35 protein-coding genes (2 of these 35 cut by a window edge) are annotated in these 57,671 nt (G+C 40.6%); 18 read left to right on the top strand and 17 right to left on the bottom strand.

Annotated features, from left to right (window positions below; genetic code table 11):
* The 3 genes from H6G75_RS00635 to H6G75_RS00625 form a co-directional block, all read right to left on the bottom strand.
* Positions 1 to 1,148, bottom strand: partial view of an HlyD family efflux transporter periplasmic adaptor subunit gene (locus H6G75_RS00635; protein WP_190978080.1) — the 5' portion only. Its footprint begins 349 nt before the window's first position; only the first 1,148 of its 1,497 coding nucleotides appear in the window; the start codon lies at positions 1,146 to 1,148; its stop codon lies beyond the left edge, outside the window.
* A 152-nt stretch (positions 1,149 to 1,300) separates the two neighbouring features.
* Positions 1,301 to 2,176 (bottom strand): SDR family oxidoreductase, encoded by an 876-nt coding sequence (locus tag H6G75_RS00630; protein WP_190978079.1) that lies wholly within the window; start codon positions 2,174 to 2,176, stop codon positions 1,301 to 1,303.
* A gap of 692 nt (positions 2,177 to 2,868) precedes the next feature.
* Complete coding sequence (locus tag H6G75_RS00625) at positions 2,869 to 3,945, bottom strand: hypothetical protein (protein ID WP_190978078.1); 1,077 nt, start codon at positions 3,943 to 3,945, stop codon at positions 2,869 to 2,871.
* Between the two features lie 646 nt (positions 3,946 to 4,591).
* Between H6G75_RS00625 and H6G75_RS00620 the strand changes: the two genes are divergently transcribed.
* Complete coding sequence (locus tag H6G75_RS00620) at positions 4,592 to 6,040, top strand: AAA-like domain-containing protein (RefSeq protein WP_190978077.1); 1,449 nt, start codon at positions 4,592 to 4,594, stop codon at positions 6,038 to 6,040.
* A gap of 129 nt (positions 6,041 to 6,169) precedes the next feature.
* On the opposite strand, the gene H6G75_RS00615 is transcribed toward H6G75_RS00620, so the two are convergent.
* The 7 genes from H6G75_RS00615 to H6G75_RS00585 form a co-directional block, all read right to left on the bottom strand.
* Positions 6,170 to 7,438 carry a glycosyltransferase gene (locus tag H6G75_RS00615; RefSeq protein WP_190978076.1) on the bottom strand — a complete coding sequence of 423 codons (1,269 nt, stop codon included), beginning with the start codon at positions 7,436 to 7,438 and terminating at the stop codon, positions 6,170 to 6,172.
* A gap of 263 nt (positions 7,439 to 7,701) precedes the next feature.
* On the bottom strand, positions 7,702 to 8,961 hold the full coding sequence (locus H6G75_RS00610; protein WP_190978075.1) for a glycosyltransferase family 2 protein: 1,260 nt from the start codon (positions 8,959 to 8,961) through the stop codon (positions 7,702 to 7,704).
* 297 nt (positions 8,962 to 9,258) lie between these two features.
* Positions 9,259 to 10,518, bottom strand: a complete 1,260-nt coding sequence (locus tag H6G75_RS00605; protein ID WP_190978074.1) for a glycosyltransferase family 2 protein — start codon at positions 10,516 to 10,518, stop codon at positions 9,259 to 9,261.
* Positions 10,519 to 10,692: 174 nt separating this feature from the next.
* Positions 10,693 to 11,160, bottom strand: a complete 468-nt coding sequence (locus H6G75_RS00600; protein WP_190978073.1) for a DUF2141 domain-containing protein — start codon at positions 11,158 to 11,160, stop codon at positions 10,693 to 10,695.
* A gap of 161 nt (positions 11,161 to 11,321) precedes the next feature.
* On the bottom strand, positions 11,322 to 12,323 hold the full coding sequence (locus tag H6G75_RS00595; protein WP_190978072.1) for an NAD(P)-dependent oxidoreductase: 1,002 nt from the start codon (positions 12,321 to 12,323) through the stop codon (positions 11,322 to 11,324).
* A gap of 144 nt (positions 12,324 to 12,467) precedes the next feature.
* A complete protein-coding gene (gene devC / locus H6G75_RS00590) occupies positions 12,468 to 13,646 on the bottom strand; it encodes an ABC transporter permease DevC (RefSeq protein WP_190978071.1) in 1,179 nt (392 codons plus the stop codon).
* Positions 13,647 to 13,746: 100 nt separating this feature from the next.
* A complete protein-coding gene (locus H6G75_RS00585; protein ID WP_190978070.1) occupies positions 13,747 to 14,952 on the bottom strand; it encodes an ABC exporter membrane fusion protein in 1,206 nt (401 codons plus the stop codon).
* Positions 14,953 to 15,703: 751 nt separating this feature from the next.
* Here H6G75_RS00585 and H6G75_RS00580 point away from each other — a divergent pair.
* The 13 genes from H6G75_RS00580 (at position 15,704) to H6G75_RS00520 (ending at position 42,868) form a co-directional block, all read left to right on the top strand.
* On the top strand, positions 15,704 to 17,041 hold the full coding sequence (locus tag H6G75_RS00580; protein WP_190978297.1) for a ParB N-terminal domain-containing protein: 1,338 nt from the start codon (positions 15,704 to 15,706) through the stop codon (positions 17,039 to 17,041).
* A gap of 876 nt (positions 17,042 to 17,917) precedes the next feature.
* Complete coding sequence (locus H6G75_RS00575; protein ID WP_190592283.1) at positions 17,918 to 18,196, top strand: hypothetical protein; 279 nt, start codon at positions 17,918 to 17,920, stop codon at positions 18,194 to 18,196.
* 304 nt (positions 18,197 to 18,500) lie between these two features.
* Positions 18,501 to 23,909 carry a type I polyketide synthase gene (locus H6G75_RS00570; RefSeq protein ID WP_190978069.1) on the top strand — a complete coding sequence of 1,803 codons (5,409 nt, stop codon included), beginning with the start codon at positions 18,501 to 18,503 and terminating at the stop codon, positions 23,907 to 23,909.
* Positions 23,910 to 24,004: 95 nt separating this feature from the next.
* Positions 24,005 to 25,735: an SDR family NAD(P)-dependent oxidoreductase gene (locus tag H6G75_RS00565; protein ID WP_190978068.1), complete on the top strand. Its 1,731-nt coding sequence runs from the start codon at positions 24,005 to 24,007 to the stop codon at positions 25,733 to 25,735.
* A gap of 238 nt (positions 25,736 to 25,973) precedes the next feature.
* Positions 25,974 to 27,353 (top strand): polyketide synthase, encoded by a 1,380-nt coding sequence (locus H6G75_RS00560; RefSeq protein ID WP_190978067.1) that lies wholly within the window; start codon positions 25,974 to 25,976, stop codon positions 27,351 to 27,353.
* A 108-nt stretch (positions 27,354 to 27,461) separates the two neighbouring features.
* A complete protein-coding gene (locus tag H6G75_RS00555) occupies positions 27,462 to 30,758 on the top strand; it encodes a type I polyketide synthase (protein WP_190978066.1) in 3,297 nt (1,098 codons plus the stop codon).
* A gap of 309 nt (positions 30,759 to 31,067) precedes the next feature.
* Positions 31,068 to 32,717 carry a PfaD family polyunsaturated fatty acid/polyketide biosynthesis protein gene (locus tag H6G75_RS00550; protein ID WP_199337673.1) on the top strand — a complete coding sequence of 550 codons (1,650 nt, stop codon included), beginning with the start codon at positions 31,068 to 31,070 and terminating at the stop codon, positions 32,715 to 32,717.
* Positions 32,718 to 32,932: 215 nt separating this feature from the next.
* A complete protein-coding gene (locus tag H6G75_RS00545) occupies positions 32,933 to 34,447 on the top strand; it encodes a thioester reductase domain-containing protein (RefSeq protein WP_190978064.1) in 1,515 nt (504 codons plus the stop codon).
* A gap of 613 nt (positions 34,448 to 35,060) precedes the next feature.
* Complete coding sequence (locus H6G75_RS00540; RefSeq protein ID WP_190978063.1) at positions 35,061 to 35,939, top strand: hypothetical protein; 879 nt, start codon at positions 35,061 to 35,063, stop codon at positions 35,937 to 35,939.
* A gap of 94 nt (positions 35,940 to 36,033) precedes the next feature.
* A complete protein-coding gene (locus H6G75_RS00535; RefSeq protein ID WP_190978062.1) occupies positions 36,034 to 36,672 on the top strand; it encodes a hypothetical protein in 639 nt (212 codons plus the stop codon).
* Positions 36,673 to 36,823: 151 nt separating this feature from the next.
* Positions 36,824 to 39,646 (top strand): hybrid sensor histidine kinase/response regulator, encoded by a 2,823-nt coding sequence (locus H6G75_RS00530; RefSeq protein WP_190978061.1) that lies wholly within the window; start codon positions 36,824 to 36,826, stop codon positions 39,644 to 39,646.
* A 47-nt stretch (positions 39,647 to 39,693) separates the two neighbouring features.
* A complete protein-coding gene (locus H6G75_RS00525; RefSeq protein WP_190978060.1) occupies positions 39,694 to 41,136 on the top strand; it encodes a response regulator in 1,443 nt (480 codons plus the stop codon).
* A gap of 928 nt (positions 41,137 to 42,064) precedes the next feature.
* The gene (locus H6G75_RS00520; RefSeq protein ID WP_190978059.1) at positions 42,065 to 42,868 is read left to right on the top strand and encodes an SDR family oxidoreductase; all 804 of its coding nucleotides are present in this window, start codon (positions 42,065 to 42,067) and stop codon (positions 42,866 to 42,868) included.
* Between the two features lie 10 nt (positions 42,869 to 42,878).
* On the opposite strand, the gene hetI is transcribed toward H6G75_RS00520, so the two are convergent.
* From hetI to yidD, 6 genes are all read right to left on the bottom strand, one after another.
* On the bottom strand, positions 42,879 to 43,649 hold the full coding sequence (gene hetI, locus H6G75_RS00515; RefSeq protein ID WP_190978058.1) for a 4'-phosphopantetheinyl transferase HetI: 771 nt from the start codon (positions 43,647 to 43,649) through the stop codon (positions 42,879 to 42,881).
* Positions 43,630 to 44,022: a carboxymuconolactone decarboxylase family protein gene (locus H6G75_RS00510; RefSeq protein ID WP_190978057.1), complete on the bottom strand. Its 393-nt coding sequence runs from the start codon at positions 44,020 to 44,022 to the stop codon at positions 43,630 to 43,632. Before H6G75_RS00510 ends, hetI begins: the two co-directional genes overlap by 20 nt.
* A 243-nt stretch (positions 44,023 to 44,265) precedes the next feature.
* A complete protein-coding gene (locus tag H6G75_RS00505) occupies positions 44,266 to 45,471 on the bottom strand; it encodes a hypothetical protein (RefSeq protein WP_190978056.1) in 1,206 nt (401 codons plus the stop codon).
* 57 nt (positions 45,472 to 45,528) lie between these two features.
* A complete protein-coding gene (locus H6G75_RS00500; protein ID WP_190978055.1) occupies positions 45,529 to 46,242 on the bottom strand; it encodes a hypothetical protein in 714 nt (237 codons plus the stop codon).
* A gap of 987 nt (positions 46,243 to 47,229) precedes the next feature.
* Complete coding sequence (locus H6G75_RS00495) at positions 47,230 to 48,246, bottom strand: TOBE-like domain-containing protein (protein WP_190978054.1); 1,017 nt, start codon at positions 48,244 to 48,246, stop codon at positions 47,230 to 47,232.
* A 300-nt stretch (positions 48,247 to 48,546) separates the two neighbouring features.
* Positions 48,547 to 49,083 (bottom strand): membrane protein insertion efficiency factor YidD, encoded by a 537-nt coding sequence (gene yidD / locus H6G75_RS00490; protein ID WP_190978053.1) that lies wholly within the window; start codon positions 49,081 to 49,083, stop codon positions 48,547 to 48,549.
* 234 nt (positions 49,084 to 49,317) lie between these two features.
* Between yidD and chlP the strand changes: the two genes are divergently transcribed.
* Positions 49,318 to 50,538 carry a geranylgeranyl reductase gene (gene chlP, locus H6G75_RS00485; protein WP_397331219.1) on the top strand — a complete coding sequence of 407 codons (1,221 nt, stop codon included), beginning with the start codon at positions 49,318 to 49,320 and terminating at the stop codon, positions 50,536 to 50,538.
* Positions 50,539 to 51,380: 842 nt separating this feature from the next.
* Here the strand turns inward: chlP and H6G75_RS00480 are convergent.
* A complete protein-coding gene (locus H6G75_RS00480) occupies positions 51,381 to 52,112 on the bottom strand; it encodes a response regulator transcription factor (RefSeq protein ID WP_062294471.1) in 732 nt (243 codons plus the stop codon).
* Between the two features lie 155 nt (positions 52,113 to 52,267).
* On the opposite strand from H6G75_RS00480, the gene H6G75_RS00475 reads away from it, so the two are divergent.
* From H6G75_RS00475 to H6G75_RS00465, 3 genes are all read left to right on the top strand, one after another.
* Entirely contained in the window at positions 52,268 to 53,329 is a 1,062-nt protein-coding gene (locus H6G75_RS00475; RefSeq protein WP_190978052.1) for a YheT family hydrolase, read from the top strand.
* A 151-nt stretch (positions 53,330 to 53,480) separates the two neighbouring features.
* The gene (locus H6G75_RS00470; protein ID WP_190978051.1) at positions 53,481 to 54,977 is read left to right on the top strand and encodes an alkaline phosphatase PhoX; all 1,497 of its coding nucleotides are present in this window, start codon (positions 53,481 to 53,483) and stop codon (positions 54,975 to 54,977) included.
* Positions 54,978 to 55,425: 448 nt separating this feature from the next.
* Positions 55,426 to 57,671, top strand: the 5' portion of a protein-coding gene (locus H6G75_RS00465; RefSeq protein WP_199337664.1) for an MASE1 domain-containing protein. 466 nt of this gene lie beyond the right edge of the window; the window shows 2,246 of its 2,712 coding nt (coding positions 1-2,246); the start codon lies at positions 55,426 to 55,428; the stop codon falls past the right edge of the window.

Genomic DNA, 57,671 nt, shown 5'->3' with positions numbered 1-57,671 from the left:
CCATCTGGCAAGATAGACAGTAATTCTTCCCCTGATTGCACGGGGCCTTTGGTCGCCTTAATTCTGTAGATTGTCCCAGCTACAGGTGCTTTGATGGTTTCTCCGTCTTGTTGCTTTTTCGCCTGGGCTAATTGACCAGAGACGGTGGTTAATTCTTCTTTGCGCTTGTTCATTTGAGTCAAAATTTCACTTTGACGCTCAGATGTTACACGTTGTGCTTGATTACGCGCCCCTTGAAAAGCTTCTTCAGCTTGACGAACTTCTTGGACTTGGGCTGCGATGTCTTTTTCGAGAGATACCACTCGATCCTGTGCTTCTGCGACTCTATTATTAGCATTAGTCACTTCATCTTCTGATCTGGTAACATCTGCGGTAGCCCGATTTAATCTTTCTTGGGCTTCTAAGTAATCAACTCTAGGGACAGCACCAGGGGTAATCAAGGTGCGGAGTTTGGTTTCTCGATTTTTGGCAATTGTTAATGCTTCTTTGACTGTGGCGCGGATATTTTGAGCATTAGCTAAGTTAGCTTTGGAGTTAACTAATGCAGTTTTGGCAGTTTCTAAATTTTCTCGCAATCTTGTTAAGCGGACTTTTGCTTGGTCGAGGAGGGCGCGTTGGCGGTTGGCTTCGGCTTCGGCGCTGGCTTGACGTGCTTGATAATCGCGTAAGCGTGCAGTCAACAGTTCATCTTGTAGTTTCTCGCCAGTGCTTTGACCACCGATGCGTTCTACATCCAAACGTTCTAAGTCATCTTTAATCAACTTGCTAGATTCTGTCAGGCGGTTTACGTCTGTTTTTTGGAAATCGGGATCACGTTGAATTAATACTTGATTTTTGGTGACGCGATCGCCTTCTTTCACCTTCACCGCTAAAATCATCCCATTCCCCAGGGATGTCAAAGGTCTGACTTGGGTTGAAGCAATTAATTCCCCTTGGGCGATCGCTACTTCATCAATTTCCGAGAAATGCGCCCAGGTGATCGTGCCGAATAACGCTAAACTAATGGTTCCGGCTAACAATCTAGTATAAAGCGGTGGCAACTCTTGAACTGCCTTACCTAACTCATAAGACAGTTGATCCTCTGGCTTGGCGAATCGCTGTTTTGTTTGACGCGCTTGAGCAGCATTAGCAAATAGGGGAGAAGTCATAAAATTTTTAAATTTAATAGGAGGGACTAGGGGCTAGAGACTAGAAGCTAGGGGCTTGGAGTTAGGGTTTAGGAATTGAGGACTTGGGGAGGAACTAGGGATCGCATTAAACTAAGCTCTAACCTGTAACCTGTAACCTCTAACCTCTAAATTCAAACTGCTAAATAGCGTCGTAAAAAATTTTCCAAAGTTTCCAATTGAAAATTGAAAATCCTCTCTAAGTTAGCTATTTCATCTTTTTTACAGAAAAATTCATTAGATAGCAATGTCTGATAAGTCCCCAAGGCTGTTTGCGCTTGCGGACTGAACAAACCAATAATATGTCTTAAACCATCCACTAAAAAAACTGGTGGGTTGATGACTATCGGTTCTTTATTAAAAATTCGACCAAAAATTTGCGGAATATCTTCCCGTTGCAAAATTTCTGGCCCCCCAACTGGCAATATTTGGTTATGCGCCTCTGTAAGTTTGACAGAATCAACTATCATTTTTGCTAAATCATCTGTACTCACAACTGAGCTACGGTTTTTGCGATCACCAATCAGTAAATACAATCCTGTTTCTCGAAACTGTTCTGCCAGTGGCAGCAAATTAGATGCTAGTCCAGATGGACGTAAAATTGTGTAATTTAAGCCACTATCTACTAAATATTGTTCGACTGCGCGTTTAGCTTTAAATACAGGCGCATCTTCATAGCCGCGATCGACTCCCAACACAGACACAAACACAAAATGCTGAACTTGATTAGCCTTTGCTTGGTCAATTAACTCTATATTGGCGCGATAGTCCAGTGAGAGCGCGTCACCCTCAGAACCGTGAGTGCTGATAATATATTTGACACCTTGAGTTGCTTTTTCTATATCTTTGGCCTGGCGCAAGTCACCAATGAAGATTTCTGCACCCCGATGTTCCAACTCACTATAACGTGAGGTCAGCCGCACAAACGCCCTGACTGATTGTTCCTGTTGGCGTAGCAGTCGCACAACACGACGACCAATTCCCCCCGTTGCTCCTGTTACTAAAAACATATAAATACCTAAAGTTAATATACTTAGAGTCTACTGATGGATTCTCGAACATCAAATATGAGCATATTTGTATATTAACTAGGACTTACGCCACGAGGTGATAAGTTATCAATTTAGCGATCGCTCATTTATATCGTGTCCGGTAAAAGACTTATGATTAAGACGCAGAAGGAGTAGAGGAGCAGAGGAGAGGGTTTTGATGTGTCTGCACAGATTGACTGAATCATCACTGATTATCCGGAAATGATATTACTCTCTATGCTCTAGAAACTCGTAAATTAACAGATTTTTCTGTTGCTTAAATTGCACTAAGGTTTAGTCGGGTGTGTTAGCGATCGCTCAAAATTATGGCGTTGCTGATTGAGGGGATGATTTTTGTCTCACGCAAAGGCAAGGCAGCGCGTTGGGCGGGTTTCCCGACTTGAAGCGACTGCCGCGCAAAGAGCAAGAGTTTGAAAATTAGAATTTTATGATTTTATCCCGCAATTATGCAACGCCAAAATTATCAGTATAATAGCGACTGGATTTTTGGCTTATTTGTAGCTGCGATAACGTAAAATATAAAGTGGGTTACGCTGTTGCTAACCCAAAGAATTTGAATTTAATGATGTGGTGCGTTTTAGTTAACAAAGGCTACAACGTGGGCAATCTCACTAAAATATGAGGCGATCGCTGGACTCGCTTGTTTTAGGTCAATAAGTCACCACTATATCCGCATTTTCAACACTAACTCTAACATTCTCCGATTCAAGGTCTGATTTCAGCACAGTCTTGGAATGTGTGTCTTTGACAATGAAGGGACTGGAATATCCAGCAGATGGCTTGATTGCGCTTGAGTATTTCCCACCTTTCAAATAATCGACATAGACCATAGCATTACCGTTCTTAGCTGTAATATTCATTGCTGTAGAATTTCCGAGATCGATATTACTGGAATTCCCATCATTGATCTGAACTGTTTTAGCAGTAACATCATTAACTGACTCATTAATGGAGTACTGTTTAACTTTGACTAAAGCCGCTAAATCAGTATGAGCCTTTGATAGTAATTGGTGACTCTGAATCAAGCTACTAACAAGATCACTGACAACTGGGGGTTTTCCTGGAGTGACTGTCCATTTTCCACTGGAACTATATGTGACAGTTGTATTCCCAAGTATATCAAAGGAGCCTGGAACTGAGATTACTGCACTACCTCTAGATACTTCATTCCAGTCAGCCAAGCTATTGGAGCCGTAGTCTCCAATGGACACATAGAATTCCAATTTGGGAGTTAGTATTCTCTTTTTGTTGGGCGCAGGAGACCAAGTCATACCTATGAATCCTTGCAGAGTTTGAATCCCAAAAGACATATTAGCAAACCATCCCTGGGCTTCGTTCTTTTGTTGCTCAAATGGACTAGACTCAATGCTAAGGGTGTTTGCTGGACTTATCGAGCCGGATTTGCTCATTTCAGGTCCCTGGTAAGGAGGCACGTCGAAGTATTTTGCTTCCCACGTCTCTGTCAACTTAGCCTTCTTGGTGATGGAGGAGGTGATCCGGATGTTCGGGGCAACAGCATTATTAGTTGCTCCAGCTCCTAGAATATACTCCACAGGTATGGTAAATGTATTTATCCCACCATAATTTGGACTAACTGACAAGTTGGTGTTGGAGTTAGCGAAAACGTTAGGATCATTTACGAGTTCTTCGGGACGAGCCAAGAAACACCAAAAAAGTTCTGTTCGTGAGGAATTGTTGACGAGGTAGATAGTGTACTCAGTGGTCATTTTTCTCCAGATTATTTAAGTTAGGTGATTTCTGAGAAAGAAGGTACAGCATGAAGATGTTATTCTTCTTGTTCAGCCACTTCTTACTCGCTTATTCCTTGATAATCTGTCTTCCTTACCACCAACACCATCAAAGTTTGCAACTTTAAGAACAAAGTTAATAACTTTGGATCAGCAATTACCCAAAGTCTTTTTCTGTCTCAGTTTTAGTTATTTAAAACCTAAGTACCTTGTAAAGAGTAATTAATATATTTTTTAACTTTGGAAAAAACCCAAAATTAAAAAATATGCTGCTGTTATTACTAAATAATCACTCTTTTGTTATTACGGGGAGAGAAAAATACTAACTCATTTATGAATGCTAAACAAATTAATGAATTGAGCGATCGCCAGCCCACTTTATCATTTAAACTCCTTTGTTGAGAACAAACGTAAAACTAAGCGTTTCGGATTATTCTCTGACAAAGGTAACAAAAGAGGGATAACATCTAATTCCGCAAAAATTTGGTAATAGGCTTTTCGGAATTGCGTCTGTAAGATTTGTAACTATATTGCATAAATCTGGAAAAGATAGATGATATCTCTTTGGTTCAATTTATTAAGCAGATGAATAAATACATTTTTCTAGTTTATTAATAGTAAAAAAATGCAATTACAATCGAAAAATAATGTAAGGCGGCGGGGTGCAATTCTTACGGCTCAAGGGTTCAGAAAACTAAATCAAGCAAAAGCTCATGTAGAAGTTCAGCAAAACTTTAAGCGATGTACTCTCGAAGATTTGAGTGAGAAAACAGGTTTAACTCCCAATACCCTCAGCAAGGTCTTTACTGGCTCAGTGGGAGTTGATAAGCGAACTTTGGAGTGCTGTTTCCACGCCTTTAATTTGACTTTATTAAAGGAGGATTATCTTTACTTGTTACCTGAACAAGACGATTTTGCAAAGATTAGTTCAATGGCCGCTGCGGAAATCGGCTTTCCTTTCAAACAAATTTGCGATCGCAACAATACTCAGCAAATTTACAAAATGGAGCGACCGCAAGACTATCTCCAACCTCGTCCCCTGACACCACCAGGGGGACAGATGCCTTTGGATTCAGTCTTCTACATTCATCGTCCCATTCTTGAATCGCTCTGTTACGAAGCTATTCACCAATCAGGTGCGTCCATAAATATCCGCGCCCCTAAACAAATGGGTAAAAGCTCTCTGATGACACGCATCTTGGCTTACTCTAAAAACCTGGGATATCAAACCGTTTCTGTAAGCTTGCAACTTGCCAACGATGAAATTTTACAGAACCTAGAACGCTTCCTCCAATGGTTCTGTGCCAGAGTCAGCAAGCAGCTAGACTTACCAAATGTAATTGCCAATTTTTGGGATGATACCTTGGGTAGCAAATCGAATGCGACAGATTACTTTGAGGATGTGATTTTAGCTAACCTGAATCGCCCTTTAGTGATTGCGATTGATGAACTTAATCAGTTGTTTGCTTATCCAGATATTGCTCGTGAATTTTTCCTACTTTTACGAAGTTGGTGTGAGCAAGCTAAAGCAAGAGTTGTGGATAGGAATCCTTGGCACAACCTCCGATTGGTGACAGTTCATTCCACAGAACTCCAGATAGCCAATGTGATCAATCAATCCTTCTTGAATACTGGACTAGTGATTGAGTTACCTGAATTTACCCCAAATCAAGTGCAAGAATTAGCACATCGTTGGGGAAAAGAAATGACGGTACAACAAAGCGATCGCCTTCTCGCTTTATTGGGAGGACACCCCTATCGGTTGCAACTGGCATTTTACCATTTACATCAGCAGACAATCACTCTAGAAGAACTGTTAGAAAATTCTGCTGCTACCACCGCCATCTATGCAGATCATCTAGAACAGCAATTGTTAAATCTACAACGCTATCCCGATTTAATGCCATATTTTACAGACATTGTTCTGCAATCAAACCCCATAGATTGCGAAGCTGTACAAGCTTCCCAGTTGCAAAAGATGGGGTTAGTACATTTGCATGGTGCGACAGCAAGTCTGGCTTGTGAGTTATTTCGTCCATTTTTCCGCGATCGCCTGTGGCAAATCAACAATTAGGAGACACAGATGAAAAGTTGGTATTTAGGCGCTCACAAATGATCAGGACTCACGCACCAACTATTGTTCTACGTGAGTCCTAATCATTTGGGATTGTTTTATGTTTAGTTAACTAGAGTGATAGTCAAGTTATCCCACAACTGTGGGTTTTTGTGGTTGAGATGTTTGTACTACTTCGTAAAGTCTAGCTTCAAACTTCTCCATACAAGCAGACCAATCATACTGAAGAATAGAAGGACGAGCTTTTTCGCTCATTGCGGCTTTGAGTTCAGGATTTTCTAAGATAGCGATTACCTTGTGAGCAAAATCTCTGGGGTTATTTGGTTCCGCTAAAAAGCCATTCTGACCAGGAAATACTTGTTCTGATGTTGAAGGTGCAGTCACAGCTACTACAGGAGTTCCTGAAGCCAAGGCTTCGTTAGTTGTGGTGCAGAAGTTTTCTGTTACAGAAGGGTTCACAAATACATCTGCACGCGCAAACCAACCTAACAGTTCTGTACCGTGTGACTCACCCCAGATAGTAATTCCAGAACCAAATTTTGCTGCACGCCGACGAATTTCGGCATCTAAGGGGCCGCTACCAACAATCACTAAATGCACATCAGGAACTTTAGCGGCAATTATTGGAAAAGCATCTATTAATTGAGGCACATTTTTTTCGGCTGTAACACGTCCTACAAATAGTAATGTCGGTCGGTTGTCATTGGGTATTGGGTTATGAACGATATTTTGGGGATGAAATTTTTCGCAATTAATTCCTTGATAGGGAAGATATTCACTCCGTTTACATTGGAGGTTTTGGTATTTTACAAGCTGTTCTTTAGAAGAAAATAAATTCAGGTCGTAAGATTCACTAAACTGTTTAACTATCAGAGGAATAATTGGGCGGAGGAAGTTGAAAAATGTATCGCCTAAATAATATTTAATGTAGGCAACAATATCAGTATGAAAAACTGAAATAATTGGAGTATGAGTTTTTTTTGCATATCCTACTCCGACAGGACGACCATAACCTTGTAAAAATGCTGAATATACTCCCCGCATTTGAGCAGCTTCTTCAACCACAATAATATCTGGTTGAAATTGTTTTAGTAGTTTATTATCACTCCAATGACGATAGTTTAATGGTTGGGGAAGAGACTTATAAAAGATTAAAGGCTCTGTGGGGAATTTGTATGAAGAAAAAGTCGGGAAAGATTTTAATTCATCTAGCCCTGGCATGGGGCGATCGCTAACTTTTTTGGGATATTTATCATTGATTTCTGGATGAACAAGTAAAACCTCATGTCCTTGTTGTAGCAACCAGCGAACTCTTTGATGGACTGCAACGGAAACTCCTGTCAGAAAAGGAGAGTACAATCCTGTAAACAGTGCAATGCGTAGCTGTTGCTTTTTCATGATTTTAGTTAGTTTGTTAATTTTTTCTCGGAGTTTCATCGTTTGTGAGGAAAAAGATACTCGACTCCTCACAAATCAGATAGGATTGCTATAAAATTCTTGCTCACACCGCAAAACGCTAATTTGAGGATTTACGCATTGCTAGAGAAATTCCTGGAAGAAGAATTCAGGAGTTAGAAGTCAGAAGGATTAATAAATTAGCCTCTTACCACACTCATTACTGAGTGCTGAATAGCATGAAGATCACTTCTGACTTCTGAATGTTAGAGAGAAACTTTGCGATCGCTTGGCTGATCTTGTAAATGATAAGGACGATATTCTACAAGACGGATATTCCAAGGGCCTTGAACTTGATATGTTACACCACGCCAATGAACTGTGGGCATCTGAAACGATGCTAACATAGCTAACCCATAAATCCATTGTGTAAAGGGCAAAGTTATCGCAATTTTCCCAATTACGGCTGCGGAGAGTTTTGTTACTTGTTGACCTTGAGCGCGAATTTCTGGCTGTACTCCTAACTCTAAAAAGAGGATTAGCATAACTAAAGCCAACATATAACTGACATACCAACTCAAAGCTAAATTGGCACTGTCTCCTTCTCCTATCAACCAAGCCGCGAAAAATACTAGCAATAAAAGATTCGGTAGCATAATTGTGAAAATCACATCAGTAGCTACAGCTATCCATAAAGGATGGTACAAGCGAGAAGATAACAATTGACGTTGAAACCAGTATCTTAAACTCGGTAAATCGCACTCTTCCCTATTCAACATAATCAAAGAAGGCACAAACTGAACTTTGAGTTTATACTTACCTAAAATGCTACGAATCATCGTATCTTCGCCAAAGGCTTTACCCCACTTATCTAGCAGCCCTGTTTGATGAAGTACAGAGGTTTTGACTGCTAAGGTTCCACCCCACGGAATGCCATAAAGAAACATCTGTACAAGTGCTGAAACATTCCAGATGTAGCGGACTACAGTACCCCAATATCTACCTGTCGGAACATACCAACGATTCCCTGTGGTTGCACCGACTTTCGGGTTATTGAGAGGTGTGACTAATTCCCGCAACCAATTGGGATGCACGACGGTATCTGCATCAACTAAAGCCACAACCTCGTAAGACTCATCGAGTTCCGAGACAGCTTGAATCAAGGAACTACATTTGAGGCTACAACTATTGCGGACTATTTTGAGTGGTTGGATGTCAACGTTAGTCGCCCCTAGTTCATTGATAGTATTGTGGGCTATTTGCCATGCGGGGTCTTCGATGCTATCCACAACCAACTTCAAATTATAGTTAGGGTAGTCCTGATGGAGTAGCGATCGCAAGCAATTTGGTAAAAACGGATCAGCACCACGCAAGCAGAGAATTATTGCTGTTTTCGGCAGTTCTTCATCTAGTAATGGGTCTTGTGGTCGTGAAGACAGACACCACAACAAAGCCAACACCGAACATACTTGAACAGCTAACCAACTCAACAAGCACCGAGACAAGAATATTATTAACTCATTCATGTTTGAGAAACCCTACGCAATTGCATCTGAAAAACCAGCTATAAATAGCTTTTGTGACTCACGAAAAATAACAGTCAACTGACGCAGGATTTACACAGAGTTCGATAGGATTTTGGACTTTCAGATCCCCGACTTCTCTAAGAAGTCGGGGATCTGATGATTGGCGATTAAAACTCTAGTACAGATTGGCGTAAATAAACAGATCATCGGTAATTATTAAAAGACTTGTGGTATCACGATTCTTTCTTTTTCCTTTTGACTTTTTACTTTTGCCTTGTTGTACTAGCCCCTTTTAACTCACAAAGATATTTTGCTATCTATCGGTTGATCCAAAAAATCATAAGCTTGGTATTCCACTAAGCGAACGTTCCAAGGCCCTTGGACACGATAGATAACACCCCGCCATTTCACAGTTGATTTCAACAAAGACTTAAGCATTGCTAAACCATATACCCATTGTGTTAACGGGATGGCAATCAACATTTTTAATATTGTGCCAAGGGATAATTTTGTTACTGACTGACCTTGATTTAAAATTACTGGTCTGACTCCTATCTCTAATGTCAACATGAGTAAAAGTAGCCCCAGGGTGTAGATGCTATAAGAGCGAAATAATAAGGCGGCAGTTTGCCATTCTTCATCCCACAAAGAGGCTAGTAACAAAACAATAGTAATAGCGGGAAATAAAATGCTAGAAATTACATCACCAACGATAGCTATCCATTGCGGATGATAAAGTCTAGAGTATAAAAACAGTCGTTTGAGATGATCTATTAAGCCGAGTAAATCAGATTCTTCCCGATTTAACATCATCAAAGAAGGTACAAACTTGATTTGCATTCCGTGTTTTTTCAAAACTTTGTGCATCATCAAGTCTTCATTTAAGGCTTTACCCCACATATCCAGTATTCCGGTGTGGCGTAGTAGTTCTGTTTTGATGGCTAAAGTACCACCCCAAGGAATACCAAATAAAAACATCTGCACAACTGTGGAGACATTACCTGCATAGCGGACTACTGAACCCCAATATTTACCAGTTGGTACATACCAACGATTACCAGTTGTCGCGCCGACTTTGGGATGAGATAAAGGGCTAACTAATTCTCGCAACCAGTTGGGATGGACTACCGTATCAGCATCCACAAAAGCTACAACTTCGTAAGCATCATCTAATTCGGCAAAAACTTGTAAAAGGGCGCTGCATTTGAGGCTGCAATTGTGGCGAATCACCCTTAAATAGCTGATATCAACATTAGTTGCGCCTAGTTGACTGATAGTATCGTGGGCTATTTGCCAAGCTGGATCTGTTTGACTATCGACAACTAGTTTTAAAGTGTATTGTGGATAATTTTGAGTGAGAAGCGATCGCAAACATTCCGGTAAAAACGGATCGGCTCCACGTAAACAAAGAATTACCGCCGTTTTAGGTAGCTGCTCATCTGCTAATGTGCTTCTATTGCCCAAGCGCAAATAGAACAAGAAAACAAGTGCTAGACACACCTGAATAGCCAGCCAACCCAGCAAAGACTTAGACAGGAATATCGTAAATGCTTCCATGAATTTTAGAGGAAAGGCGTTGAGGAGGGGTGTAGGAGTTTAGGGGTGTAAGGGTGTAAGGGGGTAAGAGTTTAAGGGATAGAAATAAAAACCTATGATATTTACCAATCATCTTTTCTTCCCCTATACCCTACACCCCTATACCCATATACCCAGCCTTAACAAGATTAGTTATTAAGGATCAAGAGAGTATTTCATGTAAATATTGATGCTGGTGTTTTTGTTAACGACAAAACTAGCGTCACGAAATTTTGGTGTACCTGTTTGAACTGAAACTGTAGGATTTTTAGAAATACCAAAGCCTTCTTTAGGGATACCGAAGAAGTCTGTATTTAATTTGCGATCGCCATTTTGGTCGTCAACAATCGCTACTGCATAAGTACCATGTTTTAAACCAGAGAATTTTTTAACTACAGTGTTACCTGTAATTTTGGCGCAACCACTTTGGACTTCACTTTTATCGCTCATGGGGAAACCTTTTTCCCCGGCGTAAATGCGGAAGCATACATCACCTTTTTGATGGCGAACATTTTTGACTACAATAGTGAGTGTTGCAGTTTGTTCTGCGGTTACGGGTTTAATACAATAAATGCTGATTAAAGAAGAAAGCACAAAGTAAGACCAACGTGCAATTTTACGCATGATGATTCATGAAGAGGTAATGTTTTTCTTTTAACGCAGAGGTGCGCTGAGGTTAACGCGGAGGTACGCTAAGTCTCTACCTAATCTCTGGATTATTTACTCTGCGTCCTTGGCGTTCTTGGCGGTTCGTTAAAAAATTAAGTAGATGATAGCCGATTACACTACTTAACTAGTTTTTGGATGTCTGTTTTCTGCACCCATTCAGATGTTCTACGCAAGCCTTCTTCTAGATCAACTTTGGGTTTGTAATCTAATAAGTTTTGGGCTTTAGCAATAGAATAGGCATAGGGACGGGTCATAAAATCAACTGATTCTGGGAGAATATCAGCTTTTTTCCGAAATAGTTTTTGTCCTTGACTACGGATTTTGAGAAATAGTTTGATTTCATCTTTTGGTACAGACATCGGAGCCTGTAAACCTTCGGTTGCAGCCAAACGCATGAAATACTCTTTCCAGGAAGTTTGTTGACCGTCGGTAATGTTAAAAACTTCACCGTAAGCTTCTTTTTGAATAGCTAAAAAGATGGCATCAATCAGATTATCTATATATAGATGGTTGATGACTCCTTGACCATCGTTAGCATAGGCAAATAGCTTTTGACGCATCATCAAAAGTGGTCTGATTATCCAAGGGATACAGCCAGGGCCATAAACATCACCAGCACGAATTACAATCACACCAAAGTCTGGTGGAGAGTTGAGGGGTAAAAGTTCTTGTTCAGCTTCAATTTTGGTCTGGCAATAAGGATTATTATCACCAGATAAAGGGCCAGTTTCGCTTACGCCATCGGGATAATCAAAGCCATATACCATCGCACTGGAGAGGTGAACAAAGGTTTTTACGCCAGCACTTTTGGCGGCTTTTGCGATGTTGAGAGTACCGTTGACGTTGATTTCCCGAAACTCTTTGATGGGGCCAGCTTCTTGGGTAAGTTGTGCTGTGTGGAGAACGATATCGACTCCCTGACAAGCTTTTTGGGCAATTTTCGGGTCGGTAATGTTACCAGCGATCGCTTCTACGTTAAGATTTTGTGGTATCTTGCGATCGCTAGAACTTTGCAACCCGCGCACCTTCATTCCCTGCGCTATAGCTAACTCGGCTGCACGCAACCCGATAAAATCATCAATCCCAGTAATCAGGAGAGTTTTGTTTTGTAAGTTCATCAGGGGTTATTTTTTTACTAAAGTTTGAATGTTGAAGGTGAGGCGTTAGGGGCTAGGGGCTAGAAGCTAAATATAAATAGATAGATAGAAGACTGAATGAAAATACTATTTAACTCTTAATCCCTAGCCTCCAGTCTCTAGCCTCTAAAAAATATCTGCCGGGTCAGCAGAACGCAATTTATTAATGGCAAGTGCGCCAGAGGTAATACACATCAAGACTGCTGAGATAAACACTATCAAGGCATTTGTAGCATTCATCATGATGGGTAATTTTGTTGCTTCCCTTGCAAAGTCATACAAAATTATGGAAGTGAAAAATCCGGGAATATATGAGAGAAATGCCAAGATTAACGCTTGTTGAAATACTACCTTTAACAAATAAGAATTGGGATAACCAATGGCTTTTAATGTCGCATAAGCAATAAATTGAGTGGCAATATTGCTGTAGAGAATTTGATAAACAATCACCACACCTACCACAGAAGCCATTGTTAACATTAGATTCAAAATAAAACCAATCGGTGTTCTATCAGCCCAATATTGTTTCTCAAAGTTGATAAAGCCTTGACGAGTAAAAACTAGAACATCATTCGGTAAATTTGCTTGTAAACTCTTTAAAACTTTTTCTTTATCAGCACCAGGCTTGAGAGTAATTATGCCGATGTCAATTTTTTCTGCTGGACGAGTATTGGGATTTATCCGCAAAAAAGTTGAGTCGCTGACAATTAAGTTTCCATCTACACCAAAGGAGGGGCCTAAGCTAAATAACCCACCGACTCGCACGTTATAGCCAATCGGCCCATCAAAAGGAAAAATTTCAATTGTCTGTTCAGTATTTCCTTTATCAAAATTTGCAGCAATTGGCCCAAATTCTGGACGAGAATCGCGGTCAAATAGCATGACATCAGGAATTTTGAGCTTGTCCAAATTCTGCTCAATTTCTGGGATATTTAGTACCGGATTTCCTGGGTCAAAGCCAATCACATAAATAGAATATTTCTCACCATTGACGGGATTTTTTAACTTGGCAAATTGCAAGTACATGGTGCTAACAGATTCAACACCATCAAACCCCAAAGATTGATATAAACGAGTGCGAGAAAAGCTTTGATTAGATGTCAAAGACTTATATTGTGCGCTAACTAAAAATAAGTCCCCGCGTAGGCTTTGATGCACTGCGGTTGCACTAGAATACAGTGCATCTTGAAACCCTAACTGGACAAACATCAGCAGCACAATGAAAGCAATTCCGGCTACAGCAACGACAAAACGAATCTTTTGTTGTGCAAGCTGTAGCCATGCTAAAGGAATCTTGAAATTCATGGATTCATTTGTTATTTGTTATTTGTCATTAGTCACTTGTACTGAGCGAAGCCGAAGTATTAGTCATTTGTTATGTTGACTATTGACTATTAACTATTGACTAAATTTGAATAGATACATCCACTTGCAGATTTGTCATCCGAGCTACTTTTTGACTATCTGCGGGGTTATCAATGGAGATTTTGACTTCTACAATTCTGCGGTCGGTATCAGACCTGGGGTTGAGACTAAAGATGCTTTGTTTGTCAACTTGCCAACCAATTTCTTTCACAGTTCCCTGCAATTTTCCAGCAAATGCAGCACTGGTAATTGATGCTTTTTGACCTATACGTACTTTTTGAATATCGGTTTGATACACTTCTGCAACTACATACATTTGCGATATCTTACCGATTTCTGCAAAACCAGAAGTATTGATAACTTCACCAGTTTTGGCATGAATTTTGAGAATTCTACCGTCAATGGGAGCTTTAATGTATGTTAATTCGTAGTCAGCTTTGGCTTGTTTAATTGCTGTGACAGCACTTTTAACTTCTGTTTGTGCTGCTTCAACATCTACAGAACGTACTTCTTTAATACTGCTGAGTCTGGCTTGCGCTTCTTTTTGTTGGTCTTGTAGAGTGTTTTGTGTACGAGTTAGTGCAGCTTGAGCTTCGGTGAGTTGTTGCTGTGCGGTTTTGAGTTGTAAGGCTTTGCTGTCGGCAACAGAAGCCGCGATCGCACCTTGTTTGTATAATTGCTGATAGCGATCGTTTTCGGTTTGAGCGTTATCAACTTCCGCTTTGATGCGGTTAATAGTTGCTTGTTGTGTGGCAACTTCTCCTTTTAATTGAGATGCTAAATTCGCAATGCTGGCTTTTTGCGCCTCGATATCTCCAGATTTTGCCCCAGCTTTCACTTGCGCTAATTTAGCTTTGGCAACTTGTAATTTATCTAAAGATTGTTGTAGGGCTGCTGTGGCACGCCCATAATCTTCTAAATACGCCAATACCTGCCCAGCTTTGACTTCATCTCCTTCTTTTACCAACAGTTTTTCTACTCGTACACCGTTGATAGAATTAGGCGCAGACAAATAAGTAACTTCACCTTCAGGCTGCAAACGTCCTAAAGCGGTGACTGCAACTTTTACAGGCGCGGGTTTTGGTGTTGTTGCTTGAGTGGTTTGAACTGCGACACGGTTTGATTTTGGTGCAACAGTGTAAAAAGTTCCTAGCCCAGCCACAGCTACAGTAATAGAAGCTGCCAAAATTATTTGCCACCGACTCAAGGGTTTTGTAAACAAGTGGCCGTATCTTTTTAGTGCCATATTTTTATTCCAATCGTGCTATGCCAGGGAACAGCCAAAATGACCGATAATTAAGCTGAAAAATGAAGTATGAAAAATTTCCTTCTACTTCATAATTCACACTTCACACTTCATACTTTTTGTACACTTCTATGGAAATTGTTGTACGCCTTTACACCACTATTGATAATTAATTGTGCGGATAACTAACAGAAGGCTGTACTCTAAATCTTTCTCAGTTTTAACTTAATTTCCTATCAAATCCAGTATTCTAAATTACGATAACGCTAACCCAAAAATTTAGTTTTCCTCAAATGAAGCGTTTAGAAAATCTGGATAAACTGTGTCCAATTATTGCAAAGTTGTTTACTCTTGTCAACCGATTGGCATTGCTTAAGTTAGCTTTTAATGACTCAGCTATGTGGTTGGGAATGGGGAATAGGGAGTAGGGAATAGGGATAAATTTTAAGAATTATTTTCATGATTATTTGTTACCAAAATTGTGTAATTTCAAACACATTGTATAGATAGTTATTGTCAGACAGGCGAGAAAAATTGAAAAACATGAATGCTACAAATAGTAATACTTTCACCTTCTACCTCCGGTCGCCGAGCGACTTGTACCGAGCGAAGTCGAGGTAAGTCGAGGTGCTACATTTTCCTAAATTTCAGGAACAAAATTCTAGATTTCAACTCACTAAATAAAATGTGTGAAATTGACTTCGCGTGTTATCTTGGTTGTTTTAACTGAACTTATATGAAAACAGTAATTATGCCTGTTATTGCTATCGATCAAATTCATATAGGTGCTAACCGCCGTCCTGTTAATGCTCATAAAGTTAGTGAGTTAAAAGAATCAATTAAAGCCAATGGTTTACTCAACCCCATCACGGTAGATCAGAATTTGACCTTGGTTGCTGGTTTACATCGCCTCACAGCTTGTCAGCTTTTGGGGTTAGAAACAATCGAATGTAATGTTGTTAACTATCAAGATGCTGACCAAGCGCGGCTGGCAGAAATTGACGAAAACCTGATTCGCAATGAATTAGAACCCTTGGAGCGTTCAGAATTGTGGTTAGAGCGTGACCAGATTTTAGAGCGGATGGGGTTACGGGCGAAAGCTGGAGATAACCAACATACTCTCAAAGGTGGTGCAACCATTTCACCACCTAAAAGAACCATCGAGTTGGCGAAGGAAGTTGGATACTCTGAGCGCACTTTTCAACATGGAAAGCAAATCGCTAAAAGTATCCATCCAGATGTGAAACAGATGATTAAAGGTACATCTCTAGCTGACAGTCCTACAATACTACTGAAAATTGCTAGGGCTGGTAGCGAAGAACGCAGTTTAGCCGAAACTGCACAAAAAGCTTTGGAATTAGCCCAAAAACAGGGAGATGAACCAGCAATTATCCAGCAAACACAATTAATTGCAGAAGCTAACAAAAAGCAAAAAGAGTTACAGATATTAGCCTTTAAAAGTGCTATGGCGGAGAAAGAAGCGAAATTAGCTATCAAAAAGGTGCAACGCCAGGTAGAACAAGCAATTGAGCAAACCAAAGCCAATGTAGAACCCGCCATCAAAGTTGGTGAAGAATGGATGTTGGGAAGACATTTGGTTTATTGTGGCGATACTTACACTTCACAGTTTCGGAATTTGTTACCTTCAGATGCAGCACTGGCGATCGCTACTGTATCCTCTACATGGCAACATAATTATCTAGTAGACGAAGCCAGAGTGGTAGCTGTCCTCCGTTCTGAAGGACAAATTTACGATTTTTACAAACATAACAAAATGCCATTTCAATATGAGTTGTTAGTAAATAACCTTTATATAGGCATTTTTTCACATCATGCGATCGCTAAACCCCAATCACCAATTCACATAGAAGGTATAGAAGGTGTTGTCAATTATTTAATAAATTTCTACACCAGTCCCAATAATTTTATCATTGCACCATTTATGGGGAATGGTGAAATATTGGCTACTTGTGAAAGATTGGGACGCATCTGTTTTATTGGCGATGAAAATCAGCAATTGGTTAATCGCGGCGTGATGCGTTGGCAGCAATTGACTGGCAAGTTAGCAAAAAAAATGGTGAGTGTTTGATAAGTAGAAGGCAGTGGTTCGGCTTCGCGGTAATCGAGCGAAGTCGAGATTCACCAACCAGGTAGTAGGAGAAACTTTTGATAACAAGCAGGTTTCTTTGATTTGCTTTAAATTTAATTCTGTGTACTACTTAGCATGAAATACTCGTGAGAAGTTAGATCCCCGACTTCTTAAAGAAGTCGGGGATCTGGAACACCTGATTTTCTGTAACGTTTTTAGCAGATATACATTTCAACACTCAAATGTTTGTAATTTATGAAATGTCATCAAAGTATTGTTTATACTGTACTTTCTAAAATTTTAATATTTGCTGATTCCTAACTTATTGGTGTTGTTTTTTGCCTTATTTTAAAAATTCATCAAAAAGTCGAATCAAATTATGATGCTACGTTGAAAATATCGGATATATACCCATGTATTTGCTTATGGATTGTCTACGGAATATGCTGATGGTGCTAATGGCTAGGAAATTAAGCTGTATTTGGATTTTGGATAGCGATCGCGTAAATTCACAACCACTAAATATGAGTTTGCAAATATACTTGAATGCAATATTGTGTTTAACATTGCCATCTACTAAAAGCCAGATTTTTTTCTTAAAATCCCTTGAAGAAATGATTTAGTTTATGTGAAGTGTGTTATTCTTTTTATTAATTCAACTCTTCAAAGCCCAACGGAAACAGAACACATTTATTGTGCTTGAAGATGAGAAACATACTATACAAAGTCGCATCACTATCACCTTGTAACTGTTGGTTAATTTCTTCAAATTACTGTGAAATTTAAAGTAGAGGTGATGTTCTTTCGGTAACGAACTTGTCAGCTTTTCTGGGTCGAATTCCGTACAATATATTATCCTGGACGTTGAAACTGGCTATGGCATTTATCAAGATACAGAACGTTGTCATTAATACCAGCTACGTTGCTGCTGTTAAGCTAGATAATCAAACGAGCTTGGGAGAAAAAAGCGTTTCTGTCCTCATGGCTACTCCTAAGTTTCCATTGTTCCAGCCTGATGCAATCACACAAAACTTCTACCATTACGAATGGCTTGAATTTACTGGTCAAGCTGCTAACGCGCTTCAAGATTATTTTACCAGTTTCAACAACGTTATTGACCTGCTACCACAATATCAAGAGAAGTGTGAAGTATGAAGTATGAAGTATGAAAAGCTTCATTCTGATGGTGCGAATAAATGTCACTAGGTTATGTCTATAAACTTTACAAATGACAAATGACCAATACTTCGGCTTCGCTCAGTACAAGTGACAAATGACATTTCTACCAACTTAATTCTTCACCTCTATTTGTATTGTGTAGTGTTTGTTAGGAAAAAAGCATTTAGCCTTCATACATAGGATAGCTAGTTGCTTGTCACAACAGACAGATACTTTTTGACGGGTAACACAGACTACTGTAGCTTCACAATCCACAGTAATTAAAAACTGTCTATGTCCTATGTCTGCTTATTCAATTGATACTGCTTTGGCGGAATTAGAAGCCCAGATCAACAGTTGTGAAAAAACTTTGATTCGGTATATAGAGGAAAAAAAGATGACGACAGACAAACCAATGTCGATTAACAAACTTAACAGACAATTGCAACAAAATCCTATAGCTATTGTGGGTATGGCTTCGCTATTTGCGAAAGCTAGAAATTTGCGAGAATATTGGCAAAATATCATTAACAAAATCGATTGTATTACTGATGTTCCTCCCTCCCACTGGAGCGTAGAAGATTACTACGACCCCAACCCCAGAACCCCAGAAGATAAAACCTATTGTAAACGCGGCGGTTTTATTCCAGAGGTTGATTTTAACCCGATGGAATTTGGTATTCCCCCCAGCATTTTAGAAGTAACTGATGTTTCACAGCTACTAAGTTTGGTAGTTGCGAAAGAAGCAATGGAAGATTCTGGTTATGGTGAATCTCGTGAGTTTAGCCGCGAAACAACTGGGGTAGTTCTCGGTGTGGCTATGGCTAAACAATTGGGAATGCCACTAGCTGCACGGTTAGAATATCCGATTTGGGAAAAGGTTCTTAAAAGCAGTGGTTTGTCTGACGAAGATACCAAAAAAATCGTTGACAAAATTAAAGCTGCCTACGTCAAGTGGGATGAAAACGCTTTCCCTGGTATGCTGGCTAACGTTGTGGCTGGACGCATCGCCAACCGCTTGAACTTCGGCGGGATTAACTGTGTAGTTGACGCGGCTTGTGCTAGTTCCTTCGGTGCGTTGAAATTAGCGATTAGCGAACTAGTCGAACATCGTGCTGATATGATGCTGACTGGTGGTGTAGATACCGACAACACCATCATGGCTTACATCTCCTTCAGCAAAACCCCGGCGGTGTCTCCCAGTGAAAGTGTTAAACCATTCGATGCGAAATCTGATGGGATGATGTTGGGTGAAGGTATCGGGATGATTGTTCTCAAGCGTCTAGAAGATGCAGAAAGAGACAACGATAAAATCTATGCCGTCATCAAAGGCATCGGTACTTCCAGCGATGGCCGCTACAAGAGTATTTATGCACCCCGCAAAGAAGGTCAAGTAACCGCCTTGCGCCGCGCTTACGAAGATGCTGGTTTCTCTCCTGCTACCGTCGGTCTAATGGAAGCCCACGGTACAGGGACAATGGCAGGCGACCCAACCGAATTCGGTTCTTTAAGAGACTTCTTTGGCGAATACGACCAGAAAAAACAGCACATCGCTTTAGGTAGTGTGAAATCCCAAATCGGACACACCAAAGCGGCTGCGGGTGCGGCAAGTTTAATTAAAACGGCTTTGGCACTGCATCACAAAATTTTACCGCCAACCATTAATATTACTGAGCCGAACCCCAAACTCGATATTAACAACTCGGCATTTTATCTCAATACTGAAACCAGACCTTGGATACGTGCAGAAGGCGAAGCACCAAGACGTGCGGGTGTAAGTTCCTTCGGGTTTGGTGGGACAAACTACCACGTAGTTTTAGAAGAATACGAAGCGGGACAAAATCAGCCTTACCGCATACACAGCACACCCCAAGAAATTCTGCTGTTTGCTGAAAACCCAGCGCAACTACTCAGCAAGTGCGAAGCAGATTTATGGAAGTTGCAATCAGAAGGCGGCGACAGACACTTTTCTCAGTTGGTGCAAGATAGTCAATCTCTAGAAATTCCTCAAACTGCGGCTAGAGTTGGCTTTGTCGCTGAGAACTTACAAGAAGCTTGCAAGTTGCTGCAAATCAGCATCGACTGGTTGAAACTCAAAGGTTCAGCCGCATCTTGGGAACATCCCCAAGGTATTTACTACCGCGCCTCTGGGATGGAATTAGGCGGTAAAGTTGTTGCACTGTTCTCTGGCCAAGGTTCCCAATACCTAGAAATGGGTCGGGAATTGGTGATGAACTTCCCTGAGATGCAGCGTTTGCATGGTTACATGGATAGCTTGTTGCTAAAAGATAACTTGCAGCCACTCTCAGAAATTGTCTTCCCGCGCCCAACCTTTGAAGAAGCAGAGAAAAATGCTCAAGTTGCAGCATTGCAACGTACAGAATACGCTCAACCTGCGATTGGTGTATTCAGTGCTGGGTTATATTCCATCCTACAAAAAGCTGGTTTCAAATCTGATTTCGTCGCTGGACACAGTTTTGGTGAACTAACTGCATTGTGGGCTGCGGGTGTGTTGAGTGAGCAAGATTACTTGTTCTTGGTGAAAGCTAGGGGTCAAGCGATGGCTGCACCAGAAGACCCAGACCATGATGCCGGTACAATGTTGGCTGTCAAAGAGGACATCAACAAAATCGAGCCGATACTGAAGCACTATCCGCAAGTATCCATTGCTAACTTCAATTCACCGACTCAGGTGGTGTTGGCAGGGCCGACCGCAGAAATCGCTAAAGTGCGTCAGACTTTGCAAGAACAGGGATACGCGGCTGTACCGTTGCCTGTTTCCGCAGCCTTCCACACTTCACTGATAGCTTTTGCTCAGAAGTCCTTTGCGATCGCCACAAAGTCAGTCAAATTTAATACTGCTCAAATTCCAGTTTTCAGCAATGTTACTGGTAAGCCTTATCCCCAAGACCCCACAGGAATGCAGCGCATCCTGGAAACTCACCTGGCTAGTTCGGTGCTGTTTAAACAGGAAATTGAGAATATCTACGCGGCTGGCGGTTCTTGCTTTGTGGAATTTGGGCCGAAGAGGATTTTGACTAACTTAGTTAAGGATATTTTAGGCGATCGCCCTCATATTACCATCGCTTTGAATCCTAGCACTCAGAAAAATAGCGATCGTTCTTTGCGGGAAGCAGCAGTACAAATGCGCGTCATTGGGATGCAGTTGAAGAATCTTGACCCTTATCAAGTTCAACCTACACTACCTGCTGAGAAGAAGAAAACTTTGAGTGTGCGTCTCAATGGGATTAACTACGTTTCGGAGAAAACTAGAAACGGTTTCAAGGAAGCTTTGGAGAGTGGACATAAGGTTTCTTTACCTGCTGCGCCTGCGCCAGTGGTTAGTGCTACCCCAGAATTTTCTGAAACGAACCGCATAGACGCGCAAGCGGCTTCCCGCAGGGTAGGGCGCGAAGAGCGCGAAGAAGAGATAAGAGTTTTAGAGGGTTCAGGTGTAAGTCTTCAAGAAATAATTAAGCCGGAACCAGCACCTGAAGTTGCTCCTATCACTAGTCTCATCACTGAACCAACACCAGAACCAGAAATGAATCCTGCGATCCTTTCTAATCAACTAGCCCAGGAAACTGATATGCCAACACCTGAAAACTTGGTAAATTACCAGCGAATGCTAGAAAGCTTAGAGTACCTGCTGACCCAATTCCAAAAGAATCAATCTGATAACTTACAAACGCACGGTCAGTACCTCAACCATCAGATGGAATATACCAAAGCATTCTTCCAACTGATGCAGCAGCAAAACGCTTTGTTCGCTAACGCCAAGTCTTCCCAAGAGGTAGCGCAACTGAAGCTAGTGGTGATGGAAGGTGTCGAACGCAGTATGATGCAGTTTCACTCCCAACAAGGTGAAACTCTCCGCATCCATGAACAATATCTTCTGGAACAGGTAGAATACGCCAAAAATTTCTTCAATCTCATTCAGCAACAATATTCACAGTTAATTGCTGGTGGTGTTGCAATTGAACCAACCCCTGTCAGCGATGCACCTGTATCTGCAACCACCAAAATTGTTGCACCCACCACTCCCGTAGTTGAGCCTGTAGCGAAAAATGGCAATGGTAACGGTAATGGTCATAAACCTGTTGAAACACCAGTCGTACCAGCACCCCAGCCTGTAGCAGTTGCACCCGCACCTGTCATTGAAACACCCGCACCTCAGCCTGTAGCGGTTGTACCTGTGTCTCAACCTGTTGCTTTCACACCCGCGCCTATCGTTGAAACACCCGCACCAGTTGTTCAAATTCCTACACCTCAGCCTGTAGCTGTAGTTAGCGCACCCGTTGTAGCTGTACCTGCGGTTGATGTCTCCGACTTAGACAAAAACCTCCTCGCTATTATCAGTGACAAAACTGGCTACCCAGTCGAAATGCTCGAATTAGAGATGGACATGGAAGCCGACTTGGGTATTGACTCCATTAAACGAGTTGAAATCTTGGGTGGTTTACAAGAAATGTATCCTGACTTACCCAAGCCCAACTTAGAAGAACTAGCAGAAAAACGCAGCATCGGCGACATTATTACATATCTGCAATCTAATTCTTCTGGAAGTGCAAGTGTCGGAGTTGCAGTGTTACCCGCGCCAGCAGCACCAGAAATGCCAGTCGCTACTACTATACCTGTAGTTCCTGTAGCACCTGCACCTGAAACAGTAGTAATTGCTGAAACTCCAGTCGTAGAGATTGTAGAAGATACCACAGATTACGCAGATATCGCCCAAACTCTACTAAATATTACCAGCGATAAAACTGGCTACCCAGTCGAGATGCTGGAACTCGAAATGGATATGGAAGCCGACTTAGGTATCGACTCCATCAAACGGGTAGAAATTTTGGGAGCAATGCAAGAAACATATCCCAACCTACCCAAGCCCAACGTCGAAGACTTAGGCGACTTGCGAACCATCGGTCAAATAGTTGATTACCTGCAACGCCTAGTTGCGGGTGAAAAAAAAAAGCCTGATTCTAACTGGGACTTCCAGCCAGTCCAAGTAATCGATAACGTTGCGCGTCGTCCCGCGCAACTGAAAATCCTCCCGCTACCCGACAGCTTAGAGTTCAGTTTACCAGAGGGCCACATCTGCTTAATTACAGATGATGGCTCCCTCACTACCTCCCACGTAGTCCAAACACTGTGCGATCGCGGTTGGAAAGTAATAGTATTAAGCTTCCCCCAAGCTATCATCGCTCAACAAGCACCCTTACCTGCTGGTGTAGAACGTATCACCCTTGCAGATATGAGTGAAGAATTACTCCAACACAAATTATCCGCGATCGCAACTAATATTGGCACAATTGGTAGCTTTATTCATATCCATCCCCAGGCTGTAGAACAGGACAAAGCCATAGTTAAGCACATCTTCTTTGTAGCGAAACACTTGAAGAAATCCCTCACCGAAACCGCCAATTACACCCGCAGTAGCTTCCTAACAGTAGTGCGCTTAGATGGAGCATTTGGGTTAGAGCATAACACCAATTATGGAGCGATCGCAGGTGGTTTATTCGGACTTACCAAAACCCTGAGATGGGAATGGCCAAAAGTATTTGCTCGCTCAGTTGATTTGAGTCCGGCGATAGATGCACAAAAATCGGCTGAACATATTATTGCCGAACTGTGCGACTCGAATCTTTATATCAATGAAGTGGGTTATGGTTCGCACGGGCGAGTTACTTTGAAGGCTTCCGTAGTTAAGTAAAGTTTCGCGCAAAGGCGCAAAGGCGCAAACTCTTTCTCTCCGCGTCCTCTGCGTCTTGGCGGTTCGTTTAAATTCTAAATCTTCAATAAACAAATATGACAACAGCAACTCAGGTTCGTTCCTCCTCAGTATTTCTCGTCAGTGGCGGTGCGAAAGGAATCACCTCCCTCTGCGTTAAAAAACTTGCACAACAACAACCTTGTACATTTATTCTGCTTGGTCGTTCCGAAATATTAGAAAACGAACCAGACTTCGCCAAAGATTGTTTTGAAGATGCTGCATTAAAAAAACGCATCATGGAAAATCTGCTCGCGCAAGGTGAAAAACCTACACCCATAAGCGTACAGAAAATATATAACAAAATTGCTTCTAGCCGAGAAATTAAACAGACAATAGCAGAGATTCAAGCCACAGGCGCGAAAGTTGAATATCTGAGTACTGATGTGACAAATGTTGCCGAATTACAACAAAAACTAGCAGCCACAGTTGCACGCACTGGTGCAATAACTGGCATTATTCACGGTGCTGGTAACTTAGCTGATAAATTAATCGAAAAGAAAACCGACCAAGACTTTGAAAAAGTTTATACCGCCAAAGTTCAAGGCTTAGAAAATCTACTGAATTGCGTTAACCCCAACCAAATAGAACAATTAGTATTTTTCTCCTCCGTAACTGGATTTTACGGTAATATTGGGCAATCTGATTATGCGATCGCCAACGAAATTCTCAACAAATCAGCGCATCTATTCAAACAAAACCATCCCAATTGTCACGTAGTTGCAATCAACTGGGGCGGCTGGGATAGCGGGATGGTGACACCAGAACTCAAAAAAGCCTTCGCCGAACGCGGAATTGATATTATCCCTGTAGATATCGGCGCACAAATGCTAGTGAATGAACTGCATCCAGCACACCATGACTCTACCCAAGTAGTTATCGGTAGCCCTACAATTCGCCCACCCGCACCCTTAGATGCAGAACTCAAAAGCTACCGCATTCGTCGCCGCATCGTATTAGAAGCAAATCCCTTCTTATATGATCATGTCATCGCTGGTTCTCCCGTATTACCAGCAACCTGCGCCATGTCTTGGATGATTAATGCTTGTGAAGAATTACATCCAGGTTATCGCTATTTAAGTTGTAAAGAATTCAAAGTTCTCAAAGGAATTACCTTCGCTAATTCCAACGTCAGCGAACATATTCTGGAAATTCAAGAACTTGCAAAAAGTGAATCTGAATTTGTCGAATTACAAACCACAATCTTAAGTAAAACACCAGAAGGCAAAACCCATTATCACTTCCGCGCCAATATTAAAATCGTGCGGAAAATGCCAGAAGCCCCAGTTTACGAATCAGTAAACCTCACCGAAGATAACATCATCACCACCACTGGCACAGACTTTTATCAAAAAGATAGCTCCTCATTATTCCACGGCCCAGCATTCCAAAAAATCACCAGAGTCATCAACATTACCCCCGAAAAAATCACCGCCGAATGCTATTGGGCATCAATTTCTGCTCAAAAACAAGGGCAATTTCCTATCAATTGGCACAACCCATATTGTAATGATTTAAGCACACAACCATTATGGGTTTGGCTAAACCATTTCCATCAAGAAATTTGCTTACCAGGACAACTAACCCACTCCGAACAATTCCTCGCCTTACCTTGCGATGAAATCTTCTACGTTTCTTGCGAAGTCAAAGCAAAAACAGCCACAGGCGTAACCTCCGACTATTACATCCACGACCGTGAAGGTAAAATTTACTCCCGCATCCTCGGAGCCAAAGCAGTAATTTGGCCTATGAGAATGATGAATAAATAACAGCAGGTAAACGCAGATGAAAGTTCCCTTCACTCTGCGTTTAAAATAGCAATAGTATACTCATATCTATCTCTCTTTAGTCTCCTCTTCTTTGCGCTCTTTGCGCCCTTTGCGGTTCGTTAAAAAAAATACTCTGGGAAAACACACCTTCCCACTCTCCGCGCCTCTGCGTGACATAAACTTTCCACTCCGGGGAACACCGTAAATCCAAAAACCCACCCCAACGAGGAAAACAACAGTGGAAAAAATAGCCATCATCGGTATATCCTGCCTTTTCCCCGACGCAAATAATCCCGAACAATTTTGGCAGAATATCACCGACCAAAAAAACTCAACCTCAGAAGTTACACTCGCCGAAATTGGTGTTGATCCCACAATATTTTACGACAGTGCTAAAGGCAAACCGGAAAAAATTTACTTCCTCCAAGGTGGATTTATTCGCAACTTTCAATTCGACCCCAGCGAATACAACCTACCACCAACATTAGTAAATAGCTTAGATAACACCTTTAAATGGTCACTCTACGCAGCTAAACAAGCAGTACAACATAGTGGCTATTTAGGTAATCAACAAGCCCTCGCCAAATGCGGCGTAATTTTAGGAACCCTTGCCCTACCGACAAAACTTTCCAATCAATTATTATCCCCCATTTATCGTCGCACAATTGATGGTGCGATCGCCGAACTTCTCCAAGATCAAGATTTCCATTTAGCCGCCATCCCTCCAACCAGCAAACCCTCATCCTACAACGCGATGATATCTGGTTTACCAGCCGCCCTCATCGCTCAATCTCTCTCATTATCAGGCACTCATTTTTGTATAGATGCCGCTTGTTCCTCAGCCTTTTACTCCATCAAACTAGCATCCCACTATCTACAAACACGCAAAGCCGACTTAATGCTGGCTGGTGCAATTAGCTGTTCAGACCCCTTATTCTTACGAATGCTCTTTTCTGGTATTCAAGGATATCCAGAAAACGGAATTAGCCGTCCCCTAGATAAAGCATCACGCGGCTTAATTACCTCCGAAGGAATCGGTATGGTAGTTCTCAAACGCTACAGTGATGCTGTCAGAGATGGTGATAATATTCTCGCTACTGTTTGCGGTAACGGACTCTCCAACGATGGTAGAGGCAAACACCTACTCAGTCCCAACGCCAAAGGACAAATATTAGCTTACGAACGAGCTTATCAAGAAGCCCAACTCAGCCCCAAAGATATTGATTATCTAGAGTGTCACGCTACAGGCACACTCTTAGGCGACACCACCGAATGTAGTTCTGTAGAAAGCTTTTTTGGTGAACACAAAGCATCACCTTTAGTAGGTTCTGCTAAATCAAACGTCGGACATTTATTAGTAGGTGCTGGAATGGTGGGTTTAACCAAAGCAATTTACAGCATGAATCATGGTGTAATTCCACCCACAATTAATGTTGACGAACCCATCGGTGCAGAAAATACTGTCATTTCACCCAAAAATATTGTTAAAACTACAACACCTTGGCCTAACAATAATTCGACTAAACGCGTAGCCTTAAGTGCCTTTGGTTTTGGTGGAACTAATTCACACATTATTTTGGAGAAAACCGCGAAGGACGCAAAGGACACAAAGGAATAAGAGTTTTAGAGGTTTTTCGCGTAAGCTTCATTTTCTCTTCTTGCCTTCTTCCCTTCGCGCTCTTTGCGTTCTTTGCGGTTCGTTTAAATTCATTTTAGGTACTCAATAATGACCCAAGATAATAAAAACAAAATTGCCATTATTGGCATGGATGCCTTCTTTGGCGAATGCCATAACTTAGATGCCTTTGAACGCAGTATTTATGACGGTAAACAACACTTCATACCTCTACCCGAAAAAAGATGGTATGGCATCGACACAGAAAAAGATTTACTCCAAGACTACGGTTTAGCTGAAGGCAAACCCCCCGTTGGAGCATATATCAAAGACTTTGAAATCGATACTTTAGCCTATAAAATTCCTCCCAACGAAGTCGAAAAAATCAACCCCCAACAACTATTACTGCTAAAGGTTGCAGAACGCGCCATCAAAGATGCAAATCTACCCGAAGGTGGTAATGTCGCGGTAATTATTGCTGCTGAAACAGAGTTATCTGTCCACCAGTTACAGCAAAGATGGGATTTGTCTTGGCAAGTCAAAGATGGTTTGAATGCGGCGGAAATTACCTTACCACCAGAAAAGATTACTCAATTAGAAACCATCGTTAAGGATAGCGTTCACCAACAAGTAGAAATTGGTGAGTATTTAAGCTACATCGCTAACATTATGGCGAGTCGTATTTCTTCGCTGTGGAACTTCACCGGGCCTGCTTTCACCCTCACGGCTGTAGAGACTTCGGCTTTTAAAGCTTTGGAAGTCGCGCAAATGCTACTGATGACTGGCGAAGCTGATGCAGCCATTGTTGGTGCTGTTGACTTGGCTGGTGGTGTAGAGAATGTGTTGTTACGCAATCAAACTGCCAAGATAAACACTGGTGTCAATACGTTGAGTTATGACCAAAAAGCCAACGGTTGGAATGTGGGTGAAGGTGCTGGTGTAGTTGTTCTTAAACGCTACGATGTGGCGCAAGCGAATGGCGATCGCATTTATGCCACCATTGATGCTGTTAGTATCGGACAATCTCTCGTCAATTCAGCTAACGAAGCCTTCCATAGCGCAGGTGTACAACCTTCTCAGGTGAAATATGTGGAGGTTTGCGCCAGTGGTATTCCCCAAGAAGACGAAACCGAAATCACAGGCTTATTGCAAACATACCCATCAGTAGGTCATGGTTTGCACTCTGCTATTGGTAGCGTCAAAGCCAATGTCGGACACACTCAAGTAGCTTCGGGAATTGCCAGCTTAATCAAAACAGCTTTGTGTCTTTACTATCGCTACATTCCTGGTACTCCTAACTGGTCTGGTGTGAAAACACCCCAACAATGGGAAAATAGTCCTTTTTATGTGGCTACAGAATCTCGTCCTTGGTTCTTGGGTAAAGACTCTGACCGTCGGATAGCTGCAATTAATGGACTGGGTTGTGATGGGACTTTTGCTCATGTGATTATCTCGGAAGACCCCACGCAAGAAGAACGCCCTAGCCGATATCTAGAACAAATGTCATATCATCTGTTCCCGATAACTGCTAACGACAGGGAGAGTATTTTTTCGGCTCTCGATAGTCTGCAAAAGAGTATTGAAACTAGTTCTTCTTTATCCGACTGTGCAAGTCAAGCTTTTGCTGCATACAAAGCCAACTCCCAAGCACAATACGCCATCGCCATTAACGGACGGAATAAAAAAGAACTCCTCAAAGAAATTGAGTCGGCGCGTAAGGGTATTAAAACGGCATTTGAAAAAGGTACAGACTGGCAAACACCTATAGGTAGTTACTTCACTCCCAAGCCTCTCGGAAAGCATGGCGAAATTGCCTATGTGTATCCGGCGGCGGTGAATTCATACGTCGGTATGGGTCGAAATCTCTTCCGCCTATTCCCTAGAATCTTCAACGACTACATGGTGAAGAGTCTGAATAAGCGGGTAGCGGATGTAGAACTACGAGTTTTTCCCAGAAGTTTGAGTAAGTTATCCCTCAGACAGCTAGAGACTCTAGAAAAGCAATTGCTAGATGATTCTTTAGCAATGTTTGAAGCGGAAATGTTTTTTACCAGACTGCTCACCACAGTTATTTGTGATGACTTTCAACTCAAGCCGAAGTATGTATTCGGTTACAGCTTGGGTGAAACCAGCATGATGGTAGCGCAAGGAGTTTGGAATGATTTCTTCCAAGGTAGTAATTCTTTCAACTCCTCGGCGTTGTTTGGAAATAGGTTATCTGGCCCGAAAAATGCGGTGCGTGAATTTTGGGGTTTGCCAAACACAGATAATTCAGACAAGAACTTTTGGGGTAACTTCGTTTTGATGGCGAGTCCTGAACAGGTACAGGAAGCTATCAAGAACGAGCCACAAGTTTATCTCACGCAAATTAATACACCGGAAGAAGTCTTAATTGCTGGTGAACCTGCCGCTTGTAAGCGAGTCATTGCAGCCTTGGGTTGTAATTCTTTTACGGCTCCTTTCGATCACGTTATCCACTGTGAAACGATGCGATCGGAGTATGGAGAGTTAGTCAAATTAAATACTTTGCCATCCCAGAATTTAGCAGGTGTAACCTTTTATTCTGCGGCTGAATATCAGCCTATTGTACTAGAGAGTGGTGCGATCGCTCGTAGCATCGCCACCGGACTATGCCAACAATTAGACTTTCCTCGCCTAGTTAACCGCCTTCACGACGACGGCGCGAGAATCTTCATCGAAGCTGGTGCGGGTGGTGTTTGTTCGCGCTGGATTGATAAAATTCTCGAAGACAAAGACCATATCACCGTATCCCTCAACCGTCGGGGTATGGATGACCACACTACCATTGTCAAAGCACTAGCAAAACTTCTCAGCCATCGCGTAGCTGTCGATTTATCTCCACTCTACAATCTCACACCTGCGCCTAAACAAAATAAAGCTACCTTACGCACTGTTACCGTCGGTGGTGAATCAATCACCGCCAGTATTTTGACTGAAGAAAACCGCAAACTTTTCCAAGATTTACCAGGAAAAACGAAAGGAATTCAGCCTGAAAATCTGCATTCAAATATACCATTACCTGATGAGATTGATATCATCAAATCGCTGCAAGATACTCATAAAATCTTAGGCGGTGAAATTCTAACGCAAAATGCAGAAGTTTCAATGAAAAATATCATTGAACACGGTTTTACAGCAGCAGAAAAAGTAGAATCTTCTGAGTTAATCGCCACACCAACACAAGCATCTGCTACCAATCAAGATTTAAATACCCTAATCAGAATGCTGGAGATAAATACCTCTCACTGTCAAAAGCTGAATGCTAATAATGCTCGGATAACTCAAGCACATACAGCTTTTTTACAAGCACGCCAAGATTTTAGTCAGCAGATGCGTGAAATTATTCAATTGCAATTAGTTTGCGCGGAAGATTTGCTCAAAGAATAAGCTTGAATGCACGTTACCTCATGGTTTAAGGATAAAGATTTAACACTTTATTCTTAGACCTTTCTTAAGAAAGTAAAATTATAGCAATTCTAATTGAGTAATGAAAATAATTTTTTAAATAACCACAAAGTACGCAAAGTACGCAAAGTTGAAAAAGAGAATTTTGTCAGTTCCAACCTTTATTATCTTTCTTCCCTTCGCGCTCTTCGCGCCCTTTGCGGTTCGTTTCAAAAAAAATAATTCACCTAACCACAACAATAAAATCAGCAATTAACAATCCGAGGGATAACTACTGTGACGACCTTCGATATGCCACTCAGCACCCAAGATAATGGCTTAAAATTCCCCGCCTATACCTACAATCACAATCTTGTTTGGAAAGGCAATTTAGAAACAATATGCTTTGAACAGCAAGCTATCAAAAATAAATTACTGCTATTAGATAAACCTTGCTACGTTGTTAAAATTGCAGGTAAGATTGGCATTACAAATGAAGGATATTTATATCCTGCTGATAATAATACAACTTCCCAATTAGAATTAATCGCTTCCCTTGCGCCAATTTCTCTACAACAGTTAGGCGACCCTAGTTTTCTCGCTTGCTATGGTGTGAAATATGCCTATATGACTGGTGCAATGGCTGGTGGTATTGCATCAGAAGAAATGGTGATTGCGTTAGGAAAAGAGAAAATTTTAGGTTCTTTTGGTGCGGGTGGTTTACCTCCCGAAAGGATAGAATCAGCAATTCAACAAATTCAAAAAGCTTTACCAAATGGCCCCTACGCTTTTAATTTAATTCACAGCCCTAATGATATGGCGATTGAACGTCGGGCTGTGGATTTATATTTAAAATATGGGGTGAAGGTTGTAGAAGCTTCAGCATTTTTAGATTTAACACCCAACATTGTGTATTATCGTGTTGCTGGGTTAAGTTTAAATGCTGCTAATCAAATTGAAATCAAAAATAAGGTCATCGCTAAAATTTCTCGCCGCGAAGTTGCGAGTAAATTTATGCAGCCAGCACCAACTAAGCTTGTCAAAGAATTAGTTGAACAAGGATTAATTACCGACTTACAAGCGAGATTGGCAGAACAAGTGCCGATGGCTGATGATATTACGGTAGAAGCTGATTCTGGCGGTCATACTGATAACCGTCCGTTGATTTGTTTGCTTCCTTCACTCATAGCTTTAAGGGATGAAATTCAAACTAAATATCATTATTCCCAACCAATTAGAGTTGGTGCAGCCGGGGGAATTGCAACCCCAGAATCAACCTTAGCAGCTTTTATGATGGGTGCTGCTTATGTAGTTACTGGTTCCATCAATCAAGCTTGTGTTGAATCTGGTGCTTGTGAACATACCAAAAAACTATTAGCACAGGCGGAAATGGCTGATGTGACTATGGCTCCCGCAGGCGATATGTTTGAAATGGGTGTGAAAGTACAAGTGCTGAAACGGGGTACGATGTTCCCGATGCGAGCGCAAAAATTGTATGAATTGTACCGCACTTATAACTCAATTGAAGAAATTCCGGCGGCGGAAAGAGAGAAGTTAGAAAAACAAGTTTTTCGGAAAACTATTGCTGAAGCTTGGGAAGGAACGGCTGCTTATTTATCACAGAAAAATCCTGAAAAATTGGGTAAGGCTGTGAATAATCCTAAGTTGAAGATGGCTTTGATTTTCCGTTGGTATTTAGGGTTATCTTCTCGTTGGTCAACTGCTGGTGAAAAAGGTCGAGAAGTTGATTATCAAATTTGGTGCGGCCCGGCGATGGGTGGTTTTAATGACTGGGTGCGCGGTTCTTATTTAGCTGAACCTCAAAATCGTCGCGTTGTAGATGTTGCTGACCAGATTATGAAGGGCGCAGCATTTTTATATCGCATCCAAAATTTAAAAATTCAAGGTTTGCAAATACCCGATTACTACACTCAGTATCGTCCCGAAGTTTTTAAGAAGTAAAAAGTAAAAAGTAAAAAGTAAAAAGATAATGCCCATAAAGAAATTTAAGGGATTTAATAAGGACATATTATTTCCCGTGCGACGCATATCGAAATAAATGTTTTTATTTTTTCCATAGATTAATTTAAGTGCTTGTGATCATTTTTCTTTTTCTTTCTTTTGCCTTTTAACTTTTTACTTTTTCCTTGTTCTGTCAATAATTCCCAGAGGTAACAATGTCTTATAGTGCAGCAGATATTCAAGCGTGGATGGTGTCTAACCTCGCTGAGTTAGTAGGTGTAGAAACTGACGAAATTGATATCCACGAAAATCTCGAAAACTATGGTTTAGACTCAGCACAAGCGATGACTCTAGTAAGTAAATTAGAGGAATTGCTGGGTTTTCAACCATCTCCTTTGTTGTTGTGGCATTATCCTAATATTGCATCTTTGTCAGAGCGTTTAGCTGAGGAATTAGTAGAACAGTCTGATGTGCAAGATACAGGAATTGTAAAGCAAACGAGTGGGAATGCGATCGCTGATATCCCCACTCTCGATTTACAAGCTGAAGTAGTCCTCGACCCGACAATTAACCCCGGTGGTGCTGTTTACACACCTATCGACAAACCCAAGAAAATCTTCTTGACGGGTTCTACAGGCTTTTTAGGCGCATTCATCATCCGGGAACTGCTAGAACAAACCGATGCAGAATTGTATTGCTTGGTACGCGCCAGCAGCCTCCAAGACGGTAAAAACAAGCTGCAAAAGAACCTAGAACAGTATGGAATTGGTCAGGATGAGTTAGATCCTCGCATTATTCCTGTCATTGGTGATTTGTCGCAACCAATGTTAGGCCTTGGTGCAGAACTGTTCCAAGCGTTAGCTACCAACATTGACACCATCTATCACAGTGCTGCTTTGTTGAACTACGTTTATCCCTACTCAGCACTGAAAACTGCTAACGTTTTAGGTACTCAAGAAATATTGCGCTTGGCTTGTCAAATCAAGGTCAAGCCAGTACATTACGTTTCTAGCGTGGCTGTATTTGAATCACCTTATTACGCGGGTAAGGTGGTGAAAGAAGATGATGACTTTAGCCACTGGGAAGGTATTTTCCTCGGTTACTCGCAAACAAAATGGGTGGCTGAGAAGTTGGTGAAAATTGCCAGCGATCGCGGTTTACCTGTTACAATTCACAGACCACCATTAATCGCCGGAGACAGCAACACAGGTATTGGTAACACCCACGACTTTATCAACTTAATGGTCAAGGGTTGTCTGCAAATGGGTAGCTTCCCCGACGTAGAATATATGTTGGATATGTCTCCTGTAGACTATGTAAGTAAAGCGATCGTCTATCTTTCTATGCAGCCAGAATCGATAGGTAAAGCTTTCCACTTACAACATCCCAACCCAGTTTCTTTAAAATTCTTAGTTGAGTGGGTGAGTTCTTTCGGTTATCCCGTTCAAATTCTCCCCTACGATGAATGGCAAGCAGAGTTGATTAAAAATGCTGCTTCACCAGATAATCCTTTATATACTCTGCGCCCATTCTTACTCGAACGCTGGTCTGACGAACAAGTCACAATTCCCGATTTGTATCTGCAAGCAAGAAGACCAACAATTAGCTGTGAAGCAACAGTGAAAGCATTAGCTGGTAGTGGGATTTCCTGTCCGCCAATTGACTCGAAGTTGTTTATGACCTACACAGCTTATTTAATTGAAAGCGGCTTCTTGAGTCTTGCTTTGTAATAATTTAGTTGTGATGTATCACAGTGTTACATCTGTTGATGTTTGCTATTGGTGGTTAAAAACATATTTTTCTCAGTTAAGTAAACTTATCAAAAATATGTTAAATAACCATATATTAGCCAACTAATTAGTTAAAAATATAAAACCCAGTTGGTTATCCAGACTGGGTTTTTTGTATCTCATGCTATATCAGGAATATTGCTGTTTATCGTCAAGTTGATTTACATCAAATCTTAATATCAAAGATATTAGCTCTTCAAAATTTTTATCACATAAAATTTATATTTTTTTAGTTTTGATTTATAGAGGCTGGTATGTTTTACAAATCACACTCAAAACTAAGTGTTGTTTTTATGCTTTCAGGAACACGGCAGTATATTGAATATTTTTTATATAAAGATTGAATAAAAATTTAGGAATTAAATTTAGTATAGATAATTTTGAGATGAACTTATTTTAAATAGATTTAATTTTTAAAGTTGCAAATACTGAAATTGAACCTATGTATCAAAAGCAGTTAGATTACTGATGTAAACCAATCTAGTCAAAAACTACATTAATGTCACTATTAAACCTGACACACTTTGGTATTAATTCTGAAGTAATCTAGCTGATGGAAATCTTCTCTGAGACTTTTTTTAAGCAAGCTTTTGACTTTGCCGAATTAGAACAGACAATAACGTCTACTATTCGTTTGGTTGCACATAATCCAGCTGCTTTGTATGTATTCTGGCAACATTATACTTATTTTAATGGCTACACATCATCCGTAATTTCTCGGCTTGCGAGTTCAATTGCGATGTCTCGTTATTTATTTACTGATCATGAAATTGCGGCGATTGAAGAAGCAGATCGTGGCTTTCAAATTTCTGCTGAGATTATGATTGCAGCATCTGATGAAGGAGCTTATGGTATCACCCATAGAGAATTGGCTCAATTGTTGTTAAAGACAGTCGGAGACTATGCAGAAATTTCCGTCGAGGAACGTAATCAACTTTCTCAGACTCCAGCTTGGCTGGATGAAATTGTGCAAGCTGTAATAACTGGCTACCAAGGAACTCCCGGCGATGCTGTTTCTTTGATTCGTTCTTTGGGATTTCATACAGCTTCCGAAATGTTGGGCGATCGCGAGTACGCACTATTGGATATGATTATCCGGTATGAAAATCAAGGCGTAGGATTTGACCGCTACCTCAAGGAAAACACTACTCCTGTCGCAATTCGCGGTCATCGTTATGATCCTTGGTGTTATGTTGTCATTCACGGTAAACATGAAGGTTCCGGCGCAGAAGCTAGACATTTTGACCATGTTTTGCAAGCCTTGAATATGGTAGTTCAGTATCGGCCTGAATCAGAGCAGCAAATTATTGAGTGGGTGCTGGAAGGTTATCAAGCATTTACAGAGTTACAGCAGCATTTATTTAGAGAAATTTATCGGGAATGTCTGCAATTGCTAGAACCGCTAGAGACAGATAATTTAGTTTCTGTATAACTTGCTGGCGATCGCTCCAGGGTGCATATACTCACTTTTAACGTTGATGTAGAAATTTTCTCACATAGCATCTACTACTTATTCATCACAAATCATGTTTCATTGGCAAGAAGTCATTGGTATAGTTGCAGGGTTTCTCTCGCTTTTAGGTTTTTTACCCTACATATTTAGTATCTATCAAAAGAAAACTCGGCCTAACAGAGTCACTTGGTGCATTTGGACAGTTGTCGGATTCATCCTTTGTTTTAGCTACTACTCATCTGGTGCAGTTAATACAATTTGGGTTCCTGTTTGTTCTGCAATTGGTCATCTGATAATTGCTATTCTTGGGATTAAATATGGTGAAGGTGGTTGGAACAGGGTTGACCGATGGTGTCTATTAACTGCTGGTATTAGTCTTATCCTTTGGTGGCGGTTTAGTTCTCCGATTGTTGCTCTCGTCATCAATATCTGCATTGATTTTTTAGGTGCATTACCAACCATCAGAAAGTCCTACCATCAGCCATATACAGAAGATATTTTCACATGGTCTCTATTTCTGTCGGCACATACACTTAACCTGTTTGCTCTAAAAAATTGGTCTTTGACTTTCTCAATTTATCCACTGTATTTATTTGGTTCAACTCTTAGCATATTTCTTTTACTTCTGCGTCCTCGTATCTATCATCAAGTCAAATTATATAAACGACACATAATTATAAAAATCAATAACAGTAAGAAATTCTTATTTTAATTAACCAAACATTTCCCCAGCTTCTCTATAGCCAGATATGAATATTTCTAGTAAAAAATAAAATCATATATATAATTCATACTTAATTTTTATCTTTTCTGCTCATTAACTGAAGATACTAGCATATTCTGTAATCAAACCAGGTTTTTATATGTCATCTAAGCTGCTCTCTAGAAAAACTTATCAAGACTGTAAATATCAAAAAATTTCATTACGTTTGATGCTGGTTGTGCCTTTTGTACTACAAGTCATTATCGCCGTAGGGCTAACAGGATATTTGTCATTACGCAATGGGCAAAAAGCTGTGAACGAATTAGCCAGTCGATTACTAACTGAAGTCAGCGAACGCATAGACCAACATTTAGATAGTTATATGCTGGTTCCGCAAAAAGTAGTTATACTCACTAACGATGTAATTGATATGGGCTTGTTAGATTTGCAAAACAAACAACAACTGGGAAAATTTTTCTGGAGACGGCTGAAATCATTCAATATTGGCTATATACTTTTAGGTTTCCAAACAGGTGATTACATCGCAACTGGATATCTTTTTGGTGATCATCGCATTACTATTGATGAATTATCTCCTAACAATTATCACGGTAGTAATCATTTATATAGTTGGTCAACTGATAGTCAAGGGAATCGGCTCAAAATTGTGCAAGATAATGGAGAATTTATCGCCAAAAATGAAGGTTGGTATGCAGCAGGCGCAACCCAAGGAAAATCAACTTGGAGTCCAGTTTATAACTGGTTAGTTCCACCTTTTAATTTATCTATTGCAGCTAGTCATCCTATTTATGACTCAAATAAAAAATTTCTTGGTGTCATTGCAGCCGAACAACGTCTTTCACAGATTAGTGATTTCTTAGGTAAGTTAAAAGTTAGCCAAACTGGTAGAACTTTTATTATTGAACATAATGGTTTATTAATTGCTAGTTCCAGTGATGAACAACCCTTCAGTATCCAAAATCAGAAACCGCAACGCTTGTTAGCATCAAATAGTAAAGATCCGTTAATCAAAGCAACTACAAACTATTTGACTGCACATTTTGGAAATTTTGAGAACATTAATGATTCTCAGCAAATTAATTTTTTACTCCAGGGAAAACGTCAGTTTGTTCAAATTACTCCTTGGCGGGATGAATGGGGACTTGATTGGTTAATGGTGGTTGTGGTTCCTGAAGAGGATTTCATGGGGCAAATTAATGCTAATACTAATACAACGATTCTGTTGTGTTTATTAGCTTTAGGGTTAGCTATTGTGCTTGGGGTTTATACATCTGAATGGATTACAAAACCTATTTTGCAATTAAGTCAAGCTTCAGAAGCGATCGCCAATGGTAAACTAGACCAAAAAGTCCAGGAATCTCAAGTTAAAGAACTGCGAATCTTGGCACAATCTTTCAACATGATGGCTACCCAATTACGTGAATCTTTCAATGCTTTATCTAAAACTAATGAAGAACTAGAAATCCGAGTTGAAAATCGCACTAAGGAACTCAGAGAAGCAAAAGAAAATGCTGATAGTGCCAATAAAGCCAAAAGTGAATTCCTAGCAAATATGAGCCATGAGCTACGTACACCCTTAAATGGTATTCTCGGTTATGCTCAAATCCTCCAAGGTTCAAAACATCTCACAGCGAAAGAACTAAAAGGTATCAATATTATTAATCAATGTGCTGCTCATTTGTTAACTTTAATAAATGATATTCTTGACCTTTCTAAAATTGAGGCACGAAAATTAGAACTACAACCGACACAATTTAATTTCCTGAATTTTCTCCAAGCAGTTGCTGAAATATGTCTGATTAAAGCTGAACAAAAAGGAATTAAATTTATCTATGAATTCGATAAAAATCTACCTATCGCTATCGAATCAGATGAAAAACGTTTACGGCAAGTTCTGATTAATTTGTTAAGTAATGCTATCAAATTTACCGATACTGGCAAAGTAGTTTTTAAAGTAGAAGTAATTTTTTCTGGACATCAGTTTCACCCAGATGATATAAATATGCTATCAACAAATTATCATATTCACTTCCAAATAGAAGATACAGGTATAGGAATTAATTGTGAAGAATTAAATAACATATTTTTACCTTTTGAACAGGCAGGTAGTATCAAAAAGCAATCAGAAGGCACAGGCTTAGGATTAGCAATTAGTCATAAAATTTTATCTATAATGGGTGGTGATTTAAAAGTTAAAAGTAAAATTGGTCAGGGGAGTATATTTTGGTTTGAGTTAGAAGTAGCCAAAGCTCAAGAATGGATCGATATATCTCAAAGTTCACAAAGCCGAAAAATTATTGGATATAAAGGCGACAAAAAGAAAATATTAATAGTGGATAATGTTGCTGAAAATCGCTCTGTATTTGTTAATTTGTTAGAGGTATTTGGTTTTGAATTAGCAGAAGCAGAAAATGGTCAAATTGCTTTAGCAAAAGCTATTGAATTTAAGCCTAACTTAATTATTACAGGTGCTTGTATGCCTGTAATGGATGGATATCAGATGTTGTATGATGTGCGAAACTCTTTAGAAGGGCAAAATCTCAAGGTGATAGTTTCTTCTGCTAGTGTCTTTGATGATGATAAACAAAAAAGCTTTGATGCAGGTGCAGATGACTTTCTGGCTAAACCTGTCCAACTTTCTGAACTACTCAATCAATTACAGAAACATTTAGGCTTGGAATGGATTTATGAAGAGCAAACTTCTGAAGCGATCGCACCTGCTAATACTCACAAACTCAATGAAGCCGAAATAATTTCCCCACCACTGGCAGAATTGAATTATTTAAAAGAACTAGCCTTAAAAGGTCGGATAAAAGCTATTCATAAACATTTAGAAACTATTGAAAAAATGGATGAATGCTATGTTCTATTTGTACAGTATGTTCGTCATCTAGCCCAAGGCTTCCACATTAAGGAAATTAGAGATTTTCTCGAAAGAATACTTCAAAGAGATTATCAATAAAAATGACTCAAAGCATCAAAATTTGAATAAATATCAGGGAAAGATTTGTGCAGACTCAAGAAACAAACTTAATTTTAATTGTAGATGATACTCCTACCAACTTAGAGGTACTTTCCGAAGCTTTGACTGACGCTGGTTTTGAAGTTGCAGTCGCCACCAGTGGTGAAAGTGCTATTGAGCAAATTGAATACGATCCACCAGACTTAATCTTATTAGATGTCATGATGCCAGGGATTGATGGATTTGAAACCTGCTACCGACTCAAGCAAAATCCACAGACACAAGATATTCCTGTCATTTTTATGACTGCTTTAAGCGATACGGTAGATAAAGTTAAAGGTCTTTCTTTAGGTGCTGTTGATTATATTACCAAGCCGTTTCAGCAAGCCGAAGTATTAGCACGGGTACAAATCCATGTGAATTTGCGAAACTTGAATTTAGCATTAGAAGAGAAAAATCTCCGTCTCCAACAAGAAATCCAAGAACGGGCGATCGCCGAAGCAGCTTTACAAAAGTTAACTCAAGAATTAGAACAAAGGGTTTTGGAACGCACCCAAAAACTTACTGATGCACTTTCCACCTTAGAAAAAGCTCAAGTTCAGCTGGTACAGTCAGAAAAGTTAGCCACACTAGGTCAACTAGTGGCGGGTATAGCCCATGAAATTAATAATCCCGTTAACTTTATCCATGCCAATCTTTACTATGTCAGTCGCTATACCCAGAACTTGCTGGAATTAGTTGCACTTTATCAACAGCAATTACCTGACGCTACCCCGGAGATTAAAGCAAAGGCGAAAGACATCGATTTGCAATATTTACTCGAAGACTTACCGAAAATCCTCTCTTCAATGGAAGTTGGGACTGAGAGAATTTGTGACATTATTAAATCTTTGCGTAGCTTCTCTCGCCATGATGAAGCGGAAGTCAAAGTGGTCAACATTCACGAAGGTATAGATAGCACACTTATGATTCTCAAGCGACACCTTGAGGGAAAACAAGGCCAGCCAAAAATTCAGGTAATCAAAGAATATGGCAACTTGCCCAAGGTAGAGTGTTATCCCGGAAAAATGAATCAGGTGTTTATGAATATTTTGAGCAATGCCATTGATGCTTTAACAGAAGCAATGGAAAATTATCCTAGTTATGTGCCGTCACCAATGATTCGGATTCATACCGAGGTGGTAGAAAGCGATCGCATTGTCATTAAAATTGCCGATAATGGTCTAGGAATACCAGAACACATTCAACAACGAATTTTCGACCCTTTCTTTACCACCAAACCTGCGGGTAAGGGTACAGGGTTAGGAATGTCAATCAGTCATCAAATCATCACACAACTACATTATGGCAGTTTGCGCTGTCTTTCCCATCCAGAGCAAGGTGCAGAATTTATCATTGAAATTCCCATTCAACAGCCACAAGTTTGTCATACAGGCTTAGTCAAGCAAAAAGTTGTCGGTTCTGCCATACCTGTAATGCTGAACTTATAATCAATGAGCAAATTTGACCTTGCAAGCCAGCTAGAAATTTAAACTTGAAAAACTCTTACATCAACCTCCAGAAGTCAGAATTCAAACCTCCAATATTATTCATCAACATCTGCACTCATTGTAGACAGATGAATATTCAATTTAGTGTAAAAAAAATCATTTGTCTTATCCTGAATTCTGGCTGTGGAATTATATTTAATCATTAACAAAAATCTCACAGTATAGTAATAGCCAAATTACTGACAATATCGAGAAATATAAACAACACCAAGTAATTTATAACCTGTAATATCATTTCACAAAATTACTGATATAAATCACTTTCTCTGCACCTCTGCTTCTGTTCGCCGAGCGAAGTCGAGGTAAGTCGAGGTGCAGCTTTCATATCTGTATCATTTTTAAAATAAAATAGTATAATCTGTAGCCCGCAACATATCACCTGCTACATAGTGAAAAAATATAATAGTAATATTTAAACGTCATATTTTATAGATAAAGGTTCATCTATGACATATCAATTTCACAGTTGAGGATAAGATAGAAATTGTTCAGCGTAAAATTTGGTTCATTAATGTGAGTAATTACTTACTTACCTATCCAATAGTTTAAATACTAAAGCTTGTGCGGATATCAGGGTTAAACATCTGTAAGTATTCAGCACCCAGAATTCAGAAGTTAGCAATCAAAATCAACACCTCAACTACGCCCTCCTGCTATCAGAATAAGCTCAGTTCTGACCCCGTAGTCGAAGTGTCAATTAGTAGTTGATTCACATCAGTCGCTAATTTTAGATCGTAAATTTTAAATTTATTGCTGCATTTTACCATGTATTAATCTGCGGATTTTTACATAATTTATCCTGAATTCTGACAACTGAATTCTATTGGGATAACAAAATTAAGCAACTTAAGTTCACCAATTTTCTAATATGAACACAACACACCAAGCTAAGAGTAGAAAAACTGCTCTAATCACTGGGGCTGCAAGTGGAATTGGTTACGAATTAGCCTGTATTTTTGCTCGAAATAATTATAATCTAGTATTAGTAGATAGAAATGCAGTCAAGCTTACAGAAGTTGCCGAGAAATTTCAACAAGAATCTTCGATTGCTGTCAAAGATATTGTCAAAGATTTAGCGATATCCACAGCACCAGAGGAAATTTTTCGAGAGTTGCAGCAAGCAAATATTCAAGTTGATGTACTGGTGAATAATGCTGGCTTTGGTACTTATGGATTATTCCGTAACACCAACTTAAATGCTGAATTAGAAATGCTTCAGGTGAATTTAGTCTGTCTTACCCATTTAACTAAGTTATTCCTGAAAGATATGCTCCAACAAGGAGATGGCAAAATATTGAATGTAGCATCGGCGGCGGCTTTTCAACCAGGGCCTTTGATGGCAGTTTACTTTGCTACCAAAGCTTATGTATTATCATTTTCAGAAGCGATCGCCAACGAATTAGAAGGTACAGGTGTGACTGTGACAGTGCTTTGTCCAGGGTCAACCGCCTCAGCCTTTCATGAAAGAACCGGAATGGCCGATTCCAAATTGGTGAAGCGGCAAAAAATGATGGATGCTGAAACAGTCGCCCAAATTGGTTATGATGCTTTAATGAACGGCAAAACCTTGGTCATTCCTGGTTTAATGAATAAATTCCTTGCCAAAATTGTTCGATTTGTACCCAGAAGGCTAGTACCAAAAATTGTCAGAAGTATGCAGGAAGATAAATAATGATTCAAGGCTATTTGGCCGTGAACTGCCAATATTTAAAATCCAAAGCAGAACCAGCCACAGCCACAGCTGCACGATAATTATCAGCAGGAATAAACTCTACAAGACTCCATTCTTCAGATGTGAGCAATTTAGCACTTTGCTGAGGTGTGAGAGATATTTCTACTTGCTCTAACTGCGAAATTCCATCGCCTGTAGCTTTTAAATAAGCTTCCTTACAAGTCCAATAACGAAAAAATGCTTCTGGTTGTTGATGAGGAGGAAGCGATCGCACTAACTCATATTCTCGCGGTAAAAAGAACCTTTGAGCAAGAGCCTCCAAATCAGAAACAGAGCGCATATACTCTAAATCAATGCCAATTTTGCTTGTGTAATTCACTGCACACAACGCCACATCTTGAGAATGCGACAAATTAAACAACAAACCACTCGCTGCTAAATCATCAGCCAACAGTGGTTTACCACGAGGTTCATAGTCAAATCTTACTTCTTGTGGTGCAATCTTTAAGTAACGACTCAATATATTTCTCAAACTACCACGACCCGCAACAAAACGCTGGCGATGTTCCTCAAAACGAAATCGGTTAGCGCGAGTCAGTTCATCACTAGATAAAGTTGCAGCAAAACTTACTCGTAGCGAGTCTACTATATCAAGGTCAATTCGCCAGATATGAACTTCATTCGCTGATAAAGTTAAATCTACGGGTGCGGGTAGCCATGAATCGTTAATGCCAGTCAAAGTTTTTCTATTAAGCTCCTCATTATGACTGAAATTGCTCATCTACTGGAATTTTATAACCATTAGCCAAACGATTAGTCATATTTGCAGTCCCAACAATCGCCAGCAGTTCGCCAAACATCACATCATTCATCCCTTTAGCACGGGCAGCAGCTGTATGGGACGATATACAGTAATCACAACCATTCGTCACACTCACAGCAATATAAATCAACTCGCGCACCAGTGGGTCAAGTTCACCAGGGCCAGTCATCACTTCCTTAATTGTCTGCCAAGTGCGTTGTAGCGTCGGCGGATGATTAGCTAAAGCCTTCCAAAAATTATTAATATAATCTGTTTGTCGTGTTGCACGAATATCATCATAAACTGCACGAACTTCGGCGCTGGCTTCTTCGTATTCGATCAGCTGAGTCATAAATAACAACGATTTGGCATTTTGGCATACTCATCTTAAAACGAATAGGTATTCTAAGGAAGTGGGATATTTTTAGGTGAAAAGTACTAATTAATATATCCCTCGGTAGCTTGCCGAGGGATTTTTATTCATCAAAGATAGCTGGGATGGTAATTTGCAGTCCAACTCTCAACCGACCTAAAAAACAGTGGTAAATGCCAACCTGAGAAATATTGAAGTTTTTTCAAAAATCAAAGATGACCCTTAAGATTTCACACAAATCTTTGTTCTGGTTGTGCGCTTTTTATAGCTGAGTACGCCCAATAAAGGTGTCAGCAATAGTATAGCGGTCAGTGTTGATGGTTCATCCACCCTAACCGGTGGTGGTGTGGTTGGGGTTGGGGTTGGGTTGGGCGTAGGTTGAACAGGTGGAACCACTGGAGGAATGACAGCACGAGAGGAATTACCACCACCTCCACCCGTTAGGAGTAACAGCAATAAAAGCGCAGGGCTGAGATATAAGGGGTTAAAAGCACTTCCAGTTATGGTACCAACATCTAAAGCAAGGGCAGTATCTGACTCTAGCAAAAATGAGTCTGGTTCTAATAATGCGATGTCGGGGCTGAGTTCTTCACCACCTATAGGGATACCTTCAATGTTGTCTAACTCTTTTGGTGTGTCAAGAGATACCCGTCCATAGTTAGGACTTGTTGTTGAGTCGGATGAATAGGGAAAGGAAAAGATTCTTAAAACGCTTTCTTGTAATGCTTCTTCATTTCCTGTCTTCAAGGCATTTAACCCACGAGAGAGGTTATTTAAATAAAACTGCGTCATCTCAGGAGGCAAATCTAAATCACGAATCTGCTGTTGGAGATTCGGAATTTTCGATACCTCAACCAAGAGTTCACGCCCGAAAGAATACTTGAAATCTAATAGTCCGTCTCTGGGACTAAGAGAATTATCTCCTCTAGATAGTGGCGACCAAGCAAAGTTTTTAGTCACTGCACCCAAACCAGCCACCGGACTGCGGCTAACAGGCTGTCCGAGGACGTATTGATAACCATCCACAATTGATGGAGACTGTTTTTTCCAAAACGATGCGAAAGGAATTTCTGGCAGTCGTTCATTGTTGCCGTAAAAAGCGGCGAAATTCTGGTAGTTTTGCTGTCCCCCAGCGGCTCGAATTACTAAATCGTAGTAACTAGGGCCACCATTAATTGCCAGTAATTGTTGTAGGACTGTGCCAGTTTTGTTACAACCAGTACCACTACCCACAGTACAGCTAGGGATGACGAACGCATCACTGAGATTACGGTTTTCTAGCTGATATTGGAGGTACTCTCGCTCCAGTCCTCTTTGGATTTTACGCTTTCCTACATTTAGCTGTGCGTTAGCAGATTGGCAAACAGACAATACTACTGCCAAAGACGTTAACGAAATTCCTATGCTTTTGACAGTTGATTTCAACAAGATACATCTCCTGGTCAATAAACGAAACACCACTCACAAGCCATTTCATCATCAGTATTATTTTTGGTTCGGTTGGATATTCTCCCCTACAGAAGTCGGTACTGCACTTTTGGTTGAGTTGGCATTGACTTTATCAGATATTTGAATGTTGAGGGTAATTGCTGTACCTTTGAGTTCTCCTGCACTGTTACCAATTGTGTGATAAACAACTAAAGCACGGTTGGGTTGATCAAACAAAAATCCGCGACGGGAGGCTTTGATTTTGCCTTCTTTGACTAAAGATATAAAGGATTCTAAATATCTACGTATGCTTTGGCGATTCTCTTGATCTCCATCCAGATGATGCTCAATCAGCTTCATAAAAAAATCTAAGGTGCGGTTATCTTGACCTTCAATTAAATTCCCACCATCTAAAAAAGAACTGCCGACTAGCTTGCCATTTAGCTCTTGAACTTTAAATAAGGTGTAATAACGTCCTTCTTTTTTCGGGTCGTTGACATAACATACCCAGGAACCATCTTTGCTTTGAGTAAATCCTTCGGCGGCTAGGTATGACAATAGGGAGTTGCTGGTTTTGGCTTGGGGTGGTGGTAATAAAGATTCCACAGGATCTAAAGAACAAATCCGCGCTGTTGTGGGTTGTGGTTCTGTGGGAGTTTCTTGGGCATCAGCCGGTAACGAATTATGATTTAAGGTTGTCGCACTGGCTATTGCTGCAAATGTTAGTAGTTGCAGCGCAAATGACCTAGATAAATCTGGAATTATCTTCATATTTTTACCTTTTATCTTTGCTTGGGGTGTCAATAATAGGGATTTTTAATAGATATAGGTTGAGTTTTTAAATCATAGATCCAAAGTAAGTTTTCTTTCTTTGAAGTTTTATCGGTTTTTACGGTGTTTCATTGTAGCAATTGATAAGATTTCATAAAGCTGCTCTTTGGTAGCAATTTTTCTAAGTGCTGTATTTGCAGAACTTAACTCATAATTTATAAATGTATACATTATATCTATCCACTACTGCCTTGAATTCAGCTTTTATGATCACAAGTATTTAAAATTTTTGCAGATAAAAACAGAAGTCTATATCTCAGCAATAATTTTTGGGATTTTTCTTTTTTTAACTTTTTGCCATCTTAAAAAGTAATTATTAATGATGATTATCTATGTGTTTGTCTGCAACATAAAGCTGCAATTATTACAAATTAATTTTTTTGGTTATGAGTTTGTATTGTCATAGTAACCAACACTTAGATGTGTAATAAAAAGCTTTTTTGATGTTGTTAACTTGCTGTTTCGGATTTTTCCTGGTTGCTATCTGCTCCTTGGTGCAATTTTTAATTCATATTTTTATTTAAGTAGACAAAAATTATGCGTGATTATTTTGATCAAGAATTCTACCATTGGGTAGAGGTCATCTATGCCTAATTGTAGACAAGTTTCAACAACTGAACACTACAACTTGAAGTTTAGAAACGTTTTATCCCTAAAATTTAAGTAAATTTTAAGAAAATTAAGTATATACTTATATAAGTATAAAGAAACATAAAGAATAACTTATACACTTAGAAGTTACGCATAAAGAGGGTGTGAGGGTTTGGAACACCTATAGATTGCGTTTAGGGAGACAAGGGGGACAAGGGAGATAGAGGATGATTGATTTTTTGGAGTACAGTAATTTCTGGGGTAAGCCCTAACAGCAAAAAAGAAGGATAAATGTACTTCATCCTTCTTTTATAAGTAATGATTTAATTTTTAAATTTAGATTGAGTAGTAAACCGGAAAGGATTTGGCATCCTTGGGTTTAACGTAAACCCGTTGTTGTGGTTCTAACTCTAATTGGTTGAAGCGATCGCGTGTGAGATGAGCCGTTACCACTTGTCCATCATCTAAGGTTAATTCTACTTGAATTTCCCAACCCAGATGAATTAAGCGGCTAACTTTAGCAGATGCCGTTGTACCGTTGGCTTGTTTTTCGATAATGACATCCTGGGGACGTAAAAAGACTTCTGGGTGTGGTGCATCGAACCCAGAACTTTGGAAAATTCTGGAAGTGTTGGGTAAAACATTCACCGGGCCGATAAAGCTCATCACAAATGCCGACGCAGGATTATCGTAAATCTCTGCTGGTGTACCTACCTGTTCCACCCTTCCTTTGTTCATGACTACGACCTCATCGGAAACTTCCATTGCTTCTTCTTGGTCGTGGGTGACAAAAACAGTGGTAACATGAACCTCATCATGGAGGCGGCGTAACCATGCCCGTAAATCTTTCCGCACTTTGGCATCCAGCGCACCAAAGGGTTCATCTAACAATAACACCTCTGGTTCGACTGCCAAGGCTCTAGCTAATGCTACCCGTTGTCTTTGACCACCGGATAACTGTGAAGGATAGCGATCGCCTAATCCACCCAATTGTACTAGCTCTAGTAACTGTTCTACCCGCCCTTTAATTTTCTTAGCTGGGGCTTTGCGAATTTCTAAACCAAAAGCAATATTTTGTCGCACCGTCATGTGCTTGAACAAAGCATAATGCTGAAAAACAAACCCAATATTTCGTTCTTGTACACTTTGATAAGTAGCATCTTTTCCAGTCAGCAGGATTTTGCCACTATCTGGTGTTTCTAAACCAGCAATTAGCCTCAGTAAAGTAGATTTACCAGAACCGGATGGCCCAAGTAAAGCTACCAGTGAACCACTTTTAACGGTTAAGTCAACTTGGTCAACTGCTTTAAAACTGCCAAAATTTTTGGATACATTCTCAACTACTATGCCCACCGCCGTTGTCCCTCTGCTAGTCTAACCCCGGTATGTTGCTAGATTTACCGTGTTACATATATAGCATACATAGATTTTTAACTCAAATTCAGTTGAGCTAAGTTTCAATCTTGATGATTGCGACTAATCAATGTTTTAGACAAATACTTTGAGGGTGATTTAAAAACTAGATATTTTTAGTAAGAGTTTAGTAATCAAGAGTCAGGAGTATGAATAAATCAAGATGACACTATACCTTATAGTATTGTTCGTCAAACTCTAAATCAATGCTGACTTCTAGATTCTGAATTTTGACGATTATTAGCTACCACAACTACCGCAATCAAGAAAGCCACAATCAGCACCACTACAATCAAGAGAACTACAATCTACAACGCTACAATGTGCAGCATGACAATGAAAGAAATCACAATCACTCAAAACATTAGTTATATCAGCACAATTGCAACTTAAATCTGCACAATCTACACAGCAAGTACTATCACTACTGCTACAGCTTGTATTGGAAGGTTGATAATTATTACTGCCATTATCTTTTTTTGGTTGCTGTGTATTTGCTTCATCTTCTGATTCTGAAGATTCAGAATCATCCAATTGGGAACGCAAAATTAAATTAGCTTGTTTGCAAGCTTGAAATCTGGTGCGAGACTTGATGAAAGCAACCCTTAAACCTTCTTGGGCAATTACACTCTTGATGTACTGGGAACAAGATTCGCCGCCATATAAAATCCTATGGGCGCAAGCAAAGCCTTTATGGGGAGAAATATGTTTTTGGTATCCAGCAATCACGCTAACGCTAACTTGTCGAGTAAAAGAGTCTAGTAAAGAAATTTCCATAATGAAGGGCTAGGGATGAGATATTGAGTGAGTATTCCCAATTCTCCACACTTCGTCACCATTCCTAAATTCCATACAATCGTTACCATAAACTCACTACTTCCCTGTCTCCAGTTTTGTATCGGAATGTTAAGGAATATTGCATTTCTGTCAAAACTGAGAGGGAGAGAGCAAAATCAGCCAAAAGACCGTGGTACGATGCTTTCGGTAAATGTCAAGATTGGGAGAAGACCTTTGACACTACGGGTTGCTGTTGTGGGGTCAGGCCCTGCTGGTTCATCTGCCGCCGAAACACTGGCAAAAGCTGGGATTGAAACCTACCTGTTTGAGCGTAAGCTGGACAATGCCAAGCCCTGCGGGGGCGCTATTCCCCTCTGTATGGTGGGTGAATTTGACCTACCACCAGAGATTATCGATCGCCGGGTGCGGAAGATGAAAATGATTTCACCTTCCAATCGTGAGGTTGATATTAATCTGGTAAATGAAGAAGAATATATAGGAATGTGCCGCCGCGAAGTTTTAGATGGCTTTTTGCGGAATCGCGCGGCAAAATTAGGTGCAAATTTAATTAACGCCACTGTTCATAAAGTCGATATACCCACAAATAATACCGACCCCTATACAATTCATTACGTTGACCATTCCGATGGCGGCGTGCAGGGCGTTACAAAAACCCTGAAAGTAGATTTAATTATTGGGGCGGATGGGGCAAATTCCCGCATTGCCAAAGAAATGGATGCTGGGGATTATAATTATGCGATCGCCTTCCAAGAGCGAATTCGCTTACCCCAAGACAAAATGGCGTTTTACAACGACCTAGCCGAAATGTATGTCGGCGATGACGTTTCCACCGACTTCTATGCTTGGGTATTCCCCAAATATGATCACGTAGCCGTTGGTACTGGCACAATGCACGTTAATAAAGCCAGTATTAAACAATTGCAAGCAGGTATCCGCGCTCGTGCTGCCAAAAAACTCGAAGGCGGTAAAATCATCAAAGTCGAAGCGCATCCCATTCCCGAACATCCCCGTCCTCGGCGCGTTGTTGGTCGTATCGCCCTAGTGGGAGATGCTGCTGGCTACGTTACCAAGTCTTCTGGGGAAGGAATTTACTTTGCTGCCAAATCTGGAAGAATGTGCGCTGAAACCATTGTGGAAACCTCCAACAACGGTAGCCGCATCCCCACAGAAAACGACCTGAAGCAGTATATCAAGCGTTGGGATAAAAAATATGGACTCACCTACAAAGTGTTAGACATTTTGCAGACTGTGTTCTATCGTTCTGATGCAACCCGTGAAGCTTTCGTCGAAATGTGTGCTGACATGGATGTACAGCGCCTTACCTTCGACAGCTATCTATACAAAACAGTTGTCCCCGCCAACCCCATTACCCAACTGAAAATTACTGCCAAAACTATTGGTAGCTTAATTCGCGGTAACGCCCTCGCTCCCTAAAAGCAGCAATAGGGTAATAAACACAGCAGAGGAGAAGAAGTGCAGATAATTCCAATGGCAATTAGTCCATTGTGAGTTAATTTGTACCTCGGCTCCTCTGTAATTTTTGGTGATTGAAGAAGAAGTCAGAAATCAATGTGAATTGTGAATAGTGACGTAACGCGATGTGCGACTTATTTTTGAAACCCCTCTCCAAACCTCTCCCCTGAAAGGCTACCGTGTACACACAAATCTGGGTTGAGTGCATCGTCCCGCCTCGGAATGAATTCCGAGTCTCATAGCAAAAGTCATCTGAAGATGACTCACCTAAAAATGTCTTATAGTCCACGCTTTGTGGACTTTGGCTATGAGCCTGGAACTTTAGTTCTAGGCGGGATGCGTTTCATACTGCCTATTTTTGACTTGTGTGTACACCGTAGCCTGAAAGAAGAGAGGCTTTGAATCTTGCTCCCCTTCCCTTGTAGGGAAGGGCTTGGGGGTTAGGTTTGAGGAAAAGTTGCACACGGCGTGAAGTATATATTTTGCGACAAAATCTTAAATTGATTGGCATTCTCTCAAAATTGTTTCAAGAGAATGCCAATTTTTGATTAATTGCAGTGCTATTGGACTCGTGGCGATTAATTAGCACTGTAGTACTAATAGAGTAGCATTCGCCTACTAAGCACCAACCCCCACAAAAGGATGTCTATTGGAAGGTAGCTTTCTGTAGAGTCAAGCAGGCGAAATTTAGAGTTTTCCTTGGTAAAACCACTAAACCTCATTTCCCACAGCATGACACACAACATGATGGATTCGGCAAAGTTAGGGCTGAGGTCAAGGAATAGATTGCGTGAGTCAACCGCTTATGCAGAAGCGCCTTCAGCTGATGCAGGCAGACTGGGTAATTCTAGACAATATCCTGCACCGTATACAGTTTTGATGTAGCGAGGATGGCGGGGATCGGGTTCGAGTTTAGTTCTTAAATGACGAATATGAACTCGAATCGTCTCAATGTCATCATCAGGATCGTAACCCCAAACTTCACGCAGAATTTCGCTAGGAGAAACTGTCTGTCCGTGGCGTTGCAACAAGCAATGGAGTAACTCAAATTCCAAATGAGTCAGTTTTACTGTCTCACTGAACCATATCGCCTCAAACCTTTCAGGAACCAAGGTTAAGGGGCCATAGTTGAGGATTTCGCTGTGCTTGGCGGCTTGGGGAATGCGGTCTGTACGCCGCAACAAAGCTCTTACCCGCGCCAACATTTCTTCAACTTCAAATGGCTTAGTGAGATAATCGTCTGCACCGGCGTTGAAGCCTTCCACTTTGTCTTGAGTCTGACTTAAGGCGGTCAGCATCAAAACGGGAATTTCCGCCGTCCGTTCATCCCGGCGGAGGCGTTGACAAACTGTAAATCCATCTACTCTGGGCAGCATGAGATCAAGCATGATCAAGTCTGGTTGTAGCTGGAGAGCTAACGCTTGACCTTTGATGCCATCTTCAGCTTGACTGACATCATAGCCAGCCATTTCTAAATTGACGGCAACCAGCTCGGAAATTGCTGGGTCATCATCTATGACTAAAATCCTCGGCATTCTTAAAAAAATTATTGCTACTTTTTAAGGAAAAATAAGAATCTTTGATGGATACAAAGATTTCTGTCTTGATTATAAAAAAGATTTTAAATCTAACATAAATATTAAAACTAATTCATGCAAAAACAAAACTTAAGATACACGAAATTTGCAAAATGATGTGTTACTCGCCCTACAATCCAGCTAAGTTTTTACAAAATGGTGTAGCAATGACTGTTTACACCGCTTTTTGGGGAAAACGTTACTGGGAAAGTACAGTTTCTCAACCAGAGCCGCCCTATCATAAAACAATATTGATGGGTGGGCAAGGTGTACCGATTTTTACCTGGGTAGCCATTCCCGACAATGCCCACAGTACAATTATTGCTACCTATGGAATTACAGGCGAGTTAGACCAAGAATGGTCTTTGCGGTTGTTAGGACGCAAAGCATACTCTCAAGGCTATGCTGTGGTGTTATTTGATTGGCGAGCGCACGGTAGAACGGCAGATTTGTCACCGACTTTAACATCTGATGGATTGTATGAGGGTGAAGATTTTGTGCGCTTGGCGGCGGCGGCGGCGGCGATGGGATGTCCCAGTAAATTTTGGTTTATGGGGTTTTCTTTGGGGGGACAATTAGCCCTGTGGGGAATCAAAGCAGCTGCGGAATTAACCCAGGGTAATGAAAATTTGGGTATCGAGTACAGCGATATTGGTGGTGGCGCAGTGATTTGTCCGAGTTTGGATTCGTTGCGATCGCTCACCTACCTCACCAAAGACCGCTTTGGTAGAATCATTGAAGCTAGTATTGTGCGTGAATTAAAAAAACTCGCTTGGCGAATTCATGATGCTCATCCTGGAACTATTGACCCTCAAGCCATAGAAAGAACAAACACCATTTGGGATTTTGACCACGAACTAGTAATTGAAAGGCTGGGCTTTCCCAGTGTAGAAGCATACTACAAAGCCAGCAGCGCCCTCCAACTGTTACCAGAACTCCAGAAACCAACTTTAATTATCTACGCTGCGGATGATCCTTTATTTCATCCAGATATCGTCCCCGAATTAAAAGCCGCCTGTGACCAAAATTCCGCCCTAGATTTGCTACTCACCCGTTATGGAGGTCATGTCGGCTATTTAAGTAGCAAAGAGTGTCAGTCCCAAGCGCAAGACCCTGACCCTTGGTGGGCTTGGAATCGGATTTTGCAATGGCTGGAAAATCAACGGTCATCCTAAATTGTGGTTTCTGACTCCTCATTCATGATTTCCAAAACAGATAACGAAAATTTAACTAAGTAGTAGTTAAACTCTTCATCATCTCGTCTTAATCTCCGCCACCTAACTTTTCTCCTGATTGCTCCGCTATCAGGAAAAAGAAATTAATATAATGGCATTTTCAAGACGTAAGTTTTTAACTTTAGCTAGTGCAAGCGCCGCAGGTGCTACTGTGCTTTCTCCTTTAGAAGCGTTTTATGCTAAGGCTGCTATGGGACAAATGGTCAGGGGAATAGGTTACGGCCCATTAGAGCCGAGATTACCCCTGAACTCATCAGATTTAGCCAATACAGTAGCAGGTGATTTAAGAGGAGAGACGATCCTTGCACTTCCCCCAGGGTTCAACTATCGTGTTTTATCAGTTACTGGTCAGACCATGAGCGATCGCTCCATAGTACCTGCTGGTCATGATGGTATGGCTGCATTTCCTGGGCCTCGCAACACCACAATTCTGGTGCGGAACCATGAATTAGGTACTTCTTCCCCAAATCCGGTTGTTGGTGGAACCAGATATTCCACAGGCGCACAAGGTGGAACTACTACATTAATAGTTGGCCCTAACCGTGAACTGATCAAAGATTTTGCTTCTCTAGCTGGAACTATTCGTAACTGTGCTGGTGGCCCAACACCTTGGCGTAGTTGGATTAGTTGTGAAGAAACCTTCTCTACCAGTACTAACATTACAAGTTCTGGTGCTGTAGAAGTCAGAAACCACGGTTATAACTTTGAAGTTGTAGCTGACGAAAATAGCGGTTTGGTTAATCCTGTTCCCTTAATCGAAATGGGACGTTTTAGCCATGAAGCTATAGCTGTAGACCCCAGAACTGGCGATGTTTACGAAACAGAAGACCAAGGTGATAGCTGCTTTTATCGGTTTGTACCCAATGTCAGACCCAGAAGACCTGGTGACTTAGCTAAAGGTGGTACTCTTTACGCTTTGAAAATCAAAAACCAACCAGGTGTGAATAACTTTGCTGTGAATACCAGCAACAATCCGAATTTGGGTGGTCAAATAGGTCGGATTCCTGTTGGTCAAGCCTTTCCAGTGGAATGGGTGAAGGTGGATAATCCCAACCCCAGTTCCGAAAGTAATCGTCGTGGAGTGCGCTTCCAAGCACAAGACAAGGGAGCAGCTATTTTCTTCCGGGGCGAAGGTGCTTGGTATGCTAAGGGACTAATTTACTTTATTGCTACTCAAGGCGGCCCTCCGGCTTTTGATTCCACCAGAGGTAATGGTCAAGTTTGGGTATATGACATTGCTCGACAGGAAATCACTCTTTTAGTTGAAGCAGCTCCCACTGGTGAACTTCTCGATGAACCAGACAACATTACTGTTGCGCCTTTTGGAGACCTCTTCCTTTGCGAAGATGGTGGCGGAGAACAATATGTTGTGGGTGTAAGCCAAAAAGGTGAACTGTATCAATTTGCGAAAAATATTCTGTTTGCTAATAACCCTGATCCTGTAATTAGAGATCGGTTCGCCGACAATGAATTTGCTGGTGCTTGCTTTGATCCGGCTGGAAGAACCTTGTTTGTGAATATTCAAACTCCGGGTTTGACATTTGCAATTTGGGGTGATTGGACTAGTCGCTTTGGTAGTAGACGTTAGTACTAGGATCAATGGCAATGTAGCAGTTCTATTTGATCTACATATCAAATAGACAAGGGAGATAGGGGAGACAAGGGAGACAAGGAAGAGAGGAGATAAAACGATTGCTATAGAAAAACTAGTTTTTACACTTAATTGATAGAGTCTGTTTTGGCAGGCTCTATTTTTTATTGTTATAAATGATACGATTCTTTTGCTTAATTAACAAAAAATTAAGTGAAATTTATTTATGTTTACAACTAGCGATCGCTTCATCTAAATCAGGCTGAGATATATTTGTTAAATGACCTTGATGAACTGATCTTCAACTCATATCATTAAAACAATATTTGGTACGCCAGAAAGGTCTATCTTTGCAATGATGGCAGCAGAAAGAGTGTCTGGTGCTATGACTGTTAATTGGCACTAAGATAGGTAGGCGGATCAATCTAAATTTCTCTGGGCAATTATGCAGCGTGTGTCGCAATTTGTTAGGGTGGCTGCCAAGCATCGACGGCTTTTGATTTTATCACTGGGGCTATTAGCTTTGGTTGCTGCTCACGGAATGGCGCTTATTTACCGTATTCAGCCAGGGGTTTCTTTGTGGTTTCCGCCATCTGGGGTAGCGATCGCTTTGAGTTTTTGGTTTGGCCTTGATGGTATCATCCTCACAGGAATTGCATCTTTCTTAATGGCTCCTGTTTGGGGATTGCATGGTTGGGAGCGATTTATTGGCGTTATCGATATTGTCGAACCCCTGGTTGCTTGGTTACTCTACCGTCGTTTTTGGCAGGGTTCACTGACGTTTCATAACCTCAAAGATGCTGCTATTTTTACCTTAACTGTACCTTTATTTGCCAGTAGTAGTTTAGCTGTGTTTGGTAGTTTAGGTTGGGTAATTATAGGCAAAATGCCTGCTGCTCACCTGACTAACAGTATTACTCACTGGTGGTTAGGCAATGCGATCGGTATTATGGGTTTTACCCCCACAATTTTGTTAGTATTAACGCCTTATCTGCAATCTGGGGGTTGGTTATCTCATTGTTCAACAGCAAATGCTTCATACCCAACTTTTAGACTGCCAACTTGTCGCCCTTTGTTATTAGAAGTTACTACTATTTTATTTTTGTGTATTAGTATTGCTTCGGTAACTGTATCGGAAGTTTCCATAAATAGTAATACAGAATTTAGGTTTCAACAGTTATCTTTTTTGAGCTTTATTCCTGTAATGTGGGCGGCTACGCGCTTCGGAGTCTCTACAGGAATGCTGGTTTCAACATTTTCCATATTAATCACACTTTTCTCTTATTTAGTAGTTTATCCTAATGCTATCTTATTGCCGAGTTTTCCGGTACAACCAGAAGTTCTGCATGTTCATAAATTAAGTTTATTAGTCCAATCAATTGTGACTTTATTGGTAGGGGTTGCTATTACCGAAAGAGCTAAAATTCAAGTAGAACTTGCTATTGAAAAATTTAGAATTGGAGAATATCAAGAACGGGCTGAACTGTCTGAGAAATTAATTAAACTGAATAATTCATTAAAAGAAACAAATATTTGTTTAGAAGATTCAAATAGAGAGAAAGATAAATTATTAAAAGCCGAAAAAGCTCTGCGGAATCGCTTGAGTAATATTTTAGAAAGCATGACAGATGCTTTTATTGCCGTTAATCAAGATTGGCAAATAACTTATGCCAACCAACAAGCGGCTAAAATCAAAGGTGTAACCCCAGAAACCATGCTGGCACAAAATTATTGGCAGCAATGGATAGGAATGCAAGGTACAGAATTTGAGCAAAAATATTTGCAGGCGATCGCACAATTAATTCCTGTACATTTTGAAGCAAAATATCCGCCGCAAAATATGTGGCTGGAAATTCATGCTTATCCCTTTGAAGACGGTTTGGGGATATTTTTTCGGGATATTACTGAGCGTAAACAAGCAGAAGTTGAACGGGAAAATCTCTTATATAGAGAACAATTGGCGCGGAGTGAAGCGGAAAAAGCAAATAAAATTAAAGATGAGTTTATTGCCGTACTTTCCCATGAATTAAGAACTCCCTTGAATCCGATTTTAGGTTGGGTAACACTACTCAGAAGACGTAAATATGATGATGAGAAACTCACACATGGCTTAGAAACTATTGAGCGGAATGCTAAATTACAAATCCAACTCATAGAAGATTTATTAGATGTTTCGCGGATTCAACAGAGAAAAATCATTTTAAATCTTCAGCCTGTAAATTTAATTGATATTCTGCACGCATCTCTGGATACTGTATATCTAGCTGTGGAAGCTAAAGGAATGCAAATTCAGAAAATGATTTGTGTGGATACAGCATGGGTGAAAGGAGATGCAGAACGTCTGCAACAAATAGTTTGTAATTTACTGTCTAATGCGATTAAATTTACTCCGTTGACTGGCGCTAAAGTAGAAATTATTTTAGAGACAGTTGATACCTTTGCTCAAATTCAAATTCAAGATAATGGTAAAGGTATTAGTCCAGATTTTCTACCATTCGTATTTGATTCTTTTCGGCAAGCTGATGGCACAATTACTCGTCAATATGGTGGCTTAGGATTAGGGTTAGCAATTGTGCGCCATCTCACAGAACTGCATGGGGGGACGGTAAAAGTAGAAAGTCCAGGGGAAGGAATGGGGGCAACATTCACGGTGAGATTGCCATTAATATTAGATTTTATGCCCAAAAATCA

This window comes from Nostoc sp. FACHB-280, assembly GCF_014697615.1.
Lineage (GTDB): Bacteria > Cyanobacteriota > Cyanobacteriia > Cyanobacteriales > Nostocaceae > Nostoc_B.
This window is presented reverse-complemented; position numbering and strand designations above follow the sequence as displayed.

Excerpts from the sequence above, each read along its gene's own strand:
- H6G75_RS00610 (WP_190978075.1), bottom strand. The coding sequence starts at position 8,961 with ATGAATGAGTTAATAATATTCTTGTCTCGGTGCTTGTTGAGTTGGTTA.
- H6G75_RS00480 (WP_062294471.1), bottom strand. The coding sequence starts at position 52,112 with ATGCCGAGGATTTTAGTCATAGATGATGACCCAGCAATTTCCGAGCTG.
- H6G75_RS00600 (WP_190978073.1), bottom strand. The coding sequence starts at position 11,160 with ATGCGTAAAATTGCACGTTGGTCTTACTTTGTGCTTTCTTCTTTAATC.
- H6G75_RS00625 (WP_190978078.1), bottom strand. The coding sequence starts at position 3,945 with ATGACCACTGAGTACACTATCTACCTCGTCAACAATTCCTCACGAACA.
- H6G75_RS00630 (WP_190978079.1), bottom strand. The coding sequence starts at position 2,176 with ATGTTTTTAGTAACAGGAGCAACGGGGGGAATTGGTCGTCGTGTTGTG.
- H6G75_RS00535 (WP_190978062.1), top strand. The coding sequence starts at position 36,034 with ATGTTTCATTGGCAAGAAGTCATTGGTATAGTTGCAGGGTTTCTCTCG.
- H6G75_RS00615 (WP_190978076.1), bottom strand. The coding sequence starts at position 7,438 with ATGAAAAAGCAACAGCTACGCATTGCACTGTTTACAGGATTGTACTCT.
- H6G75_RS00510 (WP_190978057.1), bottom strand. The coding sequence starts at position 44,022 with ATGACTCAGCTGATCGAATACGAAGAAGCCAGCGCCGAAGTTCGTGCA.
- H6G75_RS00555 (WP_190978066.1), top strand. The coding sequence starts at position 27,462 with ATGACCCAAGATAATAAAAACAAAATTGCCATTATTGGCATGGATGCC.
- devC (WP_190978071.1), bottom strand. The coding sequence starts at position 13,646 with ATGAATTTCAAGATTCCTTTAGCATGGCTACAGCTTGCACAACAAAAG.
- H6G75_RS00620 (WP_190978077.1), top strand. The coding sequence starts at position 4,592 with ATGCAATTACAATCGAAAAATAATGTAAGGCGGCGGGGTGCAATTCTT.
- H6G75_RS00550 (WP_199337673.1), top strand. The coding sequence starts at position 31,068 with ATGCCACTCAGCACCCAAGATAATGGCTTAAAATTCCCCGCCTATACC.
- H6G75_RS00540 (WP_190978063.1), top strand. The coding sequence starts at position 35,061 with ATGGAAATCTTCTCTGAGACTTTTTTTAAGCAAGCTTTTGACTTTGCC.
- H6G75_RS00570 (WP_190978069.1), top strand. The coding sequence starts at position 18,501 with ATGTCTGCTTATTCAATTGATACTGCTTTGGCGGAATTAGAAGCCCAG.
- H6G75_RS00575 (WP_190592283.1), top strand. The coding sequence starts at position 17,918 with ATGGCATTTATCAAGATACAGAACGTTGTCATTAATACCAGCTACGTT.
- H6G75_RS00565 (WP_190978068.1), top strand. The coding sequence starts at position 24,005 with ATGACAACAGCAACTCAGGTTCGTTCCTCCTCAGTATTTCTCGTCAGT.
- yidD (WP_190978053.1), bottom strand. The coding sequence starts at position 49,083 with ATGGAAATTTCTTTACTAGACTCTTTTACTCGACAAGTTAGCGTTAGC.
- H6G75_RS00500 (WP_190978055.1), bottom strand. The coding sequence starts at position 46,242 with ATGAAGATAATTCCAGATTTATCTAGGTCATTTGCGCTGCAACTACTA.
- H6G75_RS00470 (WP_190978051.1), top strand. The coding sequence starts at position 53,481 with ATGGCATTTTCAAGACGTAAGTTTTTAACTTTAGCTAGTGCAAGCGCC.
- H6G75_RS00520 (WP_190978059.1), top strand. The coding sequence starts at position 42,065 with ATGAACACAACACACCAAGCTAAGAGTAGAAAAACTGCTCTAATCACT.
- H6G75_RS00475 (WP_190978052.1), top strand. The coding sequence starts at position 52,268 with ATGATGTGTTACTCGCCCTACAATCCAGCTAAGTTTTTACAAAATGGT.
- hetI (WP_190978058.1), bottom strand. The coding sequence starts at position 43,649 with ATGAGCAATTTCAGTCATAATGAGGAGCTTAATAGAAAAACTTTGACT.
- H6G75_RS00595 (WP_190978072.1), bottom strand. The coding sequence starts at position 12,323 with ATGAACTTACAAAACAAAACTCTCCTGATTACTGGGATTGATGATTTT.
- H6G75_RS00580 (WP_190978297.1), top strand. The coding sequence starts at position 15,704 with ATGCCTGTTATTGCTATCGATCAAATTCATATAGGTGCTAACCGCCGT.
- H6G75_RS00585 (WP_190978070.1), bottom strand. The coding sequence starts at position 14,952 with ATGGCACTAAAAAGATACGGCCACTTGTTTACAAAACCCTTGAGTCGG.
- H6G75_RS00545 (WP_190978064.1), top strand. The coding sequence starts at position 32,933 with ATGTCTTATAGTGCAGCAGATATTCAAGCGTGGATGGTGTCTAACCTC.
- H6G75_RS00605 (WP_190978074.1), bottom strand. The coding sequence starts at position 10,518 with ATGGAAGCATTTACGATATTCCTGTCTAAGTCTTTGCTGGGTTGGCTG.
- H6G75_RS00530 (WP_190978061.1), top strand. The coding sequence starts at position 36,824 with ATGTCATCTAAGCTGCTCTCTAGAAAAACTTATCAAGACTGTAAATAT.